42 protein-coding genes (1 of these 42 running past the window's edge) are annotated in these 52,628 nt (G+C 71.3%); 21 read left to right on the plus strand and 21 right to left on the minus strand.

Annotation, left to right across the window (positions count from 1 at the left end; all coding sequences use genetic code 11):
• Positions 1–39, plus strand: the end of a protein-coding gene (locus ACFWBD_RS18215; RefSeq protein WP_351753012.1) for a hypothetical protein. 180 nt of this gene lie to the left of the window's left edge; 39 of the gene's 219 nt are visible here — the last part of the coding sequence; its start codon lies off the left edge, out of view; it ends in the stop codon at positions 37–39.
• Here the strand turns inward: ACFWBD_RS18215 and ACFWBD_RS18220 are convergent.
• On the minus strand, positions 29–829 hold the full coding sequence (locus ACFWBD_RS18220; RefSeq protein ID WP_385667588.1) for a site-2 protease family protein: 801 nt from the start codon (positions 827–829) through the stop codon (positions 29–31). The genes ACFWBD_RS18215 and ACFWBD_RS18220 overlap by 11 nt on opposite strands.
• A gap of 172 nt (positions 830–1,001) precedes the next feature.
• On the opposite strand from ACFWBD_RS18220, the gene ACFWBD_RS18225 reads away from it, so the two are divergent.
• The gene (locus ACFWBD_RS18225; RefSeq protein WP_385667589.1) at positions 1,002–4,373 is read left to right on the plus strand and encodes a BTAD domain-containing putative transcriptional regulator; all 3,372 of its coding nucleotides are present in this window, start codon (positions 1,002–1,004) and stop codon (positions 4,371–4,373) included.
• A gap of 58 nt (positions 4,374–4,431) precedes the next feature.
• Here the strand turns inward: ACFWBD_RS18225 and ACFWBD_RS18230 are convergent, their stop codons facing one another.
• The 3 genes from ACFWBD_RS18230 to panB all read right to left on the minus strand — a co-directional run bounded on the left by ACFWBD_RS18230 (position 4,432) and on the right by panB (position 7,342).
• Positions 4,432–5,250 carry an ABC transporter permease gene (locus tag ACFWBD_RS18230; RefSeq protein ID WP_385667590.1) on the minus strand — a complete coding sequence of 273 codons (819 nt, stop codon included), beginning with the start codon at positions 5,248–5,250 and terminating at the stop codon, positions 4,432–4,434.
• Positions 5,247–6,272 carry an ATP-binding cassette domain-containing protein gene (locus ACFWBD_RS18235; RefSeq protein ID WP_385667591.1) on the minus strand — a complete coding sequence of 342 codons (1,026 nt, stop codon included), beginning with the start codon at positions 6,270–6,272 and terminating at the stop codon, positions 5,247–5,249. Before ACFWBD_RS18235 ends, ACFWBD_RS18230 begins: the two co-directional genes overlap by 4 nt.
• Positions 6,273–6,475: 203 nt before the next feature.
• A complete protein-coding gene (panB, locus tag ACFWBD_RS18240; RefSeq protein WP_385667592.1) occupies positions 6,476–7,342 on the minus strand; it encodes a 3-methyl-2-oxobutanoate hydroxymethyltransferase in 867 nt (288 codons plus the stop codon).
• Positions 7,343–7,523: 181 nt separating this feature from the next.
• On the opposite strand from panB, the gene ACFWBD_RS18245 reads away from it, so the two are divergent.
• The 5 genes from ACFWBD_RS18245 to ACFWBD_RS18265 all read left to right on the plus strand — a co-directional run bounded on the left by ACFWBD_RS18245 (position 7,524) and on the right by ACFWBD_RS18265 (position 13,140).
• On the plus strand, positions 7,524–9,119 hold the full coding sequence (locus ACFWBD_RS18245; protein WP_385667593.1) for an MFS transporter: 1,596 nt from the start codon (positions 7,524–7,526) through the stop codon (positions 9,117–9,119).
• Positions 9,120–9,204: 85 nt separating this feature from the next.
• A complete protein-coding gene (locus tag ACFWBD_RS18250; protein ID WP_385667594.1) occupies positions 9,205–9,855 on the plus strand; it encodes a TetR/AcrR family transcriptional regulator in 651 nt (216 codons plus the stop codon).
• A gap of 182 nt (positions 9,856–10,037) precedes the next feature.
• Complete coding sequence (locus tag ACFWBD_RS18255) at positions 10,038–11,099, plus strand: endonuclease/exonuclease/phosphatase family protein (RefSeq protein ID WP_385667595.1); 1,062 nt, start codon at positions 10,038–10,040, stop codon at positions 11,097–11,099.
• 108 nt (positions 11,100–11,207) lie between these two features.
• The gene (locus ACFWBD_RS18260) at positions 11,208–12,431 is read left to right on the plus strand and encodes an MFS transporter (protein WP_385667596.1); all 1,224 of its coding nucleotides are present in this window, start codon (positions 11,208–11,210) and stop codon (positions 12,429–12,431) included.
• A 100-nt stretch (positions 12,432–12,531) separates the two neighbouring features.
• Complete coding sequence (locus ACFWBD_RS18265; protein ID WP_385667597.1) at positions 12,532–13,140, plus strand: DJ-1/PfpI family protein; 609 nt, start codon at positions 12,532–12,534, stop codon at positions 13,138–13,140.
• A gap of 79 nt (positions 13,141–13,219) precedes the next feature.
• On the opposite strand, the gene cpt is transcribed toward ACFWBD_RS18265, so the two are convergent.
• From cpt to ACFWBD_RS18290, 5 genes are all read right to left on the minus strand, one after another.
• Complete coding sequence (gene cpt, locus ACFWBD_RS18270; protein ID WP_385667598.1) at positions 13,220–13,753, minus strand: chloramphenicol phosphotransferase CPT; 534 nt, start codon at positions 13,751–13,753, stop codon at positions 13,220–13,222.
• A 64-nt stretch (positions 13,754–13,817) separates the two neighbouring features.
• Complete coding sequence (locus tag ACFWBD_RS18275; RefSeq protein WP_385667599.1) at positions 13,818–15,572, minus strand: NAD+ synthase; 1,755 nt, start codon at positions 15,570–15,572, stop codon at positions 13,818–13,820.
• 115 nt (positions 15,573–15,687) lie between these two features.
• Positions 15,688–17,628, minus strand: coding sequence for a protease pro-enzyme activation domain-containing protein (locus ACFWBD_RS18280; RefSeq protein WP_385667600.1), 1,941 nt, complete (start codon positions 17,626–17,628; stop codon positions 15,688–15,690).
• Positions 17,629–17,815: 187 nt separating this feature from the next.
• Positions 17,816–18,415 carry a DUF305 domain-containing protein gene (locus ACFWBD_RS18285; RefSeq protein WP_385667601.1) on the minus strand — a complete coding sequence of 200 codons (600 nt, stop codon included), beginning with the start codon at positions 18,413–18,415 and terminating at the stop codon, positions 17,816–17,818.
• Positions 18,416–18,426: 11 nt separating this feature from the next.
• Positions 18,427–19,101, minus strand: coding sequence for a DUF3105 domain-containing protein (locus ACFWBD_RS18290; protein WP_385667602.1), 675 nt, complete (start codon positions 19,099–19,101; stop codon positions 18,427–18,429).
• Between the two features lie 312 nt (positions 19,102–19,413).
• Here ACFWBD_RS18290 and ACFWBD_RS18295 point away from each other — a divergent pair, with 312 nt between their 5' ends.
• Positions 19,414–19,860 (plus strand): RrF2 family transcriptional regulator, encoded by a 447-nt coding sequence (locus ACFWBD_RS18295; protein ID WP_385667603.1) that lies wholly within the window; start codon positions 19,414–19,416, stop codon positions 19,858–19,860.
• Between the two features lie 308 nt (positions 19,861–20,168).
• Entirely contained in the window at positions 20,169–20,435 is a 267-nt protein-coding gene (locus tag ACFWBD_RS18300; protein WP_385667604.1) for a DUF6959 family protein, read from the plus strand.
• Positions 20,436–20,570: 135 nt separating this feature from the next.
• On the opposite strand, the gene ACFWBD_RS18305 is transcribed toward ACFWBD_RS18300, so the two are convergent.
• Positions 20,571–21,794 carry a globin domain-containing protein gene (locus ACFWBD_RS18305; RefSeq protein ID WP_385667605.1) on the minus strand — a complete coding sequence of 408 codons (1,224 nt, stop codon included), beginning with the start codon at positions 21,792–21,794 and terminating at the stop codon, positions 20,571–20,573.
• 328 nt (positions 21,795–22,122) lie between these two features.
• On the opposite strand from ACFWBD_RS18305, the gene ACFWBD_RS18310 reads away from it, so the two are divergent.
• A complete protein-coding gene (locus ACFWBD_RS18310) occupies positions 22,123–23,484 on the plus strand; it encodes a glutamine synthetase family protein (RefSeq protein ID WP_020126756.1) in 1,362 nt (453 codons plus the stop codon).
• 145 nt (positions 23,485–23,629) lie between these two features.
• Here ACFWBD_RS18310 and ACFWBD_RS18315 read toward each other — a convergent pair whose 3' ends face one another.
• Both ACFWBD_RS18315 and ACFWBD_RS18320 read right to left on the minus strand, forming a co-directional pair.
• Positions 23,630–23,773, minus strand: a complete 144-nt coding sequence (locus tag ACFWBD_RS18315) for a hypothetical protein (protein WP_385667606.1) — start codon at positions 23,771–23,773, stop codon at positions 23,630–23,632.
• 56 nt (positions 23,774–23,829) lie between these two features.
• Positions 23,830–24,264 (minus strand): VOC family protein, encoded by a 435-nt coding sequence (locus tag ACFWBD_RS18320; protein WP_385667607.1) that lies wholly within the window; start codon positions 24,262–24,264, stop codon positions 23,830–23,832.
• 332 nt (positions 24,265–24,596) lie between these two features.
• Here ACFWBD_RS18320 and ACFWBD_RS18325 point away from each other — a divergent pair, with 332 nt between their 5' ends.
• The gene (locus ACFWBD_RS18325; protein ID WP_385667608.1) at positions 24,597–27,593 is read left to right on the plus strand and encodes a bifunctional [glutamine synthetase] adenylyltransferase/[glutamine synthetase]-adenylyl-L-tyrosine phosphorylase; all 2,997 of its coding nucleotides are present in this window, start codon (positions 24,597–24,599) and stop codon (positions 27,591–27,593) included.
• 5 nt (positions 27,594–27,598) lie between these two features.
• Here the strand turns inward: ACFWBD_RS18325 and ACFWBD_RS18330 are convergent, their stop codons facing one another.
• Positions 27,599–28,681 carry a DMT family transporter gene (locus ACFWBD_RS18330; protein WP_385667609.1) on the minus strand — a complete coding sequence of 361 codons (1,083 nt, stop codon included), beginning with the start codon at positions 28,679–28,681 and terminating at the stop codon, positions 27,599–27,601.
• Between the two features lie 71 nt (positions 28,682–28,752).
• Between ACFWBD_RS18330 and ACFWBD_RS18335 the strand changes: the two genes are divergently transcribed.
• Complete coding sequence (locus tag ACFWBD_RS18335) at positions 28,753–29,664, plus strand: LysR family transcriptional regulator (RefSeq protein WP_385667610.1); 912 nt, start codon at positions 28,753–28,755, stop codon at positions 29,662–29,664.
• A 231-nt stretch (positions 29,665–29,895) separates the two neighbouring features.
• Here the strand turns inward: ACFWBD_RS18335 and ACFWBD_RS18340 are convergent, their stop codons facing one another.
• Both ACFWBD_RS18340 and ACFWBD_RS18345 read right to left on the minus strand, forming a co-directional pair.
• Positions 29,896–30,756, minus strand: a complete 861-nt coding sequence (locus tag ACFWBD_RS18340) for a phosphatase PAP2 family protein (protein WP_385667612.1) — start codon at positions 30,754–30,756, stop codon at positions 29,896–29,898.
• Between the two features lie 131 nt (positions 30,757–30,887).
• Positions 30,888–31,922: a LacI family DNA-binding transcriptional regulator gene (locus ACFWBD_RS18345; protein WP_020126750.1), complete on the minus strand. Its 1,035-nt coding sequence runs from the start codon at positions 31,920–31,922 to the stop codon at positions 30,888–30,890.
• Positions 31,923–32,320: 398 nt separating this feature from the next.
• On the opposite strand from ACFWBD_RS18345, the gene ACFWBD_RS18350 reads away from it, so the two are divergent.
• The 5 genes from ACFWBD_RS18350 (at position 32,321) to ACFWBD_RS18370 (ending at position 39,041) form a co-directional block, all read left to right on the plus strand.
• Positions 32,321–33,592, plus strand: coding sequence for an extracellular solute-binding protein (locus ACFWBD_RS18350; RefSeq protein ID WP_385667614.1), 1,272 nt, complete (start codon positions 32,321–32,323; stop codon positions 33,590–33,592).
• A 115-nt stretch (positions 33,593–33,707) separates the two neighbouring features.
• Positions 33,708–34,712, plus strand: a complete 1,005-nt coding sequence (locus ACFWBD_RS18355) for a carbohydrate ABC transporter permease (protein ID WP_385667616.1) — start codon at positions 33,708–33,710, stop codon at positions 34,710–34,712.
• 13 nt (positions 34,713–34,725) lie between these two features.
• Entirely contained in the window at positions 34,726–35,631 is a 906-nt protein-coding gene (locus tag ACFWBD_RS18360; protein ID WP_351752926.1) for a sugar ABC transporter permease, read from the plus strand.
• Between the two features lie 208 nt (positions 35,632–35,839).
• Positions 35,840–37,528 (plus strand): glycoside hydrolase family 13 protein, encoded by a 1,689-nt coding sequence (locus ACFWBD_RS18365; RefSeq protein ID WP_385667618.1) that lies wholly within the window; start codon positions 35,840–35,842, stop codon positions 37,526–37,528.
• A 136-nt stretch (positions 37,529–37,664) separates the two neighbouring features.
• Entirely contained in the window at positions 37,665–39,041 is a 1,377-nt protein-coding gene (locus ACFWBD_RS18370; protein WP_385667620.1) for an alpha-amylase family protein, read from the plus strand.
• On the opposite strand, the gene ACFWBD_RS18375 is transcribed toward ACFWBD_RS18370, so the two are convergent.
• Entirely contained in the window at positions 38,980–39,378 is a 399-nt protein-coding gene (locus ACFWBD_RS18375) for a carbohydrate-binding module family 20 domain-containing protein (protein ID WP_385667622.1), read from the minus strand. The genes ACFWBD_RS18370 and ACFWBD_RS18375 overlap by 62 nt on opposite strands.
• Before the next feature lie 199 nt (positions 39,379–39,577).
• On the opposite strand from ACFWBD_RS18375, the gene pulA reads away from it, so the two are divergent.
• The 3 genes from pulA to ACFWBD_RS18390 all read left to right on the plus strand — a co-directional run bounded on the left by pulA (position 39,578) and on the right by ACFWBD_RS18390 (position 46,380).
• Entirely contained in the window at positions 39,578–45,034 is a 5,457-nt protein-coding gene (pulA, locus tag ACFWBD_RS18380; protein ID WP_385667624.1) for a pullulanase-type alpha-1,6-glucosidase, read from the plus strand.
• Between the two features lie 71 nt (positions 45,035–45,105).
• The gene (locus ACFWBD_RS18385) at positions 45,106–45,984 is read left to right on the plus strand and encodes a SpoIIE family protein phosphatase (protein ID WP_385667626.1); all 879 of its coding nucleotides are present in this window, start codon (positions 45,106–45,108) and stop codon (positions 45,982–45,984) included.
• Positions 45,985–46,017: 33 nt separating this feature from the next.
• The gene (locus ACFWBD_RS18390; protein WP_385667628.1) at positions 46,018–46,380 is read left to right on the plus strand and encodes a 5-carboxymethyl-2-hydroxymuconate Delta-isomerase; all 363 of its coding nucleotides are present in this window, start codon (positions 46,018–46,020) and stop codon (positions 46,378–46,380) included.
• A gap of 31 nt (positions 46,381–46,411) precedes the next feature.
• Here the strand turns inward: ACFWBD_RS18390 and ACFWBD_RS18395 are convergent, their stop codons facing one another.
• The 5 genes from ACFWBD_RS18395 to ACFWBD_RS18415 form a co-directional block, all read right to left on the minus strand.
• On the minus strand, positions 46,412–47,101 hold the full coding sequence (locus ACFWBD_RS18395; RefSeq protein ID WP_385667629.1) for a TetR/AcrR family transcriptional regulator: 690 nt from the start codon (positions 47,099–47,101) through the stop codon (positions 46,412–46,414).
• A 212-nt stretch (positions 47,102–47,313) separates the two neighbouring features.
• Complete coding sequence (locus tag ACFWBD_RS18400; RefSeq protein ID WP_385667631.1) at positions 47,314–48,342, minus strand: PDR/VanB family oxidoreductase; 1,029 nt, start codon at positions 48,340–48,342, stop codon at positions 47,314–47,316.
• Positions 48,342–49,244 carry a metal-dependent hydrolase gene (locus ACFWBD_RS18405; RefSeq protein WP_385667633.1) on the minus strand — a complete coding sequence of 301 codons (903 nt, stop codon included), beginning with the start codon at positions 49,242–49,244 and terminating at the stop codon, positions 48,342–48,344. The genes ACFWBD_RS18400 and ACFWBD_RS18405 overlap by 1 nt, the downstream gene beginning before the upstream one ends.
• A 157-nt stretch (positions 49,245–49,401) precedes the next feature.
• Positions 49,402–51,345 (minus strand): hypothetical protein, encoded by a 1,944-nt coding sequence (locus ACFWBD_RS18410; protein WP_385667634.1) that lies wholly within the window; start codon positions 51,343–51,345, stop codon positions 49,402–49,404.
• 44 nt (positions 51,346–51,389) lie between these two features.
• Positions 51,390–51,869, minus strand: a complete 480-nt coding sequence (locus tag ACFWBD_RS18415; RefSeq protein WP_385667636.1) for a tetratricopeptide repeat protein — start codon at positions 51,867–51,869, stop codon at positions 51,390–51,392.
• A gap of 124 nt (positions 51,870–51,993) precedes the next feature.
• On the opposite strand from ACFWBD_RS18415, the gene ACFWBD_RS18420 reads away from it, so the two are divergent.
• Positions 51,994–52,434, plus strand: a complete 441-nt coding sequence (locus tag ACFWBD_RS18420) for a hypothetical protein (RefSeq protein WP_385667638.1) — start codon at positions 51,994–51,996, stop codon at positions 52,432–52,434.
• The last annotated feature ends 194 nt before the right edge of the window (positions 52,435–52,628 follow it).

Raw genomic sequence — 52,628 nt, forward strand, 5'->3', positions numbered from 1 at the left:
AAGGCGCGCAGGGCCGCGGGGGCCGACGTCAGCGGCTGACCGCGCAGTACTCGTTCGCGTCCTGCCAGACGCGGTACAGCGACTGACCGCAGTACGTCTCGAGGTCGCCGATCCCGAGACCGCGCAGCACCGCGTCGACCATGTCGAAGAAGACCCCGTTGACCGCCGGTACCCACAGCAGCGCGAACACGAACAGCAGGCCGAACGGCGCGAACGGCTCCACCTGCCGCTTGATGTTGTACGACAGCCAGGGCTCGACGACCCCGTAGCCGTCCAGACCGGGCACCGGAAGGAAGTTCAGGATCGCCGCCGTGACCTGGAGCAGGGCGAGGAAGGCGAGCGCGAACCGGAAGTCGGCCGGCACGCCGTCCAGCGCGTCCAGCCAGAACGGCGCCGTGCACACCACCGCGAACAGCACGTTCGTCAGCGGACCGGCCGCCGAGATCAGACTGTGCCGCCACCGCCCCCGGATCCGCGCCCGCTCGATGAAGACCGCACCGCCCGGCAGGCCGATCCCGCCCATGATCACGAACAGCACCGGCAACACCACGCTGAGCAGGGCGTGCGTGTACTTCAGCGGGTTGAGCGTGAGATACCCCTTGGCGCCGACCGAGATGTCACCGCTGTGCAGGGCGGTACGCGCGTGTGCGTACTCGTGCAGACACAGGGACACGATCCAGGCGGCCGTCACGAACAAGAACACCGCCATGCCCGGCTGCTCGGCGAACCCCGTCCAGGTGGCCCAGCCGGTGACCGCCGTCACGGCCAGGATCCCGAGGAAGACGGGGCTGATCCTCCGCTCGGCGCTGCGGGTGGTGGCGGTGGTCATGGGGCCCCCTGAACTCGTACGCGTGTGTGGAACTGCCCGACCGTACCCGGCCCGGGCATACCGGGAAAACGTCTCGTGGCCGGCCCTCGGTTCCTGGGACGGGAAACGTGGGACATCCGGCTCGCGCCACCCCGCCGAAACCCCGTGACCGACGTCGATCCCACCGGAGAGAATGGACCCCGTGCGCTACCGCATCCTCGGCACCACCCAGGCACTCCGTCCGGACGGCATCCCCGTCGCCGTCGGCGGTGCGCGGCTGCGCGCCCTGCTGGCCGTGCTGGCGCTGCGGGCCGGCCGGACCGTTCCCGCCGGGCTGCTGGTGGAGGAGGTGTGGGCCGGCGACCCGCCCGCCGACGCGCCGGGGGCGCTCCAGGCACTGGTCGGCCGGCTGCGCCGGGCCCTCGGGGCGGGCGCGATCGACTCCGCCGAGGGCGGCTACCGGCTGGCCGCCGCCCCGGACGACGTCGACCTGCACCGCTTCGAGCGGCTGACCGCCGACGGCATCCGCGCGCTCACCGACGGGGACCCCGCCAAGGCGGCCGTCGTCCTCGACGACGCCCTCGCCCTGTGGCAGGGCCCGGTCCTCGCCGACCTGCCCGACCGCGCCGCCGAGGCGGCCCGCTGGGAGGCCCGCCGCCTCGACGCGGTGCGCGCCCGGCACACCGCCGCGATCGCCCTCGGCCAGGCCGAGCGGTCGCTGCCCGAACTCACCGCCCTGTGCGACGCCCACCCGCTGGACGAGCCCCTCCAGGCCCTGCGGCTGCGCGCCCTGCGGGAGGCGGGCCGCACCGCTCAGGCGCTGGCCGCGTACGACGAGGTCCGCCGTCTCCTTGCGGACCGCCTCGGCACCGACCCCGGCCCCGAACTGCGCACCCTGCACGCGGAATTGCTCGCACCCGGCGATCCGGGAGACCCCGGGGAACCGTCCCGGCCCGTCCTGCCCGCGCCCTCGGGCAGGGCGCCGTCGCCGGCTTCCCCCGCCCTGCCGTCCACGCCGCTCGGCAATCTCCGGGCCCGCCTCACCTCCTTCGTCGGCCGGGAGGACGACATCGCGGCCATCCGGGGGGACCTCGCGAGCGCGCGGCTCGTCACGCTGCTCGGGCCCGGCGGGGCCGGCAAGACCAGGCTGTCGCAGGAGACCGCCGAGACCGTACGGGACACCGCGCGCGACGGCATCTGGCTGGCCGAACTCGCGCCCGTCGCCGACCCGGACGCCGTGCCGCAGGCGGTCCTCACCGCCGTGGGAGCCCGCGAGACCGTGCTGTACGGCGCCGGCGCCGAGGAGATGCGGGTCGCCGCCGAGCGCCACGACGACCCCCTGGAGCGTCTGGTCGAGCACTGCGCCCGACGCCGCATGCTGATCGTCCTCGACAACTGCGAGCACGTGGTCGAGGCCGCCGCCCGGCTCGTCGAGGAGCTGCTGGCGCGCTGCCCCGAGGTGACGGTGCTGGCCACCAGCCGTGAGCCGCTCGGCGTGCCCGGGGAGGTGCTGCGACCGCTGGCTCCGCTGCCGGAGCGGGTGGCGCTGCGGCTGCTCGCCGACCGGGGCGCGGCCGCCCGTCCCGGATTCCGGCCCGACGCCGACGACGAGACCGCGGCGGCCTGTGCGGAGATCTGCCGCCGGCTCGACGGCCTGCCGCTCGCCATCGAGCTCGCCGCCGCCCGGCTGCGGATGCTGACGCCCCGCCAGATCGCCGACCGGCTCGACGACCGGTTCCGGCTCCTGACCTCCGGCAGCCGGACCGTCCTGCCCCGCCAGCAGACCCTGCGGGCCGTCGTCGACTGGTCCTGGGACCTGCTCGACGAGGATGAACGCGACGTCCTGGCCCGCCTGTCGGTCTTCGCCCGCGGCTGCGACCTCGCGGCCGTCGAAGCGGTGTGCGGCCCGGCCACCGCCGGCTCCCGCGCCGGCCACGACTCCCTCGCTTCGCTCGACCTGCTCGCCTCGCTCGTCGACAAGTCGCTCGTCGTCGCCGCCCCGGGGCCCCGGGGCGACATGCGCTACCGGCTTCTGGAGACCGTCGCCGAGTACGCGGGCGAGCGGCTGGACGAGTCGGGGCGGCGGGAGGCGGCCGAGCGTGCGCATCTGACGTACTACCGCGAACTCGCCCGCACCACCGATCCGTTGCTGCGCGGCCCCGGTCAGCGGGACGCCATCGACCGCCTGCAGCTGGAGTACGAGAACCTGCGCACCGCGCTGGGCCGCGCCGTCGCGGCACAAGACGAGCAGGAGGCGCTATGCCTGACCCTGTCCCTCGTCTGGTACTGGCAGATGCGCGACCTGCGCCTCGAGGCCCGCACCTGGTGCGTCGAGGTCATGGCCCTCGGCCCCGACCCGTTCGCGGAACCCCTGCACCCGGCCGCGCCGGTGTGGAAGTCCTGCATCGACGCCCCGCCGCCGATGACCGGCGAGATCCTCGCGGAGGCCCGGCGCGGTGTCCACCTGGCCCATCTGGCCTGTATGGACACCGAGATGGAGGCCTGGCAGACCTCGACGTCGCAGGCCAAACTGCGCCTGATCGCCGCGGCCTACGAGCCCGGCCAGCCGCAGACCTGCCGCGCACCCGGCATGCTCTGGTTCTTCGCCGTGATGATGACCGGCGGCCCGACCGGCGTCCGCGAGATCATCGACGCCAACGTCGACACCTGCCGCAGGACGCCCGGCTACGAGTGGGAGCTCGCCTCCTGCCTCCAGATGCGCGCCAACATCCTCGCCAACCGCGCCGACTGGGCCGGGAGCGCGTTCCGTGACGCGGCCGAGGCCCTGGAGATCTTCCAGCGCCTGGGCGACGCCTGGGGCACCGCCGAGGCTCTTTCCGCCCGCGCCGAGGCCCATGAACGCCTCGGGGCCTACCGTGAGGCCGCCGCCGACTACGAGGGCGCCATCGAGCAGGCCGAACGGCTCGGCGCCCGCTCCCAGTCGGCGGTTCTCACCGCCCGGCTGGGCAGCGCGCTGCTGGAGGGAGGTGACGAGGAGCGGGGTGAGCGCATGTTGCGCGAGGCGATCGCCGGTGAGGAGGGCGGGGTCAACGAGGCCATGCACTTCGCCCGTCTCTTCCTCGCCGGCTGGCTGGGCGCCACCGGGCGCCGCGCCGAGGCCCGCGAGCAACTGTGCCTGCTGCGCGAGCAGTTCGACCTCGGTCACTTCGCGGTCTTCGACGCCTTCATCCTGGGCGCGCAGGCGTGGCTGGACGCGGTCGACGGCCTGTCCGCGCAGGCCCTGACCGGCATCCGGACCGCCCTGGAACGGGCCACGGATCCGCTGTCCGTGGCCATGGCCCCCCAGATGCGCTCCTTCTATCTCTTCATCGCCGCGACCGCCCTCTGCGGCGTGGACGGGGGCGGCCGCGCCGCCGACGCGGCCCGCTGCCTGGGCGCCGCCGACACCCTGCTGTCGCCGCGCCACGTCCCCCCGCGGGTGGAGCGCGAGGCGCGCGACCTGGCTGTGACCCGGACGCGCGGTGCGCTCGGCGACGCGGAGTTCGAGAGCGCGTACGCCGAGGGCGGCGGCCTCTCCTACGAGGAGGCCACCGCCCTGCTGTGACTCGTGCCGACGCGACCGGCCGTGACGCGTCGGGCCGTCACCCGTCCGGCGCCCCGGCTCAGGTCTTCGTGCGGAACTTGTGGATCGCGACCGGCGCCATCACCGCGGTGAGCCCTATCGACCAGGCCAGCGTCACCCACAGTCCGTGCGCGACAGGACCGCCCACCATCAGTCCGCGCGCCGCGTCCGCGAGCGAGGACAGCGGGTTGTACTCGGTGAAGTTCTGGAGCCAGCCGGGCATCGACCGGGTCGGGGCGAAGATCGACGAGCCGAACTGGAGCGGCATCAGCACCAGGAAGCCCATCGCCTGCACGGACTGCGCGCTCTTCATCACCACGCCGAGGGTGATGAACACCCACATCAGCGCCGAGCCGAACACCGTGGCGAGCCCCACGGCGGCGAACAGGCCGGGCCAGTGGGTGATGTCGAAGCCCACCAGGACGGCCACCACCATGAGGATGACGCAGGCGACCAGCATGCGCATCAGCTCGACGACGATCTTGGCGAAGAGCACCGAGCCGCGTCCGATGGGCAGCGACCGGAAGCGGTCCATGACCCCGGAGTTGAAGTCCGTGTTGAAGCCGGTGCCCACGCCCTGCGCCATGTTCATCCCCATCATGGCCAGCAGCCCGGGAATGACGTACTGCACGTACGCCTCCTGCCCGCCGCCCAGCGACTGCCCGATCGAGCCGCCGAAGACGTAGACGAACAGCAGGGTGAAGATCACCGGGAAGAGGACCGCGTCGAACATCGACTCGGGGTCCTGCCGGATCCACAGCAGGTTGCGGCGGATCAGGGCGCCGGTGTGCCGGAGGTGGCTGCGCAACGGGATGCGCGTGTCGGCGGTCGTGCTGATGTCGATCGTGGCCGCGCTCATACGGCGACCTCCTCGCGGGTCTCGGTGGGCTGGGCGTCCTGCGGGGCACTCGCGCGGTGGCCGGTGAGGGACAGGAAGACCTCGTCCAGGCTGGGCAGTTCGGTGGTGAGGGAGGTGAGCGTGATGCCGCGCGCGCTGACCGCGCCGATCACGGCGGTGAGCTGCTCGTCGCTGAGCACCGGCACCAGCACGGAACCGCGCTCGGCGTCCACGACGGTGGTGGCGAGCCCGGTGATGCCGAGCTCGTCGAGCCAGCTCGCCAGCGGCCGCAGCTGCAGCGGGTCGGCGGGCCGTACGCGCAGCGTCCGGCCGCCGACCCGGGCCTTCAGCTCCTCGATGCCGCCGCCGGCGATGACCTTGCCCCGGTCGATGACGGTCAGCTCGGAGGCGAGCTGCTCGGCCTCCTCCATGTACTGGGTGGTCAGCAGGACGGTGACCCCGTCCCCGACCATCGCCTTGACCTCGGTCCACACCTCGTTGCGGGTGCGCGGGTCGAGCCCGGTCGTCGGCTCGTCCAGGAACAGCACCTGCGGCCGGCCGATCATCGACGCGGCGAGGTCGAGCCGCCGCCGCATACCGCCGGAGTACGTGCTCACGGGCCGCTTGGCCGCCTCGGTGAGCGAGAACCGCTCCAGCAGCTCGTCGGCGCGGGTCCGGGCATCCTTGCGGGGCAGGTCGAGCAGCCGCCCGATGAGGTACAGGTTCTCCCACCCGGGGAGCTTCTCGTCCACGGAGGCGTACTGCCCGGTGAGTCCGATCACCCGGCGCAGCTGCCGGGGCTGGCGCAGGACGTCGTAGCCGGCGACGGTCGCCTGCCCGCTGTCGGCGGCCAGCAGGGTGGACAGGATCCGCACGAGGGTCGTCTTGCCGGCGCCGTTCGGCCCGAGCACCCCCATGACGGTTCCCGCCCGTACATCCAGGTCGACCCCGTCCAGCGCCTTGGTCTCGCCGTAGTGCTTGGCCAACCCCCGCACGGTCACGGCGCTGTCCGCGCCACCGGGGTTCTTGTCGATTCGCGTCATGACAGGAACTCTGCCGACCCCCGCCGACAAACCACCGACAGGACGCCGACAGCACCGACATGCTCCCGACAGTCACCGCAACCATCGATCGAGGAACCGCGACGGCGAGGAACCACCTCCGTGAGAGCGGCGCCGGGCAGGCGCAAAAGAGCGCAGCCCGCCGACGGGGGAAGATCGGCGGGCTGCGGTGGTGCGGAAATGGCTCAGTGGACGCTGTGCTCGTCCAGCGGGAACGTTCCGCCGACGACGTCCTCGGCGAACGCCTTCGCCGCGTCGCCCATGACCTGGCGCAGGTTCGCGTACTGCTTGACGAACTTCGGTACCCGCCCGCCGGTCAGCCCGAGCATGTCGGTCCACACCAGTACCTGGGCGTCCGTCTCGGGCCCGGCGCCGATGCCGACGGTCGGGATGTGCAGCACCCGGGTGACCTCGGCGGCCAGCTCGGCCGGAACCAGCTCCAGCACCACCGCGAACGCGCCCGCGTCCTGCACGGCCTTCGCGTCGCGCAGCAGCTGCTGGGCCGCCTCCTCGCCGCGTCCCTGCACGCGGTAGCCCATCGAGTTCACGGACTGCGGGGTGAGGCCGATGTGCGCCATGACCGGGATGCCGGACTCGACGAGAAGCTCGATCTGGCGGTGCGAGCGCTCGCCGCCCTCCAGCTTCACGGCCCCGACCCCGGCCTCCTTCACCAGGCGGGTCGCCGAGCGCAGCGCCTGCACCGGTCCCTCCTGGTAGGAGCCGAAGGGCAGGTCGCCGACGATCAGCGCACGGGTGGTGCCCCGTACGACCGCCGCCGACAGCATGGTCATCTCGTCGAGGGTGACGGGCACCGTCGTCTCGTACCCCAGATGGCAGTTGCCCGCCGAGTCGCCCACCAGCATCACCGGGATTCCGGCCTCGTCGAAGACGGAGGCGGTCATCGCGTCGTAGGCGGTGAGCATGGGCCACTTCTCGCCGCGTTCCTTGGCGAGGGCGATGTCGCGGACGGTGATACGGCGTGTGCCCTTGCCTCCGTACAGCGCCTTGCTGCCGTCGGGGGCATTGGTGTGGGCAGCCGAAAACTGCGTCATTGCAACGGCTCCTTACGTCATCTCGAGGCGCCCTCACGGCGTCCCCGGACCACCACCCATGGTGGCACCTCGTGCCAGGGAGGGCCAGAGCGCCCCCTGTGGGTAAAGCCTCAGTAAGAAAAACGGTAAGAGGAATCGATACGAGACGGTCTCGTATCGGAAGTGCCCTACGCTCGATGCCATGACTACTCCTGCCGTCCCCACCGCTCCGCGGATACCGGAAGCGGTGCACCGGCGTCGTTGGGCGATCCTCGGTGTCCTGATGCTGAGCCTGCTGATCGTGGTGCTCGACAACTCGATCCTGAACGTCGCGATCAAGACGATCTCGACACCCGCCCCGACCGGCCTCGGAGCCACCCAGAGCGAGCTGGAGTGGGCGATCAACTCCTACACGCTCGTCTTCGCGGGACTGCTGTTCACCGCCGGTCTCCTCGGTGACCGGCTCGGCCGCAAGAAGGTCCTGCTCGGCGGACTCGCCGTCTTCGGCATCGGCTCCGCGCTCGCCGCGGAGTCCGGCTCGCCCGCCCAGCTCATCGCCTTCCGCGCGCTGATGGCCGTCGGGGCCGCCTTCGTGATGCCCGCGACCCTCGCCGTCCTGATGAACGTCTTCGAGCGCGAGGAGCAGCCCAAGGCGATCGGCATCTGGGCGGGCGGTGTCGGGCTCGCCATCGCCATCGGCCCCATCACCGGCGGTCTCCTCCTCGACCACTTCTGGTGGGGCTCGGTCTTCCTGATCAACGTGCCGATCGTGCTGCTCGCGTTCGGGCTGATGCTGTGGCTGGTTCCCGAGTCCCGCGACCCGAACCCCGGCCGCGTCGACCTCGTCGGCGTCGTCCTGTCGGTCGTCGGCCTGGTGCTGCTCGTCTACGGCATCATCAAGGGCGGCGAGCTGGCCGACTTCACGGACCCGGCCGTGCTGGCGACCATAGGGGCCGGTCTGCTCGTCCTCGTCGCGTTCGTGGTGTTCGAGAAGCGCAGCGACCATCCGTCCGTCGACATGGACTACTTCAAGAACAAGGTGTTCTCGGCCGCGATGGCCGTCATCACGCTGGTCTTCTTCGCGCTGATGGGCGTCACCTTCTTCTCGGTCTTCTACACCCAGAGCGTGCGCGGCTACTCCCCGCTGCAGTCCGGTCTGCTCCTGCTGCCGCTGGCCGCCGCCCAGCTGGTCTTCGCGCCGCGCGCCCGGCTGGTCGTCGACCGCTTCGGGGTGCGGGCCACGACCACCGCGGCGATGGTCGTCCTCGCGGCGACCCTGGCCGCCTTCGCCACGCTGGACGCCGACACCCCGATCTGGCTCCTGGAGATCGTCTTCTTCTGCATGGGCACCGGAATGGCCCACGTCATGACCCCCACCAGCGTGGTCATCATGCAGGCCCTGCCCCGTGAGAAGGCCGGTTCCGCCTCCGCGCTCAGCAACACCTTCCGCCAGCTCGGCGGCGCGCTCGGCATCGCCGTACTCGGCTCGGTGCTGTCGGCGTCGTACCGCAACGGCATCGAGAACCACCTCGGCACGCTGCCGGCGGCTCTGCGCGACACGGCGGGCGAGTCCATCGAGGCGACTCTCGGGGTCGCCGCGAAACTCGGCGACCAGGGCAGGGTGCTGGTCACCCCCGCCAACGACGCCTTCCTGCACGCGATGCACGTCACCGCCCTGTGCGGGGCCGGGGTCGCGGCCGTGGGCGCGGTCGTGGTGGCCGTGTTCCTGCCGGGCAGGCCGAAGTCCACGCCCAAGGACGCGGCGGAGGAAGGGGAGTTGGTGCGGACGAAGCCGTAGGGGTGGTGGCCGGGGCGGCCGGGAATCGCCGCCCCATCCGCCCCTCGGGCGACAATTCCCGCACTGTGACGAAAGGATCGAACACGTGAGCCTCGCCGACAGGGGGACCACCGTCGGGGACACCGGCGTGAGCGGGGAGCAGCCCGTGCGGGGGCGGCCCCGGAGCGAGGCCGTGGAACGGGCCATCATCGAGGGCACGATGAAGCTGCTGGAGGACGGCGTCTCGCTCGCCGAGATCTCCATCGAACGCATCGCCCGCACCGCCGGCGTCGGCAAGGCCGCCATCTACCGCCGGTGGAGCGGCAAGGAGGAGCTCTTCGTCGACGTGTTGCGCGCCGCCGAACCGCAGGATCCCGAACTCCCCGGCACGTCCATGCGCGACGACCTGATCGTGCTCCTCGAGGCGCTGCGGCTGCGCGGCCTCGCCAACCGTTCCTCGGCGATCCTGCACAACGTCCACGCGCAGATGAAGAGCAGCCCGAAGATCTGGGCGGCGTACCACAACACGGCGATAGAACCCCGGCGCAGGATGGCCGTCGAGGTCCTGCGCCGGGGTCAGGAGAACGGCGAACTGCGCGCCGACCTGGATGTGGAACTGGTGAACGACATCTTCACCGGTCCCATGCTCGTCCGCGCGATCATGCGCCCTGACGCCGACCTCCCCGAGGAACTCCCCGCACGCATCGTCGACACGCTGCTCGAAGGGCTACGCCCCGTCAGTTCCCCGACCGGGTAACCCGAATGTGCGCGTTTCGTCACAGACCGGGTCCTGCGCGCCAGGACCGGAACCCATGGGACCGCCCCGGTCGTCCTCGTGCCCGTACGGCCGTCACGGGACGGCGAGAACAAAGCCGATCATCCCCTAGGGTCGTACCCGGGGGAACGGACGGTGTGCAAGGCAGGCAGTGAGGCGACGGTATGGCGCAGCAGGCGTACATGACGGAGACGGACGGCAACGGAGGCTCGGGTCCCGAGCCCCGGGGAGTCCGGCTCCGGCGCCTGATCGGCACTCTGCTCGGCCGGATCGGCGCGGGCTGGCGCGGTGATCCGCGCATCTGGCGGCGGGGTCTGGTCCTCACCGGGTTCGCGCTGGTGTTCGCCCTGGTGATGGGGCTGCACTCGCGCATCCCCAACCGCTACGGCAACCTCGGCAGTCTCACGGAGACGTTCCTGCCCTGGATCGGCCTGTTCGTGCCGGTGCTGCTGGTGCTGGCGCTGGTGCGCAAGTCCGCGACCGCGCTGATCGCCGTCGTCCTCCCGGCCGTGGTCTGGCTGAACCTCTTCGGCGGACTCCTCGTCGACCGGACCGGCAGCGGCGGCGACCTCACCGTCGCCACCCACAACGTCAACGCCGACAACCCGGATCCGGCCGGCACCGCCCGTGACGTGGCCGCGTCCGAGGCCGATGTGCTGGCCCTGGAGGAGCTGACCACCTCGGCGGTGCCGGTGTACGAGAAGGCGCTGGCGGCGACGTACAAGTACCACTCGGTGCAGGGCACGGTCGGCCTGTGGAGCAGGTACCCGCTGAGCGGGGTGAAGCCCGTCGACATCAAGCTGGGCTGGACGCGCGCGATGCGGGCGACGGTCGCGACGCCGGAGGGGCAGGTCGCGGTCTACGTCGCCCACCTCCCGTCGGTGCGGGTGAAGCTCCAGGCCGGGTTCACCGCCCGGCAGCGCGACAAGAGCGCGGACGCGCTGGGCGAGGCGATCGCCGACGAGAAGCTGACCCGGGTGGTTCTGCTCGGCGACCTCAACGGCACCATGAACGACCGCTCGCTCAACGCCGTGACCTCCCAGATGCGCTCCACGCAGGGCGCGGCGGGCAGCGGCTTCGGCTTCAGCTGGCCCGCGTCGTTCCCGATGGCGCGGATCGACCAGATCATGGTGAAGGGCGTGGAGCCGGTCACCTCCTGGACGCTGCCGCAGACGAGCAGCGACCATCTGCCGGTGGCGGCGCGTGTGAAGGTCACCACACCTTAATCAGGGGGACGCCCGCTGGAATAGCGGGCCGGGGAGACTTTGTTCCGTACTTGAACATACGAAACGTATGATGAACGGAACCCACTCTCCCTGAAAGGCAACTTCTCCATGCCCCTGGCCCTGCTAGCCCTGGCCGTGGGTGCCTTCGGAATCGGCACCACGGAGTTCGTGATGATGGGCCTGCTGCCCGACGTCGCGGACGACCTGCATGTCTCGATCCCGACGGCCGGACACCTCGTCTCGGCGTACGCGCTCGGCGTCGTCATCGGCGCGCCGCTGCTGGCCGCGGCGACGGCGAGGATGTCCCGCCGTACCGTCCTGATCTCCCTGATGGGGCTGTTCGTCGTGGGCAACGCCCTGTCGGCCTTCGCCCCCGGCTACGACTCCCTGCTGGCCGCCCGCTTCCTCAGCGGTCTCCCGCACGGCGCGTTCTTCGGCGTCGGCGCGGTGGTCGCCACCAACATGGTCGCCCCGGAGCGCAAGGCCCGCTCGGTGTCGCTGATGTTCCTCGGCCTCACCGTCGCCAACGTCGCGGGCGTCCCCGTCGCCACCCTCATGGGCCAGCACCTCGGCTGGCGCGCGACCTTCCTCGGCGTCGGCGTGATCGGCCTGGCGGCGATCGCCTCCCTGGCCCTGCTGATCCCGCGCGACCACACCCACGCGCCCGCCGTCGGGCTGCGCCGCGAGCTGGCGGCCCTGCGCTCGCTGCCGGTGTGGCTGGCCCTCGGCACGACGGTGGCCGGCTTCGGCGCCCTGTTCTCCGCCTACAGCTACATCACCCCGATGCTCACGGACTCCGCCGGCTACGCCGACTCCAGCGTGACGCTGCTGCTCGCGCTGTTCGGCGTCGGCGCGACGATCGGCAACCTGCTGGGCGGCCGCCTCGCCGACCACGCGATGCGCCCGACCCTGTTCGCCGGCCTGACGTCCCTGGTGGTCGTCCTGGCCCTGTTCCCGCTGCTGATGACGACGGCGTGGGGCGGCGCGCTGGCCGTGGTCCTGCTCGGCGTGGCGGCGTTCGTGACGGGTTCGCCGCTCAACCTGATGGTGATGGAGAAGGCGGCCGCGGGCCCGTCCCTGGCCTCCTCCGCCAACCAGGCCGCGTTCAACATGGCCAACGCCGGCGGCGCCTGGCTCGGCGGCCTCGCCCTCGCAGCCGGCTTCGGCGCGACCTCACCCGCGCTGGCGGGAGCGGTCCTGGCGGCCCTGGGCCTGGTTGTGGCGGGCATCGCCGCCGTGGTCGACGCCCGCCGCACCCCGCAGACCCCCGGCCGCGAACGCGTCGTCGCGACGCATGTGCCGCGGACGGCGGAGGCGGGGGTACGTCACTGACCTCGTCGGCAGCCGGGCCACCGGACGTTGGTTGGCTCTCGACCGGTGGTGGCGCATCGGGGAAGACTGGCGGTCCGTTGCCGGGCGTGGAGGAGTTGCGATGCAGGTAGCCGTGGTCACCTTCGACGGGTTCAACGAGCTCGACAGCTTCATCGCCTCCGCACTGATCAACCGGTGCCGTGGGGACGGCCTGGAGGCCTTCGTCACGACGCCGGCGCCGGTGGTCACGTCGATGAACGGCGTCGAGGTGACCGGGCAGCGCCCCATGGAGTTCGTGGCCGAAGCCGACGTCGTGCTGATCGGCAGCGGGGTGAGGACCCGGGACGTGGTCGCCGACGACCGGATCGCCTCCAGGCTGCCGCTCGACCCTTCGCGACAGCTGATCGGCGCGCAGTGCTCCGGGGCGCTGGTGCTCGCCCGGCTCGGGCTGCTGGGTGACATGCCGGTCTGCACGGACAGGACGAGCCGGCCCTTCGTCGAAGCCTGCGGCGTCACCGTGCTGGACGCGCCGTTCCACGCCGAGGGGAACATCGCCACGGCGGGCGGCTGTCTGGCGTCGCAGTACCTCGCCACCTGGGTGATCACCCGGACGCTCGGCGAGGACGCCGCGCACGCCGTCCTCGACTACGTGGCTCCGGTCGGCGAGAACCAGGAGACGGCCGAACGCGCCCTGCGTGCCGTGCGCGCGGGCGAGGCCGCCCTGCGCTGACGCCCCCGCGGGCGGATCAGGAGGTGCGCCGCGCCGGCCGGGACAGGTCGCTGTCCGCGGCCGGCTTCAGCGCCGCAGGTCAGTCGGTCCGGGCGGCGACGGCCCGCGCGCAGTCCAGGGACTCGGTGTGGGTGGTGTCCACCTCGAGGTCGTAGAGCACGCCCTGGTGGACCAGGTCCGCCTGGGACGCGGCCATGCCCGGGGCCCGGTCCCCGCGGGCGAGCTCGCGGCCCGCGGCGACCGCGCTCTCGCATCTGACGCCCACCCAGAGCACGTCCAGCCCGGCGAGGGCCTTCCGCCACTCCTGCTGGGACGCGGCTCCGCCGAGGAAGACGTCGTCGATGACGACCCGGGCGCCCGCGCGGACCGTCGCGGCGACCCCCTCCTGCCACGCCGTCTGGAGCGTCCGGAACTCGGGACCTACGTTCACGCCGCCGTCCGCGGTGAACTCGATCCCCGCGTCCGAGGCCCGCATGGACGCGGGCATGGCCTCGACCAGCGAGTCCACCCCGACGGCGAGCCAGGGATCCGGCAGGACCGCCTGGAGACACCGGACGATCCCGGACTTGCCCGAGCTGGAGCCGCCGTTCAGCACGATCACTTGAGTGGTCACCGCGCCACCGTAGAGGCACCGCGTGTCTTCGCCGCAACCTGTTTCGGAGCCGCGGGGGCGGCCGTCACACCGACTCGCGCCAGCCGTTCGTGATGGGCAGGCGGCGGTCCTTGCCGAAGCCCTTCGCCGAGATCTTCGTGCCCGGCGGGTACTGGCGCCGCTTGTACTCGGCGGTGTCCACCATGCGGAGGGTCTTGACGACCAGCTCACGGTCGTAGCCCGCCGCGACGATCGCGTCCGCGCCCTGATCCCGGTCGACGTACAGCTCGAGGATCGCGTCCAGGACGGGGTAGTCCGGGAGCGAGTCGGTGTCGACCTGGCCGGGGCGCAGCTCGGCGCTCGGCGGCTTGGTGATCGAGTTCTCGGGGATCGGTTGGGTCTGGCCCCGCTCCGCCGCGGCGCGGTTGCGCCACTGCGCGAGCCGGAAGATCCACGTCTTGTAGACGTCCTTGATGGGGCCGTACGCGCCGACCGAGTCGCCGTACAGCGTCGAGTAGCCGACCGCCAGCTCCGACTTGTTGCCGGGGGCGAGGACGATGTGGCCCTCCTGGTTGGAGACGGCCATCAGCAGGGTTCCGCGCAGACGCGACTGGAGGTTCTCCTCCGCCAGACCGGTCAGGCCGAGCGAGCCCATGTACGCGTCGAACATCGGCTCGATCGGGACCGTGCGGAAGTTCAGGCCCGTCCGGCGCGCCAGCTCCGCCGCGTCGCCCTTCGAGTGCTCGGAGGAGTACTTCGACGGCATCGACACGCCGTACACGTTCTGCGCGCCCAGCGCGTCGCACGCGATCGCCGCGACGAGGGCCGAGTCGATGCCGCCCGACAGGCCGATGAGCACCGAACGGAAGCCGTTCTTCGCGACGTACGCGCGCAGGCCCACGACCAGCGCCGAGTAGATCTCCTCGGCGTCGTCCAGCCGCTCCGCGTACCCGCCGCTCAGCTCGGGCTCGTACGCCGGAACGGGGTCCTGCGACACCACGACGCGGTCGATGCGCAGACCGTCGTCCACGATGCCCGTGGGCGCGTCGGCCGAGGCCGCGGGCAGGTCGAGGTCCAGGACCACGCACCCTTCGGAGAACTGCGGCGCCCGCGCCACGACCTCGCCGTCACGGTCGACGACGATCGAGTCGCCGTCGAAGACCAGCTCGTCCTGCCCGCCGATCATCGCGAGGTACGCGGTGGTGCAGCCGGCCTCCTGGGCCCGCTTGCGGACCAGCTCCAGCCGGGTGTCGTCCTTGTCGCGCTCGTAGGGGGAGGCGTTGATGGAGAGCAGCAGACCGGCCTCGGCGGAGCGCGCCGCGGGGACCCGGCCGCCGTCCTGCCAGAGGTCCTCGCAGATCGCGAGGGCCACGTCGACGCCACGCACCCGCAGCACCGGCATGGTGTCGCCCGGCACGAAGTAGCGGAACTCGTCGAAGACGCCGTAGTTGGGCAGATGGTGCTTGGCGAAGGAGAGGATCACCTCGCCGCCGTGCAGCACCGCCGCCGCGTTGCGCGGCGAGCCGGCCGGGCGGCCGAACTTGGGCCGGCCGCCCTCGGACCGGTCGAGGAAGCCGACGACGACCGGCAGTTCGCCGAAGCCCTCGTCGGCGAGGCGGACGGCGAGCTCGCGCAGGGCCGTGCGGGAGGCCTCGACGAAGGAGGAGCGCAGGGCGAGGTCCTCGACGGGATACCCGGTCAGCGCCATCTCCGGGAACGCCACGAGATGCGCTCCCTGCTCGGCGGAGTGCCGGGTCCAGCGGAGGATCGTTTCGGTGTTGCCGACGAGGTCGCCGACGCGCGAGTCGATCTGGTTCAGAGCGAGACGAAGTTGAGGCACGCGCATCAGTGTAATCGTCAATGCGACGCGATGGGGGGCGCGGGGTGTCGGATACCCCACGCCCCCCCATCGTCCGCATGGTCCGCGTCATGCGCACCGCACGCGGACGACCTGCTCAGCGCCGGCGGTACGACTCCACGTAACCGTTTGCGGGCGTACCCACACCGGTGACGTCGTCATAGCCCTTCACGGCCGACAGCGAGCTGTCCTTGCCGAGGCTGCGGACGGAGGTCAGCAGCCCGTCCGTCGCGTCGTAGCCGTTGGCGAAGTCGACGCGCGCGACCGCGAGCCCCGACCCGGTCGGGTTGTCCGTGACGTCGTGGTAGACCCGCGAGCCGTACTTGGAGTAGATCGACGGGTTGGCGAAGCCGATCGCCTTGCCGCCGCGCGCCTCCTGGCCCAGGGCCTGCACGGCCGCGATGACCGGCGCGGCCAGCGAGGTGCCGCCGATGCGGTACTCGCTGTACTGCTCGGTCCCGTCCGGGAAGGTCTGGGTCTGGCCGACCTTGAAGCCGGTGTTCGGGTCGGCGATCGCCGAGATGTCCGGGACGACGCGGTTGCCGGCGGCGCTGTTCGCCGTGGCGAGCGTCTTCGGCACGACGGCCTTCTGGTAGTACGGCTCGGCGACGGTCCTGCTCGTGCCGCCGCCCGCACCCGAGGTGTACGCGCCCGGGAAGTCCGTCCAGCTCCTGCCGTCGGCCGACAGCGAGGCCTTGTCGGTGCCCCAGCCGGTCTCCCACTGGTACTTGTCGTTCTTGCCGACCGCCAGCGAGGTACCGCCGACCGCCGTCACCCACGCGGAGTTGGCCGGGGTGTCGACCTGCTTCGTGCCGGTGTTGGCGACCTCGTCGCCGTTGTCGCCGGAGGAGAAGTAGAAACCGATTCCCTCGACCGCGCCGAACTGGAAGACCTGGTCGTAGGCGGCCGCGAGGTCCGGCGTCTGGTTGGCCTCGATGTCGCCCCACGAGTTGGAGACGATGTCGGCCAGGTGGTTGTCGACGACCTTGCTGAGCGAGTCGAGCAGATCGTCGTCGTAACAGGACGCGGCGCCCACGTACGTGACGTTCGCGGCCGGTGCGACCGCGTGCACGGCCTCGATGTCGAGGGTCTCCTCGCCGTACCAGCCGGCCGCCCCGCACTCCTCGGTCCGTGTGTAGTCCGCCGGCAGGACCTGGGTCAGCTGCCCGGTCTTCCAGCGCGCGTCGCCGTGCGCCTTCGCGTAGGTGGCCGCGTCATAGGCGATCGTCGGCGAGGCGTACGCGTCGGTGATGGCGATGCGCACCCCCTTGCCGGTGTAGCCGCCCGCGCCGTACGCGGCCCGCAGCTGCTTGCCGGTGTACCCCTGCACGGCGTACGGGATCTTCTTGCCGTACGCCGAGGGGAGGGTGCTCGCGGTGTCGGAGCCGTAGTACGAGGAGAACGGCCCGGAGTTCTTGAACACCGCGTCCGGCGGCGGGAGCTGGTCCTTGGACGCGGCCTTGTGCGGTGCGTTGTCCAGGCCGGTGACGGTCAGGACGGCGCCGTCCAGGCTCGCGGGAGCCGAGGCCGACTTCGAGGGCGCGCGGTAAGTGCTGCTGCCCTTGGTGTAGTTGTGCAGCTGGGTGCCGAACGCCTGCTCGACGGCGGCCACGTCACCGCTGACGGACACGTAGTGCTGCGTCGTGCCGGTGACCTTCAGACCGGCCGCCGTCAGCCACGACCTGACCGCGGCCACCTGGGCCTCGGTCGCGCCGAATCGGGACTGGGCCTGCTGGGCGGAGAGGTACTCGCCGTAGGCGGGCGAGGCGGGGTCGGACACGGACTTCGCGTACGCGGCGAGGCCGGTGGCGTCCCGCCCCGCGAGGTAGACGCGGGCGGAGACCTTGGCGCTGTCCGAGGTCGAGCCCTTGTCCGCCTTGGCCGTGGCCCACGCGGGCCTGGTCCCGGCCAGCGTGTCACGGGTCGGGCTGTCCACGGCGTGCGCGGCGGGTATGCCGAGCGCCAGCGCGCCGGCGATCATGGGCAGTGTCGCTGCCATGCTCGCTCCGGCGCGCAGCGCGGCGCGGTTGGATCTCATAGGACCCCCTGTATGTGGTTCGACGCGAGTAGATCACTCGACGTGCGGGCCACTCTTGCGACGAACGCTTCATGCCAGGGGAATGCGAAAACCAAGAAGCGCCCAAGTGACCGCTTGCTGGGCTGATTTGACGGAAACGTCCGTGAAATCGAGGGAAAACCCTATGGATTGGGCCGGGGGACGTCGGCTACGGCTTCGCCCCGCGGGCTTTCAGCATGTCGGTCATCAGGTCGATCTCCGACTGCTGCGCCTCGACCATGCCCTGCGCGAGCCGCTTCTCCACCTTGACCGTGCACTTGGCGACACACGCCTCGGCCATGTGGATGCCGCCCTTGTGGTGGTCGGTCATGAGCTGGAGGTAGAGGACCTCGGCCTGCCTGCCGTCGAGCGTGCCGAGCTTCGTCAGCTCGGTGTCGGTGGCCATGCCGGGCATGAGCGCACCGTCCTCGCCGTCGGTCGTCCCGCCCATGCCCATCCAGGTCATGGGCCCGTCGGACGACACCTTCGGCAGGCCCCAGAGATCCAGCCACCCGAGCAGCATGCCGCGCTGGTTGGCCTGCGTCTGCGCGATGTCGTAGGCGAGCCGCCGGACGTCCTCGTCGGCCGTCCGGTCCCGCACGATGTACGACATCTCGACGGCCTGCTGGTGGTGCACCGCCATGTCCCGGGCGAACCCGGCGTCGGCGGAGTCGGCGGCGGGCGGCGCGGTGTCCGTCGCGCCGTCCTCGGCGACGGAGTAGGTGACGGCCCCGGCGGCGACGAGTACTCCGGCCACGGCGACCGCCACTCCCGCGTACCTCACTGCGGCAGACCACCCGTGCACGCGGCGCCCGGCTCGGGCGTCTGATCGCCCTGCACGAACTTCTCGAAGAACTTGCCCAGGTTCGCGTCGCTCGCGCCCGTCACCGTGCGCTGGTGCCCCCACGCGGTGAGCATGATGGGGTCGGCCTGGGCGTCGTCCGGGCTCATGAGCGTGTAGGGCGTCTTCTTGACCTTGGCGGCGAGGGCGTCGACGTCGGCCTTGCTCGCCTTGCTGTTGTACGTCACCCAGACCGCGCCGTGCTCGAGCGAGTGCACGGCGTTCATGTTGTCGAGGGTCCTGGTGTAGACGTCACCGTTGCAGTTCATCCAGACCTGGTTGTGGTCCCCGCCGACGGGGGGCTCGGTCGGGTACTTCACGGTCTTGGTGACGTGGGTACGCCCGAGCGTGCCCTTCCACGTCTTGACCCCGTCCGCACCCGTGACGAAGTGACCCGAGGCCGCCTTGCCGTCGGCTGCGGTGCCCTTGTCGTCGCCGGACTGCGACTTCACGACGAACACGCCACCGGCGACCAGCGCGACCACGGCGACGACACTGCCGCCGATCACGAGAAACCGGTTACGCCGCTCCCGGCCCTGCTCGGCCCGCCGCATCTCCTCTATGCGCGCCTTGCGCGCCGCGTTGCCGTTGCCGGTCTTGTTGGCGGAACCCATGAGGCCTGTCCTTCGGGAAAAGGGGCGGGACGGTCGGGGTGTTCGAGTCCGCTGATCGTAAGGGGGGCGACGGGGAAAGCCGTAGACAGGTCACAGCCAAGAGATGGGCGACAGTCACGGCCAAGGGGGTGGGGTGCGTGGGCCGGGGTGCGTGGGCCGGGTTGAGCGGGCCGGGGTGCGTGGGCCGGGTTGAGCGGGCCGGGGTGCGTGGGCCGGGTTGAGCGGGTTGGGTTGAGCCGGCCGGGGTGAGCGGGCTGGGGTGGGTGGGCGGATAATTTGAACCGGAGATGCGCATTATCTACGCTTCCTCCCATGCGGCTGTTGCGATCCACCGACCTGGCACTGCGCGTCCTCATGCGACTCGCGGTGGCGGGCGACACCCCGGAGGCCACCCCCACGACCCGTGACGTGGCGGCCGCCATGGAGGTGCCCTACACCCACGCGGCCAAGGTCGTGGCCGAGCTCCAGCACATGGGCCTGCTGGAGGCCCGTCGCGGCAGGGGCGGCGGCCTGACCCTCACCGACCGGGGCCGCGCGGCGTCCGTCGGTACGGTGGTCCGCGCCTTCGAGGGGGACGGCGACGTAGTCGACTGCGAGGGCGGCGCCACCCCCTGCCCCCTGGCCTCGGCCTGTCGGCTGCGCGGCGCCCTGCGTCAGGCCCAGGAGGCGTTCTTCGCGTCCCTGGACCCGATCACGGTCGCGGACATCGTGGCGGAACCCACGGGGCCGCTGCTGCTGGGGATCTCGAGGTTCGCCTGATTCCACCGGCGTCGCGCGGGTCGGCGGCGCATGGGCCGCACCGCACAGGTCGGGTCCGCTTGGGTCGGGTCCGCGCGGGCCGCACCGCACAGGTCGGGTCCGCTTGGGTCGGGTCCGCGCGGGCCGCACCGCACAGGTCGGGTCCGCTTGGGTCGGGTCCGCGCGGGTCGGCGCCGCTTGGGTGGGTGAGGATCCGTGACTCCACCCCACGTCAGCCACGGTTTCCGGGCCTCGCCCGCCCCGTCCTTCACGCTTTCCCCCTGGCAATGCGGTTGTAGCCGCATCGTCGGGCCGGATTGGATGGCCCGATGGAACGCATCGAAGCAGAGCTCTTCACCGCCGGCGGCAACAACGCCGTAGTCCGCCTGCCCGGCCGACGCTTCCCCGGGGTTCTGGTGCAGGGCGACTCCCTGCACATCCTCCGCACCGACATGGCCGAGCTGGTCGAGGCGTGCGACCGCGGTGACCTGGGCGACGCCCGCGACACCGCAGGGCTTCTCCTGGCCGGCCTCGATGCCATGCTGGAGCGCTACGGCGCCGCGTTGGACGAGCACGAGATCCCGCGGCCGTACTGAGCCGGGCCGCCCGCGCCACGCCCCGGCCGTTCCCCGCTCGACGCGATCCCGGGCTCGCCGCGGTCCGGGAGCAGCCGGGCCGCGGCGGGGGCGGTGGACGAGGGCGGGCGTAGGGCAGGGCACCGGTCACGCGGCTCAGGCCCGGGCCAGCCACAGGTCCGGGCCGAACACCTCGTAGTGCACGTCCGCCGGGGCGACCCCCTTCTCGATCAGCTGCGCCCGCACGGCCCGCATGAACGGCAGCGGACCGCACAGGTACGCGCGCGTGCCCGGCGCCACGGGTACGTCCGCGAGGTCGGCCAGGCCCGTCCGGGCGGGTGCCGGGGCCTCCCGCTCGTACCAGAGGTGCACGGTGGCGTCCGGCAGCTTCGCCGCGTACGCCTCGTGGTCCGTCCGCAGGGCGTGGTCCGCGGGGGAGCGGTCGGCGTGGACGACCGTGACCGGCGCGTCGTGGCCGGTGGCGGCGAGGTGGGCGAGCATCGCCACGATCGGGGTGACGCCGATGCCGGCCGAGGCGAGGAGCAGAGGGGTTCCCGCGGCGTCGTCGAGGACGAGGTCGCCGTACGGCTCGGAGAGCTCCAGCACGCTGCCCGCCCGCACGCGCGCGTGGAGGTGGTTCGAGACCTCGCCCTCCGGTGTCGTCGCCCCGCCGGACACCCGCTTGACGCTGATCCGGCGGACCTCGGCCCCCGGTGCGCCGGACAGGCTGTACTGCCGTATCTGGCGGGCGCCGTCGGGCAGTTGGGCGCGGACGGACACGTACTGGCCCGCGCGGAAGTCCCTGACCGGCGCGCCGTCGACCGGGCGCAGGCCGAAGGTGACGACGTCCTCGGTCTCCCGGACGCGTTCCACGACCTCCCAGGCGCGCCACGCGTCGCCCCCGCTCTCCTCGTACAGGCGGCGCTCGATCGCGATCAGCGCGTTCGCCATCAGCCAGTAGACCTCGTCCCAGGCCGCGGCGACCTCGGGGGTGACCGCCTCGCCCAGGACGTCGGCGATGGCGGCGAAGAGGTGCTCGTGGACGACCTCGTACTGCTCGGGCGCGATGCCGAGCGAGGCGTGCTTGTGGGCGATACGGGTGAGCATCGCGTCGGGGCGGTCCTGCGGACGGCTCCCGGCGTCGCCCTGAGGGCGATCCGGCGCGTGCCCGACGAGACGCGTGGCGAAGGCGGCTATGGACCCGGCCAGAGCCTGGCGCTGGGTGCCCGCCGCCTGGTTGCCGCGGTTGAACAGGTCGCGGAGGAGGTCCGGATGCGTCGCGAAGAGGCCGGCGTAGAAGCGCTCGGTGATCTCACCGATGGCCGCGCCCACGGCGGGGAGGGTGGCGCGGACGGTGGCAGCGGACTGTTCGGACAGCATCGGGGCTCCTCAAAGCTCACTCGGTGTTCTGCTGTCCGGCACGCTAGTTAAACTTGCATCTGAGATGCAAATTAAATGGGTGAGGGGGGACGGAGGGGGTGGGGCATTACGGATGTCGGTGCGAGCAGGCAAGATGGGCAGCAGAGCAGTACACCTGCCGGAAGGCAGCACATCTGCCGGACGTGAGGCGTTCAGGCCCGGGTCGCCGAAGCGATCATGGTCGGCAACGCGCACGAAATGGTGTTGTGGTGTGATGCTCGGGTGCCCGACCGCCTCTCCGTGGGACGGGAAACAGGCGGCCTGACCAGCAAGGATGGGGAAGCGCAAGATGGACAAGCAGCAGGAGTTCGTGCTCCGGACGTTGGAGGAGCGCGACATCCGGTTCGTACGGCTGTGGTTCACGGACGTGCTGGGCTTCCTCAAGTCCGTCGCCGTGGCCCCGGCCGAGCTCGAACAGGCCTTCGATGAGGGCATCGGCTTCGACGGCTCCGCGATCGAGGGCTTCGCCCGGGTCTACGAGTCCGACATGATCGCCAAGCCGGATCCGTCAACCTTCCAGGTCCTGCCCTGGCGGGCGGAGGCCCCCGGTACCGCCCGCATGTTCTGCGACATCCTCATGCCGGACGGCTCCCCGTCCTTCGCCGACCCGAGGTACGTGCTGAAGCGCGCCCTGGCGCGCGCCTCCGACCTGGGCTTCACCTTCTACACCCACCCCGAGATCGAGTTCTTCCTGCTGAAGAACAAGCCGACCGACGGCTCCCGCCCGACCCCGGCCGACAACTCCGGCTACTTCGACCACACCCCGCAGAACGTCGGCATGGACTTCCGCCGCCAGGCGATCACCATGCTCGAGTCGATGGGCATCTCGGTCGAGTTCTCCCACCACGAGGGCGCCCCCGGCCAGCAGGAGATCGACCTGCGCTACGCCGACGCGCTCTCCACGGCCGACAACATCATGACGTTCCGCCTGGTCATGAAGCAGGTCGCGCTGGAGCAGGGGGTCCAGGCGACCTTCATGCCGAAGCCGTTCTCCGAGCACCCCGGCAGCGGGATGCACACGCACCTCTCCCTCTTCGAGGGCGACCGCAACGCGTTCTACGAGTCGGGCGCGGAGTACCAGCTCTCCAAGGTCGGCCGGTCCTTCATCGCCGGTCTGCTGAAGCACGCCGCCGAGATCGCCGCCGTCACCAACCAGTGGGTCAACTCCTACAAGCGCATCTGGGGCGGCTCCGAGCGCACGGCCGGCGCGGGCGGCGAGGCGCCGTCGTACATCTGCTGGGGCCACAACAACCGTTCCGCGCTGGTCCGCGTGCCGATGTACAAGCCCGGCAAGACGGGCTCCGCACGCATCGAGGTCCGCTCCCTCGACTCCGGTACCAACCCGTACCTGGCGTACGCCATGCTCCTCGCCGCCGGCCTCAAGGGCGTCGAGGAGGGCTACGAGCTTCCGCCGGGCGCCGAGGACGACGTCTGGGCGCTGTCCGACGCCGAACGCCGCGCGATGGGGATCGAGCCCCTCCCGCAGAACCTCGGCGAGGCCCTGGGCCTGATGGAGCGTAGCGACCTCGTCGCCGAGACCCTCGGCGAACACGTCTTCGACTTCTTCCTCCGCAACAAGAAGGCGGAGTGGGAGGAGTACCGCAGCGAGGTCACGGCCTTCGAGCTGCGGAAGAACCTGCCGGTGCTGTAGGGGCAGGCCACGGCGGGTTTCCCGATGGACGACACGCACGTGGGGCCGACGGTCGTGAACCGTCGGCCCCACGCGCGTCTCCGCGCAGAAGAGGCTCGTCGGCGGGGATTCGGGCCGCCGACCCACCCGCACCCCCACCGGGGCCTCAGCGGGTTCGGAGGGCCTGGTGGGCGCCGTGCGCTTCGGTGAAGGTCCGGATCGACGGCAGGTCGTTCGCGACGGACGTGTCGCGCGCCTTCATCCTTCTGCCGTCGCGATGGGCCAGGTCGATCCATACGGCGAGACCCACCCTGCCAGCGGATCGTTCGTGGATCGGCCGGCATCGCCCGCGCCCTTGCCGGAGCCCTACCGGGCCTTCAGTTTCGCCAGGACCTGGTGGAGCGGTTCCGTCTCCCGGCGGCGGTACTCCTGGATCGCCCAGCCGTTGCCGTCGGGATCCTTGAAGTACATGAAGGTCGCTCCGTCCTGCGGGGCGAACTGCTGGGGTTCCGTGACGTCCAGGCCGCGGGCCGTCAGTTCCTCGTGCGCGGCCTTCGCGTCCGTCACGCAGAGTTGCATGCCGTGGTACGTGCCCGGCTGCGGGGTTCCCGTCGGGACCTGGAGGCCGTCGACCAGGGCGATCGAGCAGCCGGAGCCGGGTGGGGTGAGCTGGACGATCCGTACGCCCTCCATGACCTCGCCGTCGAGGTCTACGTGGAAGCCGACCTTGTCGCGGTAGAACTCCTTGGCCCGGTCCACGTCGGACACCGGCAGCAGGATCACCTCTAGGGTCATGTCCATGGCTTGACTCCCTTGACTTCATCGTCGCGGCCGTCGCTCTTCACCCAACCGAAGTCCCGCAGGACCCGAAGCTCCGCAGGGCCCGAAGTCCCGCAGGGCCCGAAGCTCCGCAGGGCCCGAAGTCCCGCAGGACCCGAAACTCCGCAGGACCCGAAGTCCCGCAGGACCCGAAGCCCCGCAGGGCCCGAAGTCCCGCAGGACCCGAAGCCCCGCAGGACCCGAAGTCCCGCAGGACCCGAAGTCCCACAGAACCGGAAACCGGGCCGGGGCGCCACCGAAAGGCGCGGGTTACGCTCAGGTGCGTACGACCTTGATCCGAGGGAGGGCCGGGGATGATGGCGCCGGGGCGCAGGAGCAGCACCTTCACACGGCTGCTGCGGCACGGCTTCACCGACCCGTCCGCCGCCGAGCGGCTCCTGGACGGGCCCGAGCTGTCGCCGGTGCGCAACGATCCCTTTCTGCTGGAGGCCCTCGGCGGCACCGCCGATCCCGATCTCGCCCTGCACGGTCTCGTCCGGCTGCTGGAGGCCCAGCCCGGGCCCACCGCCCGTCGGGAGTTGCTCGACACGCTGATAGCGGCCAAGCCGCTGCGCGACCGGCTGCTGGGGGTGCTGGGGGCGTCCGCCGCCCTCGCCGACCACCTCGCCCGGCATCCGCGGGACTGGGAGGTGCTGGTCACGTACGAGCCGCGGGACCTGCATCCCGGGGTGGAGGAGTTCGAGCGGGGCCTGGCCGAGGCCACGGACCCCGTGTCGCTGCGCGTCGCCTACCGGCGCTGCCTGCTGTCCATCGCGGCGCGTGACGTGTGCGGGACGACCGACCTCGCCGAGACCGCCGCCGAGCTCGCCGATCTTGCCACCGCCACACTGCGGGCCGCCCTGGGCCTCGCCCGGGCCGCCGCGCCCGACGACGCCGCGTTGTGCCGGCTCGCCGTCATCGCGATGGGAAAGTGCGGCGGGCACGAGCTGAACTACGTGTCCGACGTCGACGTGATCTTCGTGGGCGAGGCCGTCGACGGGGCCGACGAGGGCAAGGCGCTGCGGGCCGCCGCCAAACTGGCCGCGCACCTGATGCGGATCTGTTCCGAGACCACCGTGGAAGGGTCCATCTGGCCCGTCGACGCCAATCTGCGGCCCGAGGGGCGCAACGGGCCGCTGGTGCGGACGCTGTCCAGTCACCTCGCCTACTACCAGCGGTGGGCCAAGACCTGGGAGTTCCAGGCCCTGTTGAAGGCGCGGCCGGTGGCCGGTGACCTGGCACTCGGGGCCGAGTACGTCGCCGCCGTGGGGCCCCTGGTGTGGCAGGCCGCCGAGCGCGAGAACTTCGTCGTCGACGTGCAGAAGATGCGGCGGCGGGTCGTCGAGAACATCCCGGTCGCCGAGGTCGAGCGGGAACTGAAGCTGGGGCCCGGTGGGCTGCGGGACGTCGAGTTCGCCGTGCAGCTGTTGCAGCTGGTGCACGGGCGGGCCGACGCGTCCTTGCGGAGCGGCACCACGCTCGACGCCCTCCAGTCGCTCGCCGCGGGGGGATACGTCGGACGCGCCGACGCCGAGCAACTGGACGCCGCGTACCGGTTCCTGCGGTCCATGGAGCATCGGATCCAGCTCTACCGGCTGCGGCGGACCCATCTGGTCCCCGAGGCCGAGACCGACCTGCGGCGGCTGGGCCGCTCACTCGGACTGCGGACCGACCCGGTCGCCGAGCTCGGCCAGGAGTGGAAGCGGCACGCCGCCGTGGTGCGTCGGCTGCACGAGAAGCTGTTCTACCGGCCGTTGCTCGACGCCGTCGCCCAACTCGCGTCCGGTGAGACCCGGTTGAGCCCGAAGGCGGCCCGGGAGCGGCTGGTCGCGCTCGGGTACGCCGACCCCGCGTCCGCGCTGCGTCACCTGGAGGCGCTGGCCTCGGGTGTCACGCGCAAGGCGGCCATCCAGCGCACCCTGCTGCCGGTTCTGCTGGGCTGGTTCGCGGACTCCGCCGACCCGGACGCCGGCCTGCTCAACTTCCGCAAGGTGTCGGACGCGCTCGGCAAGACGCCCTGGTATCTGCGGTTGCTGCGGGACGAGGGCGCCGCCGCGGAGAACCTCGCGCGGGTGCTGTCCGCCGGGCGGCTCGCCCCCGATCTGCTGATGCGGGCGCCGGAGGCGGTGGCGCTGCTCGGCGACGGGGACGGCGGCGGGCTCGAGCCGCGCGGGCGGGCGCAGTTGGAGCAGGAGATACTCGCCGCGGTGCGACGGGCCGACGGCGTGGTGCAGGCCGTCACCGCGGCGCGTGGGGTCCGTCGGCGTGAGCTGTTCCGCACGTCCGCCGCCGACATCGTCGCCTCCTACGGCACGGAGGCGCAGCCGGTCGAGGCGGATCAGGGCGCGCTCGTGGACCGGGTGGGCGGGGCCGTTTCCGACCTCACGGCGGCCACGCTGGCCGGCACGCTGCGCGCGGTCGTGCGGGACGGCTGGGGCGACACCCTTCCGACGTGTTTCGCCGTCATCGGCATGGGCCGCTTCGGCGGTCATGAACTGGGCTACGGCTCCGACGCCGACGTCCTGTTCGTGCACGAGCCCCGGGACGGCGTCGACGAGCGCGAGGCGGCGGAGGCCGCGAACAAGGTCGTCTCCGAGATGCGCCGGCTGCTCCAGATCCCCAGTGCCGATCCGCCGCTGCTCATCGACGCCGACCTGCGTCCGGAGGGCAAGTCCGGGCCGCTCGTACGCACGTTGAAATCGTACGAGGCCTACTATCGGCGCTGGTCGCTCGGTTGGGAGTCACAGGCGTTGCTGCGGGCCGAAGTCGTCGCCGGGGACGAGGAGTTGGGGCGTCGGTTCATCGAGCTGATCGACCCGCTGCGGTATCCGGCGGACGGGCTCGGCGAGGAGGCCGTGCGGGAGATCCGGCGTTTGAAGGCGCGGATGGAGTCGGAGCGGATGCCCCGGGGCGCCGATCCGAAGCTGCACACCAAGCTCGGGCCGGGCGGCCTGTCCGACGTCGAGTGGACCGTGCAACTGGTCCAGATGCGGCACGGCTCCACGCATCCGGGGCTGCGGACCACCCGCACCCGTGAGGCCCTCGCCGCCGCGCGCGACGCCGGGCTCGTCCCGGGGGAGGACGCGGCGACGCTGGACGAGGCGTGGGTGCTGGCGACCCGGGTGCGCAACGCGGTGATGCTGGTGCGCGGGCGGGCCGGGGACACCTTCCCGTCCGGCCCCCGGGAACTGCTCGCGGTGGGGCGGTACCTGGGGTACGGGCCCGGCCGGGTGGGCGACATGCTCGACGACTACCGCCGGACCGCGCGGCGGGCTCGGGGCGTGGTGGACGAGCTGTTCTACAGCGGCTGAGTCGCTCACCGCGACCCGCCGCTCAGCTCGGCCGGCGGAGCTGGGCGACGGGCTGGCGCACCGTCGTGCCGCGCACCGTCGTATGTCGCGCCGTCGCAGGTAGCACCGTCATGCGTCGTACCGTCGTACGTCGTGTCGTCATGCGTCGTACCGTCGTGCGGCGTACGCGGCGCACCGTCGTACGTCGTACCGTCGTGCGGCGCACCTGCCGACCCGCGCGTGCGCGACGCCGTGTTCCGCCGGGTCAGCCCCACGCCCACCAGCACCACCGCCATGCCCGCGAGAACGCGTACGCCGATCTGCTCGTCCAGGACCGCCGCGCCCAGCGCGACCGACACGACCGGGAGCAGGTAGCCGACCGTCGCCGCCGTGGTGGGGCCCTCGTCCGCTATCAGGCGGTAGTTGAGGTAGAAGGTCACGCCCGTGCCGAGGACGCCCAGCGCGGCGACGGCGAGCAGGGCGGTGACGTCCGGACGGAAGGGGCCGGCCGCGGGGAGGGCCAGGGTGCTCCAGGCCGTGGCGGCGAGGAGCTGGGCCGCCGACATGGCCATGGGGGCCTCCGAGGCCGTCAGGTGCCGGGCCATGTAGGCGAAGGCCACGGCGTAGCTGGCCGCCGCGGCCAGCAGGTACAGGGCGGGCAGGCTGAGCAGGCCCTCGTGGTGCCAGGGGGCGAAGATCAGGACCGTTCCGGCGAAGCCCAGGACGAGGCCGGTCAGGCGTACGGGGCGCAGGGCCCGGTCCGTGCCCAGGCCGATGCCGATGAGGAGCGACCAGAGGGGGGTCGTGGCGTTGAGGACGCCCGCGATGCCCGAGTCGAGGTGCTGCTCGCCCAGCGCGAAGAGGGCGAAGGGCAGCGCGTTGCAGAACAGGGCGGCCACGGCGAGATGGCCCCAGGCGGTCCGGGACCGGGGGAGGCGCTGGCCCGCCCGGCGGGCCAGGAGCAGCAGGACGGCCGTGCCCAGGGCGCACCGGACGATGGTGATCTGGGCGGGGGTCAGGCCGTGGGTCAGGGCCAGCTTGATCCAGAGGAAGCCGGAGCCCCAGAAGAGGGCGAGCACGGCCATGCGGAGCGTGGAGGCGAGGGGCATGTCCCTACGGTCGTCCCCCCGACCTGTGAGGACAAGTGAAATGTTCTTGATGGTTCGTTAAGCTGTACTGCATGCTTGATGTGCGGCGGATGCAGGTGTTGCGGGCGGTCGTGGGGAACGGGTCCGTGACGGGGGCCGCGGCCGTGCTGGGGTACACGCCGTCCGCCGTCAGTCAGCAGATCGCCGCCCTGGAGAAGGAGGCGGGGGCCGCGTTGCTGGAGCGGGTCGGCCGGGGCGTACGGCCCACGGCTGCCGGACTTCTGCTCACAAGGTACGCGGATGTCATCGGGCGGCAGGTCGCCGAGGCCGAGACGGCCCTCTCGGACCTGCTCGCCGGGCGGACCGGGCGGCTGGGGGTGCGGTACTTCGCGACCGCGGGTGCGGGGCTGGTGGCGCCGGCCGTGGCGCGGCTGCGGGAGGCACATCCCGGCGTCCGGATCGAGCTGAAGCTGACGGTCGATCCCGAGGACCCGCTGGCGGAGGTACGGGAAGGGCGGGCCGACCTGGCGTTGCTGGTGAGTTGGGAAGGGCGGCAGGCCAACGGCGTACGGCTGCTGCACCTGCTCGACGATCCCTATCTCGCCGTTCTGCCGCGCGGGCACCGGCTCGCCGGGCGGCGGAGTGTGCGGCTGGCGGAGCTGGCCGAGGAGGCGTTCGTGGGGAGCGAGTGGCCGGGGCCCTGTCTCGACGCCCAGCTGGACGCGTGCTCGGCGGCCGGGTTCCGGCCCCGGTTCGTGGTGCACAGCGAGGACTACGTGACCGCCCAGGGGTTCGTCGCCGCCGGACTCGGCGTGAGTCTGGTGCCGCGGCTGGGGCTCGGCAGCCGGCATCCGGGGATCGTCGTCCGGGAGGTGCGTGATCCGGTGCCGGTGCGGGCCATCCAGGCGGTGGTCCGGGAGACGGCGCCCGCGCAACCGGCGCTGGACGCGTTCATCGACGCGCTGAGGGGGGCCGCGGGGGCATCGCGAGGCCCTGCATCGTGAGGCCTGTACGGCGTGAGGCCTGTACGGCGCCGGTCGGGCTGTGCGGCCCCGGTCGGGGGCGCCCGCAGGGTCCGCGCGGGGTGGTGTCCAGGGTCCGGCACTGAGCGTCGAGCCGGGGTGCGCAGGGTCGCAGCCGGGGTGCGCAGGGTCGCAGCCGTGGCGCGGAGGGTCGCAGCCGTGGCGCCGAGGGTCGCAGCCGTGGCGTCGAGCGACAAGCCGTGATGCCGAGTGTCAGACCTTCGTGGGGAGCAGCGGCCTGCCCTGCCCCTTCGGCGGCACCCGTCTCGGCAGGGCGTACGGCATGCCCCCGTACCAGACACGGGCCACCGCGAAGCCGAACGCCAGGCAGAGGAAACCGCCCACGGCGTCCAGCCAGAAGTGGTTGGCCGTCGCGACGATCACCACCAGGGTCGCCGTCGGGTAGAGCAGGCCCAGGATGCGCACCCAGGGCAGCTTGGCCAGCGCGAACACCGTCAGACCGCACCACAGGGACCAGCCGATGTGCATCGACGGCATCGCCGCGTACTGGTTCGACATGTGCTTGAGGTCGCCGGACGCCATCGAACCCCAGGTCTGGTGGACCATCACCGTGTCGACGAAATCACCGCCCGGCATCAGCCGCGGGGGCGCCAGCGGGTACAGGTAGTAGCCCACCAGGGCCACGGCCGTGGTGGCGAAGAGCACCAGGCGCGTCGCCGCGTAGCGCCCCGGGTGGCTGCGGTAGAGCCAGACCAGGACGGTCAGCGTGACGATGAAGTGCAGGGTCGCGTAGTAGTAGTTCATGCCCACGATGAGCCAGGTCACCGAGTTCACCGCGTGGTTGACGGACTCCTCCACGGCGATGCCGAGGCTGTGCTCCGCGCGCCAGATCCAGTCCGTGTTGCGCAGCGCCTCGGCGCGTTGTTCCGGGACCGCGTTGCGCACCAGTGAGTACGTCCAGTAGCTCACCGCGATGAGAAGGATCTCGAACCAGAGGCGGGGGCGGCGGGGGCTGCGCAGCCGGTCGAGGCGGCGCTGCCGGGGCGCGGCCGTGACGGGGTCTGGAAGGGCCTGGTCACGGCCTTCCAATGGCGTCACAGTCGATTCACCCATGGACACAAAGTCTGCCAGAGAAGACCTCTTGGCCCGATCATCCCTCGGTCGGGTTGGGCCCGCACTTTCTACGACGGCGGGCGCGCTGCGTCTACTGCCGGCGTACCGGTGGAAGCCCGGGTGTCTCCGCCCTACGGACGATTCCGGTCCCCGGGCGCCGAAGCGGTCGAACCACGCACCACCAGTTCCGGCATGAACACGAACTCGCTGTGCGGCGCCGGAGTACCGCCGATCTCCTCCAGGAGCGTGCGGACGGCGGCCTGGCCCATCGCCGGGACCGGCTTGCGGACGGTCGTGAGGGGCGGGTCCGTGAAGGCGATCAGCGGGGAGTCGTCGAAGCCGACCACCGAGATGTCCTGCGGCACCGCCAGACCGCGCTGCCTGGCCGCCCGTATCGCGCCCAGCGCCATCATGTCGCTGGCGCAGACGATCGCCGTACAGCCGCGGTCGATCAGGGCCGTGGTCGCCGCCTGGCCGCCCTCGAGGGTGTAGAGGGAGTGCTGGACCAGGTCGGTCTCGATCGTCTCGGGGTTGAGGCCCAGTTGTTCCTGGACCGCCCTGACGAAGCCCTCGATCTTGCGCTGGACCGGCACGAAACGCTTGGGGCCGAGCGCCAGCCCCACCCGGGTGTGGCCGAGCGAGACGAGATGGGTGACCGCCAGGGTCATCGCCGCCCGGTCGTCGGGGGAGATGAACGGTGCCTGGACCTTCGGCGAGAAACCGTCCACCAGCACGAAGGGCACGCCCTGCGCCCGCAGCTGCTCGTAGCGCTGCATGTCGGCCGTGGTGTCCGCGTGCAGGCCCGAGACGTAGATGATGCCGGCGACCCCGCGGTCGACCAGCATCTCGGTCAGCTCGTCCTCGGTGGAACCGCCCGGGGTCTGGGTGGCGAGGACTGGGGTGTAGCCCTGGCGGGTCAGCGCCTGGCCGATGACCTGGGCCAGGGCCGGGAATATCGGGTTCTCCAGCTCCGGCGTGATGAGGCCGACGAGCCCCGCGCTGCGCTGGCGCAGCCGGACCGGGCGCTCGTACCCCAGGACGTCCAGAGCGGCGAGCACGGATTGACGGGTGGTGGCGGCGACGCCGGGCTTGCCGTTGAGAACGCGGCTGACGGTCGCTTCGCTCACCCCCGCCTGCGCAGCGATGTCGGCAAGCCGTGTGGTCACAGGGGTGGACTGTACCGGTCGGGTGCTGCGTTGCACACCGATCGGACGCCGGGGGCGACCTGTCGGACGGCCCGCGGGCTGCTGCGTCATCGCGCTCCCTAGTGAAAGTGATGGCAAGAGCTTGCAGAGTCTTGCACAGCGGCCCCGTGCCCGGCTGTCAGGCCCCTCAACCGCGACAACTACGGTCTCACGGCGGTCGAGGAGAGGTCACACACGGGTCACGTGCGGATAACTTCGGAGTTCTCTTGCACTTTTTTTCTGCAAGGTCTTTCGTGCCGCTTACATCGCTGTTACGTTCACGTCGCCCGACGGCAGCAACGGCGCGGTCGGAGTCGGCAGGACAGCGGACGGGACCGCTTCCTGTAGCTAAACGGGCTCTCACCCTCAAGGAGAAACTCATGCGGCGTGGCATAGCGGCCACCGCGCTGGTGGCGTCCTTCGCCCTCGCGGCGACGGCCTGCGGCGGAGACGACAGCGGCAGCGACAACTCGTCCGGGCCGGTCACCATCACCTGGTGGGACACCTCCAACGCCACCAATGAGGCGCCGACGTACCAGGCCCTGGTCAAGCAGTTCGAGGCCGCCAACAAGGACGTCAAGGTCAAGTACGTCAACGTGCCCTTCGACCAGGCGCAGAACAAGTTCGACACGGCCGCCGGCGCCTCCGGCGCCCCGGACGTGCTGCGCTCCGAGGTCGGCTGGACCCCCGCCTTCGCCAAGAAGGGCTTCTTCCTGCCGCTGGACGGCACCGAGGCGCTCAAGGACCAGGCCAAGTTCAAGTCGAACCTGATCGAGCAGGCCAAGTACGAGGGCAAGACGTACGGCGTGCCGATCGTCACCGACACCCTCGCGCTGGTCTACAACAAGGCCCTCTTCGCGAAGGCCGGCATCGAGGCCCCCAAGACCTGGGACGACCTGAAGACCGCCGCCGCCACCATCAAGGCCAAGACCGGCGTCGACGGCTACTGGGGCTCCACCCAGGCCTACTACGCCCAGTCCTTCCTCTACGGCGAGGGCACCGACACCGTCGACGCCGACGCCAAGAAGATCACCGTCAACTCGGCGGAGGCGAAGAAGGCGTACGGCACCTGGCTGGGCCTCTTCGACGGCAAGGGCCTGCACAAGGCCGACACCACCGCCGACGCGTACGCCCACATCCAGGACGCGTTCGTCAACGGCAAGGTCGCGGCGATCGTCCAGGGGCCCTGGGAGATCACGAACTTCTACAAGGGCAGCGCCTTCACGGACAAGACCAACCTCGGTATCGCCACCGTCCCGGCCGGCTCCGCCGGTACGGCGGGCGCCCCGACCGGCGGCCACAACCTCTCGGTCTACGCCGGCTCGGACAAGGCCCACCAGGCCGCCGCGCTGAAGTTCGTCAACTTCATGACCTCCGCGACGAGCCAGGCGACCATCGCCCAGAAGAACTCCACGCTGCCGACGCGCGACGACGCCTACACCGCCGCCGTCAAGGCCGACCCGGGCATCGCCGGCTACCAGACGGTCCTGTCCGCCGCCCAGCCGCGCCCGGCACTGCCGGAGTACAGCTCCCTCTGGGGTCCGCTCGACACCGAACTGCCCAAGATCGCGGGCGGCAAGGAGACCCTCGACAAGGGCCTGAGCGCCGCTGAACTCGCCATCGCCAAGCTGGTGCCGGACTTCAGCAAGTGAGCCCGAGTGGCCGCCGGATCTCCCCCCCCGTGGGTGTGGGAGATCCGGCGGCCACCGGCCTGTGAGCCGTACCCCCCTCGACGATCCAGCGTGAAGATCCAGAAGGTGTCGAACCATGACAGTCGCCATCGACCGCGCGACCGGCAAGCGCCGCGGTGACCGTGAGCCGAAGCCCGGGCCGGCCGGGCGCCTGAGGCGCGGCTACCAGAAGCACTGGTACGCCTACGTCATGATCGCCCCGGTGGCGGTCGTCCTCGGCGTGCTCGTGCTGTACCCGCTGGTGTACGGCCTGTACCTGACGCTGACCGACGCCAACAGCCTGAACACCGCGCGCACGATCGGCGTCAACCACATCGACGCCACCTACAAGTTCATCGGCCTCGACAACTACGCCGACATCCTGTGGGGCCCGACGGCCTACGACCGCTTCTGGTCGCACTTCATCTGGACGATCGTGTGGACGGCGGCCTGTGTCGCCCTGCACTACGGCATCGGACTCGGCCTCGCGCTGCTGCTCAACCAGAAACTGCGCGGGCGGACCCTGTACCGGCTGATCCTGGTGCTGCCGTGGGCGGTGCCCACCTTCGTCACCGTCTTCGGCTGGCGGTTCATGCTCGCCGACGGCGGCATCATCAACTCCGCGCTCGACGCCCTGCACCTGCCCTCGCCCCTGTGGCTCGAGGACACCTTCTGGCAGCGGTTCGCCGCGATCATGGTCAACACCTGGTGCGGTGTGCCGTTCATGATGATCTCGCTGCTCGGCGGCCTCCAGGCCATCGACGCCTCCCTCTACGAGGCCGCCGAGATGGACGGCGCCAGCGCCTGGCAGCGCTTCCGGTTCGTCACCCTGCCGGGGCTGCGGTCCGTCAGCTCCACCGTCGTCCTGCTGGGCATCATCTGGACCTTCAACCAGTTCGCCGTGATCTTCCTGCTGTTCGGCACCACCGCACCCGACGCGCAGATCCTCGTCACCTGGGCGTACTACCTCGGCTTCGGACAGCAGCCACGTGACTTCGCCCAGTCCGCCGCCTACGGCATCCTGCTGCTGGCCATCCTGATCGTCTTCACCTCGTTCTACCGCCGCTGGCTGAACCGCAACGAGCAGCAGCTCGCGATCTGAGGCAGGAGTTCCCATGAGTAGCACCACCGCCGAGACCTCCGCCCCCGTGAGCGAGCAGCGCTCCAAGACCCCGCGCCGGCCCCGTCGCCGCGGCGAGAACAGCTTCGCCGGCTCCCTCGCCTCCCACGGTGTCCTGATCGTCGCGAGCGTCATCGCGCTCTTCCCGATCGGCTGGCTGGTCTATCTGTCCCTCGGCCCGGACACGGACGACTATCTGCACCCGGGCGGCATCTGGGACAAGATGACGTTCGACAACTACACGTTCGTCCTCCAGCACACCCAGTTCTTCGACTGGTTGAAGAGCTCGCTCATCGTCACGCTGGGCACCACGGCCATCGGCGTGCTCATCGCCGCCACCACCGGTTACGCCGTCTCCCGGATGCGCTTCCCCGGCTACAAGAAGTTCATGTGGATCCTGCTGGTCACCCAGATGTTCCCGGTCGCCGTGCTGATGGTGCCGATGTACCAGATCCTCTCGGACCTGCAGCTCATCGACAACTACTTCGGCCTGGTCCTCGTCTACTGCACGACGGTCATCCCGTACAGCGCCTGGCTGCTCAAGGGCTACTTCGACACCATCCCCTTCGAGATCGACGAGGCGGGACGCGTGGACGGGCTCACCCCGTTCGGCACCTTCTTCCGGCTGATCCTGCCGCTCGCCAAGCCCGGTCTCGCGGTGGCCGCCTTCTACAACTTCCTCACCGCCTTCAGCGAGGTCGCCTTCGCCTCGACGTTCATGCTCAGTGACGACAAGTACACCCTTGCCGTCGGTCTCCAGTCCTTCGTCAGCGAACACGACGCCCAGCGCAACCTCATGGCCGCCACCGCGGTGCTGATCGCGATACCCGCCGCCGTGTTCTTCTACCTCGTGCAGAAGAACCTGGTGACCGGCCTCACCGCGGGCGGCACGAAGGGCTGAGCCGGTACGAGACTCCCGCGCGCCGCAAGGCGCGCGGGTGGCGGCCGCGGTGTCCATCCGACCCCGCCGGCACCGCGGCCGCCTCATCCACCCGCCTCGGGACCACTCGCCCTCGACAACGAAGCCGAGCCCAACACTCCATGTCAACAGCCCCTCCCCCACTCTCGAACGCGCTCGAGCGGGGGACCCCCATCGCCCCAAGGACGCCATGAGCCAGCAGCCCGCAGCCCCGGCCCCCACCCCCACCTCGGCTGTCGCCACCGTCGTCAAGCGCCGTGACTGGTGGCGGGACGCGGTGATCTACCAGGTGTACCCGCGCAGCTTCGCCGACAGCAACGGCGACGGCATGGGCGACCTGGAAGGCGTACGCTCCCGTCTCCCGTACCTGCGCGACCTCGGCGTGGACGCCGTGTGGCTCAGCCCCTTCTACGCCTCCCCGCAGGCCGACGCCGGTTACGACGTCGCCGACTACCGCGCGGTCGACCCCATGTTCGGCAACCTCCTGGACGCCGACGCGCTCATCCGGGACGCCCGTGAACTGGGCCTGAGGATCATCGTCGACCTGGTCCCGAACCACTCCTCCGACCAGCACGAGTGGTTCAAGCGGGCGCTCGGGGAAGGCCCCGGCTCCTCCCTCCGGGACCGCTACCACTTCCGGCCCGGCAAGGGCGCGGACGGCGAACTCCCGCCCAACGACTGGGAGTCCATCTTCGGCGGCCCCTCCTGGACCCGGGTCACGGAGCCGGACGGCACCCCCGGCGAGTGGTACCTGCACCTCTTCGCCCCCGAGCAGCCCGACTTCAACTGGGAACACCCGGCGGTGGGGGACGAGTTCCGCTCCGTCCTGCGCTTCTGGCTGGACATGGGCGTCGACGGCTTCCGTATCGACGTGGCCCACGGCCTGGTCAAGGCGGCCGGCCTGCCGGACCTCGGCGCCCACGATCAGCTCAAGCTGCTGGGCAACGATGTCATGCCGTTCTTCGACCAGGACGGCGTCCACGAGATCTACCGCCAGTGGCGGCTCATCCTCGACGAGTACTCGGGTGAGCGGATCTTCGTCGCCGAGGCGTGGACCCCGACCGTCGAGCGGACCGCGAACTACGTCCGCCCCGACGAACTCCACCAGGCCTTCAACTTCCAGTACCTGGCCACCGAGTGGGATGCGGAGCAGCTGCGCGAGGTCGTCGACCGCACCCTGGAGGCGATGCGCCCGGTCGGCGCCCCCGCCACCTGGGTGCTGTCCAACCACGACGTGACACGGCACGCCACCCGCTTCGCCAACCCGCCCGGCCTCGGCACCCAGATCCGCACGGCGGGCGACCGCGAGGTCGGTCTGCGGCGGGCGCGGGCGGCCACGCTGCTGATGCTGGCGCTGCCCGGCTCTGCGTACGTCTACCAGGGCGAGGAACTCGGCCTCCCGGACGTCGTCGACCTGCCCGACGAGGTGCGCCAGGACCCGGCGTACTTCCGCGGCGCCGGCCAGGACGGCTTCCGTGACGGCTGCCGCGTCCCGATCCCGTGGACGCGCGAGGGCTCGTCGTACGGCTTCGGCGACGGCGGCAGCTGGCTTCCCCAGCCGTCCGGCTGGGGCGAGTTGAGCGTGGAGGCGCAGCAGGGGGTGCCCGGTTCGACGCTGGAGCTGTACCGCTCCGCGCTCGGCATCCGCCGCGCGCGGCCCGACCTGGGCGCGGGCGACTCGGTGGAGTGGCTGAAGGCCCCGGCGGGCGTACTGGCCTTCCGCCGCGGGGAGTTCGTGTGCGTGGCGAACACCACGGGGGAGTCGGTGACGACCCCGGCCTACGGACGGGTGCTGCTCGCGAGCGACGAGGTGACCGAGACGGACGCCGGCGAGGCCAAGCTTCCGGCGGACACGACGGTCTGGTTGACGACGGCCTGACGGCCCCTCTGAAAGTTCTTGCATCAACTTGATACGGCCCGCTGCCTTTTCAGGCAGCGGGCCTTTAACATCTCCGTCACCGCAAGTTTGCTGACATGTTTCAGCAAGAGCCTTCAACGGAGAAGGACTTCCCCACATGGCAAGCAGCAGACCCCTTTCGGGCGCCCTCGCCCTGGCCGCCGCAGCCGTCGTCATGGCCCCCACAGCCGTGTCGGCCGCCCCGCCCGGCACCAAGGACGTCACCGCCGTCCTCTTCGAGTGGAACTTCGCCTCGGTCGCCAAGGAGTGCACCAACACCCTCGGCCCGGCCGGATACGGCTACGTGCAGGTCTCCCCGCCCGCCGAGCACATACAGGGCTCGCAGTGGTGGACGTCGTACCAGCCCGTCAGCTACAGGATCGCGGGCCGGCTCGGCGACCGCACGGCGTTCCAGAGCATGGTGAACACCTGCCACACGGCCGGTGTGAAGGTCGTCGTGGACGCCGTCGTCAACCACATGGCCGCGGGCAGCGGCACCGGCACCGGCGGCTCGTCGTACACGAAGTACAACTACCCGGGCGTGTACTCCTCGTACGACTTCGACGACTGCACGTCCCAGATCACGAACTACGCCGACCGCTGGAACGTCCAGCACTGCGAGCTGGTCGGCCTCGCCGACCTGGACACCGGCGAGGAGTACGTCCGCAAGACCGTCGCCGGGTACATGAACGACCTGCTCACCCTCGGGGTCGACGGCTTCCGCATCGACGCGGCCAAGCACATCGACACCGCCGACCTCGCCAACATCAAGTCCCGGCTGACGAGCCCGGGCGTGTACTGGAAGCAGGAGGTCATCTACGGCAGCGGAGAGGCCGTCCAGCCGACCGAGTACACCGGCAACGGCGACGTCCAGGAGTTCCGTTACGCCTACGACCTCAAGCGGGTCTTCAACAACGAGAACCTCGCCTACCTGAAGAACTACGGCGAGGGCTGGGGGTATCTGAGCAGTTCCGCCGCGGGTGTGTTCGTCGACAACCACGACACCGAGCGCAACGGATCGACCCTCACCTACAAGGACGGGGCGAACTACACGCTCGCCAACGTCTTCATGCTCGCGTATCCGTACGGCGCCCCGGACATCGACTCCGGCTACGAGTGGTCGGACGCGGACGCCGGTCCGCCCGACGGCGGCGCCGTGAGCGCCTGCTGGCAGAACGGCTGGAAGTGCCAGCACGCCTGGCCGGAGATCCTGCGCATGGTGGCCTTCCGCAACGCCACGCGGGGTGCGTCGATGACCGACTGGTGGGACAACGGGGGCGACGCGATCGCCTTCGGGCGGGGAAGCAAGGGGTACGTCGCGATCAACCACGAGAGCGGTTCCCTCAGCCGGACGTACCAGACGTCCCTCGCCGCCGGCACCTACTGCAACGTGCAGAACAACACGACCGTGAGCGTGAACGGTTCGGGGCAGTTCACGGCGACCCTGGGCGGCAACACCGCCCTGGCGATCTACGCGGGCAAGTCGAGCTGCTGAGTCCTTCCCCGGCCGCCACGGGCCAGTGGCACCCGCTTCCGTGGCGGCCGGGACTGCGCACGTCCAGGTGTCGCTCGTGAGTACCCGGACGAACTGCCCGTCGTGTAGGAGCGGTTCGTCCCGGATCCCAGGTCACGTTCCCGGAGCCGTCCTTCTTCAGGAACTCGTACGCGAAGGACACGCTCTTCGGGACGATGACCGCCTTGCTCCAGACGGGAGACGACGCCGACGACGGCGGGACGGCGTCGGCGGTGTTCCACGAGCCCATGGACGCGATGGACCCGACGACGCGGACGTCGGTGCCCAGGCTCGTCGTCGCGTCGGCGCCGAACGTCACGTCGGTGGCGTTCGGGGTGAGAGTGGGCCCGTCGAGAACAGGCCGTCAAGGTCCTGGTGAAAGTTCTTGCTGTGAGTTGCAAGCCTCTTGCTGTAAACCTTTCGTCAGCGATACGGTCACGCGGGCGCCCGGCGACGAAGCCGTCCCGCGGCGTTGGGGTCGGACCCAAGAGAGCCGCAATCGCAAGGAGTTCCCGCCTGTGATACCGAGATGGCCGGCGCCCCCGGCGCCCTCGAAGCGCCGCACCACGCCACCTGCCCGACGGGTCGCGGCCGTCGCCGTGGCCGCGCTGGCCGCAGCCCTCGTGCAGCCCCTCGCGGCGCACGCGGACAGCCCGCCCGCACCGCCGTCCGACGCGAAACTGGCCGCCGCCCCGGCCCGCCACGACGACACCCGTGAGCAGTTCTACTTCGTGATGCCGGACCGCTTCGCCAACGGCAGCACCGCCAACGACAAGGGCGGACTGACCGGTTCACGCCTCACCACCGGCTACGACCCCACCGACAAGGGCTTCTACCAGGGCGGCGACCTCAAGGGCCTGACCCAGCGCCTCGACTACATCAAGGGCCTCGGCACCACCTCCATCTGGATGGCGCCGATCTTCAAGAACCGGCCCGTGCAGGGAACCGGCAGTGAGGGTACCTCCCAGGCGTCTGGCACTGGGGGAGCCTCGGCGGGCTACCACGGCTACTGGATCACCGACTTCACCCAGGTCGACCCGCACTTCGGCACCAACAAGGACCTGGAAACCCTCATCTCCAAGGCGCACGCCAAGGGAATGAAGGTCTTCTTCGACGTCATCACCAACCACACCGCCGATGTCGTCGACTACGAGGAGAAGTCCTACGACTACCTGTCCAAGGGCGCCTTCCCGTACCTGACGAAGGACGGCGAGCCCTTCGACGACTCCGACCACGCGGACGGCGGCACGAAGTTCCCGGCCGTGGACGCCGGCTCCTTCCCGCGCACCCCGACGGTCACCGCCGCGCAGCGGACCGCCAAGGTCCCCACCTGGCTCAACGACCCGACGATGTACCACAACCGCGGCGACTCGACCTACGCCGGTGAGTCGACCACGTACGGAGACTTCTCCGGGCTCGACGACCTGTGGACCGAGCGCCCCGAGGTCGTCAGCGGGATGGAGAAGATCTACCAGCGCTGGGTGCGGGACTTCCGGATCGACGGTTTCCGGATCGACACCGTGAAGCACGTGAACATGGAGTTCTGGACCCAGTGGGCGACGGCCCTCGACGCCTACGCGGCCAAGCAGGGCCGGGACGACTTCTTCATGTTCGGCGAGGTCTACTCCGCCGACACGTCGATCACGTCCCCGTACGTCACCCAGGGCCGCCTCGACGCCACGCTCGACTTCCCCTTCCAGGAGGCGGCCCGCCAGTACGCCTCCCAGGGCGGCAGCGCGCAAAAGCTCGCCTCGGTCTTCGCCGACGACTACAAGTACACGACCGACAAGGCCAACGCCTACGAGCAGGTCACCTTCCTCGGCAACCACGACATGGGCCGCATCGGGTACTTCCTGAACCAGGACAACCCCAAGGCCACCGACGCCGAACTCCTCGCCAAGGACAGGCTCGCCAACGAGCTGATGTTCCTCAGCCGCGGCAACCCGGTCGTCTACTACGGCGACGAGCAGGGCTTCACCGGCGCCGGCGGCGACAAGGACGCCCGCCAGACGATGTTCGCGTCGAAGACGGCCGACTACCTCGACGACGACGAGCTCGGCACCGACCGCACCCACGCGAGCGACGCGTACGACACCGGCGCGCCGCTGTACCGGCAGATCAGCGCCCTGTCCCAGCTGCGCAGGGCGAACCCCGCCCTCACCGACGGCGTCCAGACCGAGCGCTACGCGGCCGACGGCGCCGGCGTCTACGCCTTCTCCCGCAACGGCACCGGCAAGGACACGACCGAGTACGTCGTCGCCTTCAACAACGCCGGCACGGCGCGGGAAGCGACCTTCGAAACCGGTTCCGCGAACACCGCGTTCCGCGGGATCTACGGCACCCAGAAGACGGTTGCCGCCGGCGCCGACAAGAAAATCACCGTAACCGTTCCCGCGGGCTCGGCCGTCGTCCTCAAGGCCACCCGCAAGCTGCCCGCCCCGGCCGCCCGGCCGGCCGTCACCCTGCACGCCCCCGCCGCCGGCGCGACCGGCACCGTCGAGCTGAGCGCCGACGTGGAAGGCGGTCAGCTGAACCGGGTCGTCTTCGCCGCCCAGACCGGCAACGGCAGGTGGCGGACCCTCGGCTCCGCCGACCACGCCCCCTACCGGGTCACACAGACCGTCGGCGCGGACGTGCCCGCGGGCACGGCCCTGCGCTACAAGGCGGTAGTCGTCGACTCCGCCGGACGCACGGCGAGCGCCACCGCGGCCTCCGTCACCGGCGCCCCGCCCGCCGAGGAGACCCCCACCGCCTCCTCGCGCGACTACGCGATCGTCCACTACAAGCGCACCGACGGCGACTACGCCGACTGGGGCCTTTACGCCTGGGGCGACCTGGCCGACGGCGAGTCGACCAGCTGGCCGGACAGTCATCCCTTCGTCGGCCGGGACGCGTACGGGGCCTTCGCCTACGTCAAGCTGAAGCCGGGCGCCTCGTCCGTCGGGTTCCTGGTCATCGACAAGCAGGGCGACAAGGACGTCTCCGCCGACCGCACGATCGACGTCACGAAGACCGGCGAGGTCTGGATCGAGCAGGGCAAGGAGGGCGTCCTCACGGAGAAGCCCGACCACCCCGCCCAGGACACCGCCAAGGCCGTCCTGCACTACCACCGCGCCGACGGCGACTACACCGGCTGGGGTCTGCACACCTGGACCGGCGCCGCGAACCCCACCGAGTGGTCGAACCCGCTGAAGCCGGCCACGACCGACGCGTACGGCGCGGTCTTCGAGGTGCCGCTCACCGCCGGTGCCACCAGCCTGAGTTACATCCTGCACAAGGGCGACGAGAAGGACCTGCCCACCGACCGGTCGCTGGACCTCACGAGCAACGGCCGTGAGGTGTGGCTGCTGAACGGCCAGGAGAAGTACCTTCTCCCGCAACCGGCCGGCTCCGCGGCGGCCCTCGACCTGACCACGTCCAAGGCGGTCTGGATCGACCGGAACACCGTCGCCTGGAACGGCTCCGCGGCCGCCGCCTCGACCCAGCTGCTGTACAGCGCGAAGGGCTCGATCGCGGTCGAGAACGGCACGCTCACCGGGGCCGCCCAGTGGCTGCGGCTGACGAAGACCACCCTCACCGACGCCCAGAAGGCCACGTATCCGCACCTCGAGACCTACACCGCCTGGTCCGTCGACCCGCGCGACCGGGACCGGGTACGCGCGGCGCTGAGCGGTCAGGTCGTGGCCTCCCAACGGGCCGTGAACGGGGCGGTGCTGGCGGCGACGGGGGTACAGACCGCGGGCGTGCTGGACGACCTGTACACCGGTGCGACGAAGGCGCGGCTCGGGCCGACCTTCCGCGACGGCCGGCCGACCCTGGCCGTCTGGGCCCCGACGGCCCAGCAGGTCTCCCTGGAGCTCGACGGCTCCACCGTGAGGATGAAGCGCGACGGCACCACCGGCGTCTGGTCCGTCACCGGCCCCAGGTCCTGGAAGAACAAGCCCTACCGGTACGTCGTGACGGTGTGGGCGCCCAGCGTCGGCAAGGTCGTCACCAACAAGGTCACCGACCCCTACTCGGTCGCCCTCACCACCGACTCCGCGCGCAGCCTCGTCGTCGACCTCGACGACAAGGCCCTCGCCCCCGGCGGCTGGTCCACGCTCACCAAGCCGAAGGCCGTCCCGCTGAAGGACGCCCGGATCCAGGAACTGCACGTCCGGGACTTCTCCGTCGCGGACCCGACCGTCCCCGCCCAGGACCGGGGCACCTACCTGGCCTTCACGGACCGGGACAGCGACGGCTCGAAGCATCTGCGGGAGCTGGCGGCGGCGGGCACGTCGTACGTCCATCTGCTGCCCGTCTTCGACATCGCCACCATCGCCGAGGACAAGGCCGCACAGTCGGCCCCCGACTGCGACCTGGCCTCCTACCCGGCCGACTCCGAGAAGCAGCAGGAGTGCGTGGCCGCGGCCGCCGCGAAGGACGCCTACAACTGGGGGTACGACCCGTACCACTACACGGTCCCCGAGGGGTCGTACGCCGGTGACCCGGACGGGACCGAGCGCACCGTCGAGTTCCGCGAGATGGTGAAGTCGCTGAACCAGGAGGGCCTCAGGGTCGTCATGGACGTCGTCTACAACCACACGGCGGCGAGCGGCCAGGCGGCGACCAGCGTCCTCGACCGGATCGTCCCCGGCTACTACCAGCGGCTGCTCGCCGACGGCTCGGTCGCGAACAGCACCTGCTGTGCGAACACCGCGACCGAGAACGCGATGATGGGCAAGCTGGTCGTCGACTCGATCGTCACCTGGGCCGAGGAGTACAAGGTCGACGGCTTCCGCTTCGACCTCATGGGGCACCACCCCAAGGCCAACATCCTGGCGGTGCGCAAGGCGCTGGACGCGCTGACCCTCGCCAGGGACGGCGTCGACGGCAAGAAGATCATCCTCTACGGCGAGGGCTGGAACTTCGGCGAGGTCGCCGACGACGCCCGGTTCGTCCAGGCCACGCAGAAGAACATGGCGGGCACGGGCATCGCGACCTTCTCCGACCGGGCGCGTGACGCCGTGCGCGGCGGCGGTCCCTTCGACGAGGACCCGGGCGTCCAGGGCTTCGCCTCCGGGCTCTACACCGACCCCAACTCGTCCACCGGCAACGGCACTCCGGCCGAGCAGAAGGCCCGTCTGCTGCACTACCAGGACCTCATCAAGGTCGGGCTGTCCGGCAACCTCGCCGCCTACCGCTTCACCGGCGCCGACGGCAAGGAGGTCACCGGCGCCGAGGTCGACTACAACGGGGCCCCGGCCGGCTACGCGGCCGCGCCCGGCGACGCCCTCGCCTATGTCGACGCGCACGACAACGAGTCGCTGTTCGACGCGCTGGCGTACAAGCTGCCGGGGGACACCTCGGCGGCCGACCGTTCCCGCATGCAGGTCCTCGCCATGGCCACCGCCGAGCTCTCCCAGGGCCCGGCCCTGTCCCAGGCGGGCACCGACCTGCTGCGCTCCAAGTCCCTGGACCGCAACTCCTACGACAGCGGGGACTGGTTCAACGCGATCCACTGGAACTGCGCCGCCGGCAACGGCTTCGGCCGGGGACTGCCGCCGGCCGTCGACAACGCCTCCAAGTGGCCCTACGCCAAGCCCCTGTTGACCACCGTCGAGGTCGGCTGCCCGCAGATCACCTCGGCCTCCGCCGCCTACCAGGACCTGCTGAGGATCCGTACCACCGAGAAGGCGTTCTCCCTCGGGACGGCCGAGCGGGTGCAGTCGGCGCTCTCCTTCCCGCTGTCGGGGAAGGACGAGACGCCCGGGGTGATCACCATGGAACTCGGCGACCTGGTCGTCGTGTTCAACGCGACGCCGACCGCCACGAAGCAGACCGTCGACGCGCTCGCCGGGACGGGATACCGGCTGCACCCGGCGCAGGCGGCGGGGACGGACCCCACCGTCAAGGCCGCGTCGTACGTGACGCAGTCCGGCACGTTCGCCGTGCCGGGCCGGACCGTCGCGGTGTTCTCCCGGACGACCCCCTAGACAGGGGCACTACCTTGGTGGAGCAGACCTTGTGGCCGGTCTGCTCCACCGGTGAGTCCGAGGGTCGGCAGATGGACGTCAACGACAGACGGACGGACACGACCGTGCTGGTCGTGGACCGCACGGCGGCCGGCCGGTTCGCCCTCGGCGTGGTGCTGCGCCGCGCCGGCCACCAGGTCGTCGCGGTCGGCACCGGCCACGAGGCGCTCGTCGAACTGGACGTACGGCGGCGCAAGGGCGCCCTGCCGGACGTGGCCCTCGTCGACGTGGAGCTGCCGGACATGAGCGGCTTCGAGCTGTGCCGACGGCTCAAGGCCCGGCCGCACATGGCCGGGCTGCCCGTCGTGCACTTCTCGGCCGGTGACGTGGCCCCGGGCGACCGCGGGCAGGGGCTGGACGCGGGCGGCGAGGCCCACCTGGCGATGCCCGCCGAGCCCGAGGAGATCGACGCGGTGGTCCGGGCGGCCGTACGGGCCGCACGGCTGCGCGCCTACTGCGTCGACGAGAGCGACCCGGCCGTGCTCGCCGAGCGCCTCGACCGGATGCTCCAGCTCTACCACCCCGAGGTCACGGCGACCGTCTGTCTGGTCCTGATCGACCCCGCCACCGGGCGTACCCGCATCGCCAACGCGGGGCACATCCCGCCGCTGATCGTCCGGGACACCCAGGGCGCCGACTACGCCAAGGCGGCGGGCCCGCTGCTCGGCCTCGGCGTGCCCCACCCGCCGCCCACCGAGCTGTTCCTCGAGCCCACCGACCGGCTCCTCATGGTCACCGACGGTCTGATCGAGACCCGGGGCATCGATCTCGCGGTCTCGATGGAGCACCTCCGCGCGGCGGCCATCGGCGCCATGCCGGGCCTGGACGCGCTGTGCGACACGCTCCTCACCAGCTTCGGCCACGACCGGGAGGACGACATCGCGATGCTGGTCCTGCGGCTGACGGCCTAGGCTGATCCTTGTTGCCCTAGAACAGGAGTGCCCATGCCGCAGATCACCGTCGACTACTCGGCCACGATGGCGTCCGCCTTCGACCGGACCGGGTTCGCGCGAGCCCTGCACACCTCGGTCGTCGAGATCGCGGCCGCCAAGCCGGAAGCCTGCAAGACCCTGTTCCGTCCCGCCGAGTTCACCGCGTTCGGCTACGACGACCCCGAGGAGCGGGGGCACGCGATCGTCCACGTCACGCTGGGGCTGCTGGCCGGCCGCACCGACGAGACGAAGACGAAGCTGACCGAGGCCGTACTGGAGCTGCTGCGCGAGCACGTGGCGCAGGACGGTTTCGCGCTGCACGCCTCCGCCGAGGTGCGCGACCTCGACCCGTCGTACCGCAAGTACGAGAGCTAGAGCCAGAACAGGGCCCGGCCGGCGGGCGGCTTCAGGAGGCGAGGGCGATGAGCCGGGTGACCAGGTCGCCGAACGGCCCGTCGGCCGGCTCGCCGCCGAGCACGGGGCGCAGCAGGGTGCGCAGCTCGTGGTCGTGGGCCGCGCCGACGGCCGTCAGGGCGGCGAAGTCCTGCACGAGCTGGACCTCCAGCTCCTCGCGGGGGATGCGCCGCCCGTCCAGCCAGATCAGCGCGGTGGACTCGGCGAGCGAGACCCAGGAGCGGACGATCAGCTCCAGGCGCGGGGGCGCGTCGGTGATCCCCAGGTGCGACAGGATCTGCTCGTAGGCGTTCTGGCGTACGGCGTCGATGAGGGCGTTCGTGGTCGAGGAGCCGACCGCCGGTCCCCCGCGCATGAGGGCGGAGAAACCCGGGCCGTGCGCGTCGACGAAGTCGAAGTAGCGGCGCATCACGCGGAGCAGCCGGGAGCCGAGCGGTCCTTCGTGCGGCTCGGCGAACCGGCCCGCCAGGTCCTCCGAGGCCCGCTTCAACGCGGCCTCGTACAGGCTGAGTTTGCCGGGGAAGTAGTGGTAGACGAGGGGGCGCGAGATGCCCGCGGCCGCGGCTATCTCGTCGATGGAGACCTCGTCGGGCGAGCGCTGGGCGAACAGTTCGAGGGCGACGCCGATCAACTGCTGCCGACGCTCCTCGACTCCCATTCTGCGACGAACCCCGGTAGTCATGCGAACACCTTACCGATCGGTTCCGGCCCAGAACGGACCGGACCGGTGCAGACGTTCACCCGATCCATCACTTATCCGGCTACTTGTCCGGTCACATGTCAGTCAATTTTCGCGTCACCTTTCGAGTCACGTGCCGGGTCACGTACCGGGTCATGTGCCGGGTCATGTGCCGCTTCAGGCGACGGTCGCGGGCGGCGGCGCGGGCGGCCGTCTCACATGTCCAGCACCAGTCGTTCGCCGCGCGACCGCGAGACACAGATCAGCATCGAGTCGTCGCGCTCCGCGTCGGTGAGCAACTCGTCCCGGTGCTCCACCTCGCCCGCCAGCACCCGCTGCCGGCAGGTCCCGCAGAAACCCTGCTCGCACGAGTAGAGGGTGTCCGGCAGTTCGGCGCGTACGGCGGCCAGTACGGTCGAGTCGGCCGCGACGGCCACCACCCGTCCGGTGCGCCTGAGTTCGACCTCGAAGGGACCGCCGTCGCGGTCGGTACGCGCCGTGAACCGCTCGAGGCGGACGTGCGGCACGCGCTCCTCCACCGCCGCCATGAGCCCCTGCGGGCCACAGCAGTAGACGGCCGTCCCCTCGGGCAGGTCCGTGAGCAGCGCGTCGAGACCGGGCCGTCCGTCCACCACCGTCACCCGGTCCTGGCCGCCGAGCTTCTCGACCTCCTCCAGGAACGGCATCGAAGCCCGTGTCCGGCCGGCGTAGAGCAGCCGCCACTCGGCGCCTTCGGCGAGGGCCCGCAGCATGGGCAGGATCGGCGTGATGCCGATGCCCCCGGCGACGAAGACGTACGAGGGCGCCTCTACGAGCGGGAAACGGTTCCGGGGCCCCCGCACCTCGACCTCCATTCCCTCCCGCAGCTGTTCGTGCACCTCGCGCGAGCCGCCCCGCCCGTCCGTGACGAGCCGCGTGGCGACGGTGTAGGAGGAGGTGTCCTCCGGGTCCCCGCACAGCGAGTACTGCCGCACCAGCCCCGACGGCAGCACCAGGTCGAGATGCGCCCCCGGCTCCCAGCGCGGCAACTCGCCTCCTTCGAGGCGCAGTTCGACGACCCCGTCGGCGACCGTGCGCCGAGCGGTGACCAGCAGCCGCAGCGCCCGCGACCGGGGCCGGCCGGAGACCGGTTCCGCCAGCGCGGGCATCGGCCACAGCGGCGAGGACCGGATCCGGCGGCGCAGCGCCCGCCGGACGAGCAGCGCCGCACCCGCGACGGCCACGGCGGTCGGCGGCTTCGGCATCACGAGGCCCTTTCCTGCGCGGCGAGCGCGGCCAGCGCGGCGGGGGAGGAGGCGAGATAGGCGACCGCCTGCTGGGTGGAACCCTCCTGCGAGGGGTGGTACGCGCGGCTCAGATAGCGCGGCACCGACCTCAGCAGGTCGCCGGTCGCGGGCAGCGTGCCCCGTCTGCCGCGGACGTAGAAGTCCTTGAAGGAGGCGCGGCCGTCGACGAGGGTCGGGTCGTTCTCCATGAAGAACCGGGTCCCGCGCTGCCACAGGAACACCAGCGCCGCGAACGCCGTCGCCCAGGTCCGCACCCGCCGCCGGTAGCCGCCGTCGACGTGGGTGAACAGGTCGAAGGCGACGGACCGGTGCTCGACCTCCTCGGCCCCGTGCCAGCGCAGCAGGTCCAGCATGGTCGGGTCGGCGCCCCGCCGGTCGAGCTCCTGCGCGTTCAGCACCCAGTCGCCGAGGAACGCGGTGTAGTGCTCGATGGCGGCGATCAGCGCCACCCGCTCCATCAGCCACCAGCGCCGGGCGCGGCCCGGCGGCAGGCTCCGGTCGCCGAGGAGCTTCTCGAAGAACCAGTCGACCTGCGCGGTGTACGGCGTCGGGTCGAGCCCCTGCTCGCGCAGATGCGGCAGCACCTCGTCGTGGGCCTGGGAGTGCATCGCCTCCTGCCCGATGAACCCGATGACGTCCTCGCGCAGCCGCTCGTCCCGGATGTACGGCAGCACCTGCTTGTAGACGTGCACGAACCAGCGCTCACCGGCCGGCAGCAGCAGATGCAGCACGTTGATGGTGTGCGTGGCGAACGGGTCCCCCGGTACCCAGTGCAGCGGGGTGCCCTCCCAGGAGAAGGACACCTTGCGTGCCTTGAGCGTGACACGCTCGTCCGGCCGCCCCTCGGGCTTGTTAGACATGATGTCAATGTACTGACGGGTAGGGCGGGGGTGAACCCCTGTGCGACAACTCGCCCGCACGACTTGGCCGGCCGCCTCCCTCGCCCGGCTCGCCCACCCCGAAGTGCCTACCCGATGCGGCCACCCGATGCGGCCACCCGATGTGCCCGTCGACGGCTCAGCGCAGTCCGCTGATCGACCGCCCGTCCTTCAGCCTGCCCTCCAGGCCGGCCTGCGCGCCCTGCTTCGTCGGCACCGCCAGCAGGTGGCCCTGCCCGGACCCGGTCACCCCGCCGGTCGCCCGGATGGACGACGTCGCCTTGTCGCCGGCGGCGAGGAGGTACCAGTCGCCGCCCTTCGACTTCCACAGCACCCCGGCCAGCACATGCGGATCGCGCGGCCCGCACGCCGGTACGTCCCCGGCCTTCGCCACGGCCGCCCCCCACAGCCCGCCCGGCGTGTGGAACTGGGCCAGCACCCTGCTCCCGTCGCCCCGCCAGGTCTCGGCCCGGGTGCACACCCAGGTCGCCGCTCCGCTCGCGTCGGGCAGCTGCTGCCGGGTGTAGCCCCAGGCGTTGACCGTCCGCACGCCCTGTCCACGGGCGTCGGCCAGCGAGCAGGCGAACGGCGCCCAGATCCGCAGCGCCGCCGCACCGCTCGCCTCCTTGGGGGCGGCCGGGCGCCCCGCGGTGAGGCGGGCGGGGACGAGCTCGCCGAGGTCGCTGAGCAGGTGGGTGCCGGAGGCGTCCGTCAGCTGGAGCACGTTCCACGTCGTGCACGTGCCGGTGTGGGTGGCCGGGCTGGCCAGCGGCGAGGTGATCCCGTCGGTCAGCGTCAGGTCCATCACCCCGGCGCCCGGCTTCGACAGGTCCCGCTCGCCGGCCTTCGTCACCCAGGGCGCCGTCAGATAACGGACGTTGCCGTCGGCCCGGCCCAGCACCAGCGCGGCCGCCTCGGCGCCGGTCGCGCCGTCGACCCGTGCGAAGTCGAGGGCCGCCCCGGCGGCGCCGTCCTGCGGCTCGGCGTAGCGGGCGATGCGCAGACCGTCGTAGAGGATCACCACGCGCGCGTTGTCGACCTCGCCCGCGTAGAGGAGCCGGGGCGGTCCGGCGGGGCCGCCGACCGGGGTGTCCGGGGTGGCGGAGACGTGCACGGCCTTCCCGGGGCGGGCCCAGACGGCGAGGGCGCGGCGCAGCAGCGCGCTGTCGCGGGTGAGGGGGCCGCGCGCGGGCCAGACGGAGAAGTCGGTGCGCGCGGAGGTCTTCCAGGCGGCGGGGGACACCTTCACCAGCCGCCCGGGGTCGAGGGCGGCCTCGGCGGCCGGGTTCTGCGCGTACAGCGGGGCGGCCGCGCCGTCGGCCCCCCAGCCGCCGCCGGGCAGCGCGACCAGGGTGCCGCACACGGCGAGCGCGGCCGCGGCGGCCAGCGCGGCCCTGGTGTACCGGCGGCGGCGCATCAGATCGGTGGGCCGGGCCTGGAGCGAGCAGGCGTCGAACTCGGGGGAGTCGAGCAGGGCGTACTGGGCGGCGGGGACCTGGCCCGCCTCGCGCAGCGCCGCCGTCACCTCGGCGGCCGCGACGCCGGACCCGGTCAGCACCTCGCGGACGTCGCCGTCGGGGAGCCGCTCCAGTCCGCGCAGTACGTAGACGGCCCGGGCCGGGCCCGACAGGGCGGCCAGGCGCTGGTCCAGGGCGAGCTCGTCGGCGCCGCCGGAGCGGGGGAAGAGCCGCAGGCCCCGGATCTGGGGGAGCAGCGGAGGGAACTGCGCGCGCTTGGGCCGGGCCAGGAGCCTCAGCGGCAGGCCCGCCTCCAGCGCCGTACGCACCACCTGAAGGCGGATGTAGGCGTACCCGGGGTCGCCGTCACGGCCGTCCGCCGCGCCCCCGTTCTGGGCCGGGATGACGGGGGTCGAGGCGCTGCCGCGGGGCAGGGCGCGCTGGGCGAGGGCGTGCGCGGTCAGGACGCGCCGACTGCGGCCGAGGCCGGGCGGCAGCACCAGGTAGGCGAGCCGGACGAGCCGCGGGTAGTGCTCGACGAGCGCGGCCTCGGCCTGCTCGACGTCGACGATCCGGTCGGCGGAGGACCGGGGTGCGGGGCGCGGGGCGACATCCTGTGACTGCACGTCCAGCAGAACGAGCGAAACGGCGGATGGTCACCCCGGGCGGGTCAGTCCTCCCGGAGCGCCTTCGCGTAGTTGGCCATCGACCGCTGGTAGCGCGGCAGATGGGGGGCCAGGGCGCCGAGCACCAGGGACAGGCCCTCGCGGTCGCGGCCGAGGCTCGACAGGCACAGGGCCAGGCAGGCGCGTACGGCATCGTCCAACTCGTCCGACGAGGCGTCCAGTTCGGCGGTCAGCAGCTTGACGCCCTCTTCCGCCTGTCCGATGTTGCGCAGCGAGCTGGACAGTTGGATCTTGGCCCGCCTGCCCTTGTAGCCGCTCACGTCGCTCAGCCCGCGTGCGAGCGCGTCCCGGTACAGCGGCGCGGCCCGGTCCGAGTGGCCGGTCGAGTCCCAGGCGCAGGCCCGCTCGAACGAGCCCAGTGGACTGTCTTCGGGAAGTTCGGCGGCCAGCTTGTCTATCACGGCCCGGAACTCCGCCGCCCGCTCCTGCGGATACTCGTCGAAGCCGGCCCAGGCGGCGGTCACGCGATCTTCCCAGTCTTGGTTCACCGGCACACTCTCGCACGGGTGTCCCCACCCGGTACGGGTATTTTGAGCGCACCGCGCGTGAGAGCCGTATCCAGGGCGAGGCTCTCGCAGGGAGGAACGGATGAAGATGACCCGACCGATGCTCGCGGTGGTCGCCGCCGCCGCGGCGCTGGTGCTGACGGGCTGTGGTTCCGACGGGGCCGAGGAGACCGTCCCGGTGACGGCGACCGGCAGCCTGGAGCACCTGGCCGCCGAGGTGAAGTGCACGCCCGACATGCAGACCGACGCCGACGAACTCCGCCAGGCGCTCTGCAAGAACGCCGACGGCAAGTTCATCCTGCTGACCTTCGCCACCGACCGCGGTCAGCGCGAGTGGATCAACGGGGCCAAGGACTACGGCGGCCACTACCTGGTCGGCCGCAAGTGGGTGGCCGTGGGTGAGGAGACCAGCACCGTGACGGCGCTGCGCAAGACGCTCGGCGGTGATATCGAGGAGGGCACGGACCACTCCGCGCACGTGTCGGGCGAGCCCTCCGAAGGCGCTTCGCACTCCGGTCACTGACCGGACCCGGCGCACCCCGCGCACGCTGCGCACCCCGCGCACCCGGCGCACCCCGCGCACACCAGAAGGCCGGCGGTGAGGAATCCCTGCCGCCCGCCCGGGGCGGCGGCGGAACCGCGCCCGGGCGTACCGTCGGGGCCCCCCGGGGTCCCCCACACCGGGGCACGTGAACAAATTTCCGGGGGTTTTTGAGG

Origin of the sequence: Streptomyces sp. NPDC060002, assembly GCF_042737245.1 — a bacterium.
Lineage (GTDB): Bacteria > Actinomycetota > Actinomycetes > Streptomycetales > Streptomycetaceae > Streptomyces.

Bases quoted from the DNA above. Each gene is read 5' to 3' on its own strand.
- ACFWBD_RS18220 (WP_385667588.1), bottom strand. From the start codon at position 829: ATGACCACCGCCACCACCCGCAGCGCCGAGCGGAGGATCAGCCCCGTC.
- ACFWBD_RS18225 (WP_385667589.1), top strand. From the start codon at position 1,002: ATGGACCCCGTGCGCTACCGCATCCTCGGCACCACCCAGGCACTCCGT.
- ACFWBD_RS18230 (WP_385667590.1), bottom strand. From the start codon at position 5,250: ATGAGCGCGGCCACGATCGACATCAGCACGACCGCCGACACGCGCATC.
- ACFWBD_RS18235 (WP_385667591.1), bottom strand. From the start codon at position 6,272: ATGACGCGAATCGACAAGAACCCCGGTGGCGCGGACAGCGCCGTGACC.
- panB (WP_385667592.1), bottom strand. From the start codon at position 7,342: ATGACGCAGTTTTCGGCTGCCCACACCAATGCCCCCGACGGCAGCAAG.
- ACFWBD_RS18245 (WP_385667593.1), top strand. From the start codon at position 7,524: ATGACTACTCCTGCCGTCCCCACCGCTCCGCGGATACCGGAAGCGGTG.
- ACFWBD_RS18255 (WP_385667595.1), top strand. From the start codon at position 10,038: ATGGCGCAGCAGGCGTACATGACGGAGACGGACGGCAACGGAGGCTCG.
- ACFWBD_RS18260 (WP_385667596.1), top strand. From the start codon at position 11,208: ATGCCCCTGGCCCTGCTAGCCCTGGCCGTGGGTGCCTTCGGAATCGGC.
- ACFWBD_RS18265 (WP_385667597.1), top strand. From the start codon at position 12,532: ATGCAGGTAGCCGTGGTCACCTTCGACGGGTTCAACGAGCTCGACAGC.
- ACFWBD_RS18280 (WP_385667600.1), bottom strand. From the start codon at position 17,628: ATGAGATCCAACCGCGCCGCGCTGCGCGCCGGAGCGAGCATGGCAGCG.
- ACFWBD_RS18290 (WP_385667602.1), bottom strand. From the start codon at position 19,101: ATGGGTTCCGCCAACAAGACCGGCAACGGCAACGCGGCGCGCAAGGCG.
- ACFWBD_RS18295 (WP_385667603.1), top strand. From the start codon at position 19,414: ATGCGGCTGTTGCGATCCACCGACCTGGCACTGCGCGTCCTCATGCGA.
- ACFWBD_RS18300 (WP_385667604.1), top strand. From the start codon at position 20,169: ATGGAACGCATCGAAGCAGAGCTCTTCACCGCCGGCGGCAACAACGCC.
- ACFWBD_RS18305 (WP_385667605.1), bottom strand. From the start codon at position 21,794: ATGCTGTCCGAACAGTCCGCTGCCACCGTCCGCGCCACCCTCCCCGCC.
- ACFWBD_RS18310 (WP_020126756.1), top strand. From the start codon at position 22,123: ATGGACAAGCAGCAGGAGTTCGTGCTCCGGACGTTGGAGGAGCGCGAC.
- ACFWBD_RS18320 (WP_385667607.1), bottom strand. From the start codon at position 24,264: ATGGACATGACCCTAGAGGTGATCCTGCTGCCGGTGTCCGACGTGGAC.
- ACFWBD_RS18325 (WP_385667608.1), top strand. From the start codon at position 24,597: ATGATGGCGCCGGGGCGCAGGAGCAGCACCTTCACACGGCTGCTGCGG.
- ACFWBD_RS18330 (WP_385667609.1), bottom strand. From the start codon at position 28,681: ATGCCCCTCGCCTCCACGCTCCGCATGGCCGTGCTCGCCCTCTTCTGG.
- ACFWBD_RS18335 (WP_385667610.1), top strand. From the start codon at position 28,753: ATGCTTGATGTGCGGCGGATGCAGGTGTTGCGGGCGGTCGTGGGGAAC.
- ACFWBD_RS18340 (WP_385667612.1), bottom strand. From the start codon at position 30,756: ATGGGTGAATCGACTGTGACGCCATTGGAAGGCCGTGACCAGGCCCTT.
- ACFWBD_RS18350 (WP_385667614.1), top strand. From the start codon at position 32,321: ATGCGGCGTGGCATAGCGGCCACCGCGCTGGTGGCGTCCTTCGCCCTC.
- ACFWBD_RS18355 (WP_385667616.1), top strand. From the start codon at position 33,708: ATGACAGTCGCCATCGACCGCGCGACCGGCAAGCGCCGCGGTGACCGT.
- ACFWBD_RS18360 (WP_351752926.1), top strand. From the start codon at position 34,726: ATGAGTAGCACCACCGCCGAGACCTCCGCCCCCGTGAGCGAGCAGCGC.
- ACFWBD_RS18365 (WP_385667618.1), top strand. From the start codon at position 35,840: ATGAGCCAGCAGCCCGCAGCCCCGGCCCCCACCCCCACCTCGGCTGTC.
- ACFWBD_RS18370 (WP_385667620.1), top strand. From the start codon at position 37,665: ATGGCAAGCAGCAGACCCCTTTCGGGCGCCCTCGCCCTGGCCGCCGCA.
- ACFWBD_RS18385 (WP_385667626.1), top strand. From the start codon at position 45,106: ATGGACGTCAACGACAGACGGACGGACACGACCGTGCTGGTCGTGGAC.
- ACFWBD_RS18390 (WP_385667628.1), top strand. From the start codon at position 46,018: ATGCCGCAGATCACCGTCGACTACTCGGCCACGATGGCGTCCGCCTTC.
- ACFWBD_RS18395 (WP_385667629.1), bottom strand. From the start codon at position 47,101: ATGACTACCGGGGTTCGTCGCAGAATGGGAGTCGAGGAGCGTCGGCAG.
- ACFWBD_RS18400 (WP_385667631.1), bottom strand. From the start codon at position 48,342: ATGCCGAAGCCGCCGACCGCCGTGGCCGTCGCGGGTGCGGCGCTGCTC.
- ACFWBD_RS18405 (WP_385667633.1), bottom strand. From the start codon at position 49,244: ATGTCTAACAAGCCCGAGGGGCGGCCGGACGAGCGTGTCACGCTCAAG.
- ACFWBD_RS18420 (WP_385667638.1), top strand. From the start codon at position 51,994: ATGAAGATGACCCGACCGATGCTCGCGGTGGTCGCCGCCGCCGCGGCG.